The sequence below is a fragment of the Actinocorallia herbida genome (assembly GCF_003751225.1).
GTDB lineage: Bacteria > Actinomycetota > Actinomycetes > Streptosporangiales > Streptosporangiaceae > Actinocorallia > Actinocorallia herbida.
In genome coordinates this window covers 1,803,172-1,858,842 of record NZ_RJKE01000001.1, presented here as the reverse complement: position 1 = coordinate 1,858,842, position 55,671 = coordinate 1,803,172, and the positions used below count along the sequence as shown (strand labels likewise).

Genomic DNA, 55,671 nt, shown 5'->3' with positions numbered 1-55,671 from the left:
GCCGACGATGCCGTGCCCGTCGTGCCGGACGAAGCCCGCGTGGACCGCCATCCGCACCCGGAAGGCAGCGCCCGGCACTGTGCGGTTGTGCCTGCGCAGCGCGGTCCCGATGGACAGCGCCACGTCCTCCACCAGCGTGATCGCCGGGGTCTCCGCGAGGAAGTACATGCCGTCTCCCCGGTCCTCCTTGTAGGCGCCCTCCCACGTGACGCCGTGCGCCGCGCAGGACGATTCGACGATCCCGTACAGGACGCCGCGGAGGTCGGCGTGCAGATGCGGGGGGTGGCGACCGAAGCCGCAGATGTCGAACGCGAACATGACCCTGTGGGACAGCTCCGTGAGGCGCGGCCCGCCGTCCTCCCGCCCGTCCCCGGACGCTCCCCGTGGGCCGAGGGCCCGCCGGACCAGCGCTGCCAGCATTCCGGACAAGGTCCTCCTCTCCCGGTGCGCGAGCGGCCGTGGCACCACGGTCACCAGCCCCAGAACTCCACGAGCGCCGCCGCGTCGAGCCGGTGCAGCAGCGGCCGGTCCCCGAGCCGCCGCCCGGTCCGCAGCATCCACTCCGTCGTGAGCATGACCGCGAGCGATTCCTCCGCGCAGTCCCGCGGCCCGTACGCGACGGGTTCGCCCGCACTGCGAGACGGAGTCATCGGAACCCTTCCCCACGGCCGCCGGAGTGCGTACAGGCAGCACTCTCCAGCGCGCGGCGACGCGGTGGAGCCGATGGAACAGCGTGGAACGAAATAGGACGAGACGCCTGGGTATCGGCGACGCCGGAAAGCAAAAGCCCCGGACCTCGCAGGTCCGGGGCCACAGCGGCGGGCGCGGCTCAGGCCGGAGTCTCCGGCAGGACGACGGGGGCGCTCAGGAGATTCCACCCGGGGCCGAGTTCCGGGATGGCGGCACGGAAGGCCTCGGCGGCGTCCAGGTAGCCCACCGACTCCGCCGCCTCGGCACGCCGCTCTCCCGCCAGGCGCAGCAGCGGCAGGTCGAGTCCGGCAGGGCTCTGGTCGAGCAGGTCGAGCGCCTCATCGTGGCCTCGGCTCGCCGCCTCGCCGAGCATCCTCAGGACCCTGCGCCCGTCACGGCCGAGGGCGGCGAGCAGCACCGCGGCCTGGAACGAGGCCTCGGCGTCGTCCGCAGCGAGGCGCGCGACGACGACACGTCCGTACGGCCACCGCCACAGGAGGTCGTGCTGTTCGTCGGGGCGCAGCGGGGTCCGGAGCGCGAACAGCCCGTCCGGGCAGGGCCGCACGGGCTCGAAGCGGGGGTCGGTCTCGATCCGGTGGGCGAGGTGGCCGCGCCGGATGAGCAGGCCGAGGTCCTCCGAGCGGCGTTCGCAGATCTCCAGCCTGTGCTTCACCTCGGCCAGCAAGGTGTGCAACGCCTCATCGGTCTGCGGCGTCCGACGGCTCAGGCCGTTCGCATGGCAGGCCCGGGCGATCGCTTCGAGGAGGCTTCCCGTCGGCACCTCCTCCAGCCCGCCCTTGCTGAGCCACCGCCAGTAGGTGGTCCTGCTGTAGCCGCGCCCTCCCTGGAGGCCGAGCTTCGCCGCCGCGTCGCATGCCCGTTTGAGGTCGGCCGGGCCCTTCACCTGTGCCCGCTTCCTGAGCGCATCGAGATAAAGCATGAGATCCCTCTTCGGAGGGTGTTTCGAGAATGCCCTTTCCATACTCTCCCTCGCGCCTTCCGCCATCCTTGACATAACGCAGCGAATCCCGATCCTCCACCCGACCACAATGCGATCACACGAAGAGCCCTCGTTCACGGCAGGTGCCATAACGAGTAGACATTTCGGACTATCGAGGCCGGGCGACCCCCGATGCACCTGACCGGCCGTTTCGGGCAGAGCAGGCGTCCGTCGAGCGCGGACGGACGGTGGGTGATCGAGAGCGAGGACAGCATGCCACGCAGACCGGGAAAAATTGGCCCAGACAGCAGCAAGTCCTTATAACCCTTTCATATCACGCATGATTCGCCGCAATATGTCCGGTGTATCCGCCGGTGTGTACGCCATCGTGGACAGGGAGCTCAGGACGTGCCGGTAGTAAAGGACGTCTTCCGGCTCCTCGATGTACAGCGCCGTCGTCAGCTGCTCCAGATAGACGGTCTCCTTCGGACGGCCGTCAGGGGGGAAGCCGGGCAGGCGGAGGAGGATCATCGGGCCGCCGGAGTGGCCGCCGGCGGAGAGCGGCACGACCTGGATGCGCAGCCGGGGCAGGTCGCACAGGTCCGCCAGGTGGTTCAGCTGCCGGAACATGGTCTTGCGGTCGGCGATCCCCCGGCGCAGGACCGACTCGTCCAGCAGCGCCCACAGGCGGGGGCCGTCGGGCGCCAGGAACCTGCGCTGGCGCAGCATCCGCAGCGCGACCCGGTGCTCGCCGTCGCCGTTCCTGGTCCCCTCGTCGCCCTGGATGACGGCGCGGGCGTACTCGGGCGTCTGGAGCAGGCCGGGCACGTACTGGGCGTCGAACGAGCGGACGAGGTCCGCCGACTGCTCCAGCGCGAGGTACGGCTCGAACCAGGCGGGGAGGATGTCGTCGAAACCCGCCCACCAGCCGGGCGCGCTCCCCTGCCGGGCCAGGTCCATGAGGTCGATGCGGCGGTCGTGGTCGGCGACGCCGTACAGGTCGCAGAGCGCGAGCACGAGGCGGACCCCGACCGTCGCCTGGTAGCCGCCCTCCACCGCGCCGATCGCGGTGTCCGGGACGCCCACCGCCCTGGCCGCCTCGATCCGGCCGACGCCGCGGGCGAGCCGGTGCCGGGCCAGCGCGTGACCGAGCGCCACGCGCATCTCGACAGGCGAGACGGGAGTACCGACCACGTCGCCGTCGGCCTGCGCGCCCGCCCGAGTCTCCAAGTAGCCGCCCCTGTCGCCCGTGCACCGACCCTAGCGCGCGGTTCCGCTCGGACCCAGGTATCGGGGAGGAGAGCGGCGAATTACCCGTCGCGGGAGAAAGGTCTCCTACCTAGGACTTGATTCCTATCCCGCAGTACTGGTCGATGGGGGTGGTGTCGGCGCCGATGTCGGGGCGCCAGGCGGGGCAGGAGACGATGCCGGGGGCGGCGAGGTCGAGGCCGGTGAAAAGGGCGGCGAGCTGGTCGGGGGTGCGCCAGCGGCCGGGCGGGGTGCCGAACTGATTCCACTGGTCGATGGCGGCGGCCATCTTGGCGCCGGTGACCTCGATCGTCGGGTGGGCTATCGCGAGGAGGCTGCCGGGGGCGCAGCGGTCCATGAGCGTGCCGGCGACGGCGCCGGCCACGTCGTCGTCGAGGACATGCCACAGGACGCCGAGCATGGTGACCGCGACGGGCTCGGTGAAGTCGAGGGTCTCCTCGGCGCGGGCGAGGATGTCCGCGGGCTCGTACAGGTCGGCGTCGAGGTAACTCGTCGCGCCCTCCCGGGTGCCGGTGAGCAGGGCGCGCGCGTGCGCGAGCACCAGGGGGTCGTTGTCGACGTAGACGACCCTGGCCGCCTCGTTCTCACGCTGCGCGACCTCGTGCGTGTTGGCGGCGGTGGGCAGTCCGGTGCCGATGTCGAGGAACTGGGCGACGCCCCGGCCCGTCGCGTACCGGACGGCCCGGCCGAGGAAGGCGCGGTCGGCCCTCGCCTGGGCGACGATGTCGGGCAGGGTCGCCTCGATCTGGTCGCCGAGCTCCTGGTCGACGGGGTAGTTCTCGGTGCCGCCCAGCCAGTAGTCCCAGATCCTCGCGGAGTGCGACACCGAGGTGTCGATGTGCGGGGAGGCGGGAAGGGGACGCTGCACGGACGACACGGGGCCTCCAGGGGCGAGGGGTCTGGGGGGAAGCACGGCGAAAAGCACCGGAGTGAACATCTCAGCGATGCCCCTTGGGGGGCGTGGGCACACGACCGGCGACAAGATTTCTAGCGCGCTCCGCGCCACCGCGCGAAGCGCGCACGCCAGGGGCGGTGCGCCGGCGCCGTACGGCCTCGGGTGGCGGAGCGCCGGGCGGCGGGTAGGGGTGGGATGTGCGAGCCGACGGGGTGGTGCGGGACCTGGGCGACGGGGTGGGGATGGTCCTGCGGGGACCGGAACTCGCCGAGGAGTACCACCGGGTTCTGCTGGGGAATCGCGCGCGGCTGCTGCGGTGGGATCCGGGCGCGATGCCCGACCCGCTGACCGTGGCGAAGGTGCGGGAGCGGATGGCGCGGGACGCGTTCGAGGCGCTGACGGGGGTCCGGGTACCGGTGGCGATCGTCGTCCGGGACGGCGAGGGCTGGCGGATCGCGGGCGGGGCGTCACTGCGGCTCGGCCGCCGCGGCACGGGCGAGATCGGGTACTGGGTGGACGCGGCGGTCGAGGGCCGCGGGGTGGCGTGCCGAGCCGTGTCGGCGCTCCTGGAGTACGGCTTCACGGAACTCGGTCTGCGCCAGGTCCGGCTGTCCACCGACGCGGGCAATCACCGCAGCCGGGCGCTCGCCCGCCGCCTCGGCTTCACCCCCGAGCACCGGGCCCCCGCCGAGGCCGACCGCACCGGCGAAATCGCGTACACCCTCGCCGCGGGCCACTGGAGACGGCCCGGTTGACGCCCCGTTTCCCGGCCCGTCCGATCCCCGACACGTCGGTTTCGGACAGGGAAGGACGCAAGATTTCGTTGCGGGGTGCCGGATATTGTCGGTTAATTGCGGGATGTAAGGCTATGTTTGCGGGATGGGATCGGGAGAGTCGGCCAAGACGCGGCGGTTGGCGGAGGTCGCGAAGAAGGTCGGGGTCAGTGAGGCGACGGTCAGCCGGGTGCTGAACGGGCGGCCCGGAGTGTCGGAGGCGACGCGGGCCGCGGTGCTGACGGCACTGGACGTGCTGGGGTACGAGCGGCCCACGCAGCTCAGGGGGGAGCGGGCCCGGCTGGTGGGGCTGGTGCTGCCGGAGCTGGGGAACCCGATCTTTCCGGCGCTCGCGGAGGTGATCGGCGGGGCGCTGGCGCAGCGGGGGTTCACGCCGGTGCTGTGCACGCGGACGGCCGGGGGCCTTTCCGAGGCGGATTATGTGGACATGCTGGTGGATCAGCAGGTGTCGGGAATGGTGTTCGCGGGCGGTCACTACGCGGAGCTGGATTCGCCGCACGAGCACTATTTCCGGCTGATGGAGCTGGGGCTGCCCGTGGTGCTCGTCAACGGGGCGGTGCCGGAGCTGGCGTTCCCCCGGGTGTCGACGGATGACGCGGTGGCCGTCGAGCAGGCTTTCACGCATCTGACGTCGCTCGGGCACGAGCGGATCGCGCTGCTGCTCGGGCCGGAGGACCACATCCCGTCGCAGCGCAAGCTCGCCGCGTTCCGCGCGGTGACCGCGACGGCGGGCCTGACGTTCGACGAGAAGGCGGTCCGGCACGCGATGTTCTCCATCGAGGGCGGCCACTCGGTGACGGCCCGGATCATCGCGGACGGGTACACGGGCGTCATCTGCGCCTCGGACGTGCTCGCGCTCGGCGCGATCCGCGCGGTCCGCCGGGCGGGCCTGGCGGCGCCGGAGGACCTCTCGGTGGTGGGCTTCGACGACTCGGCGTTCATCAACTGCACCCATCCGCCGCTCACCACGGTGCGCCAGCCGATCGAGGCGATGGGCCGGGCCGCGGTGACGATGCTGGTGAGCCAGATCGAGCGCGGCTCCGTGCCGGCCGAGGAGCTGCTGTACGAGCCGGAGCTCGTCGTGCGCGGTTCGACCGCACCCGCCCCCTCGCCCGTTACCTGATTGTGACGACCTGATCCGGCGCTTCCCCAGGCCGCCGACCGCCTCCCGGTCGGCGGCCTTTGTGCTTTCCACCTGCGAAAATCCCCGACCTGCGGCTCATTGTCGGGAATTTGCAGTGATCTGCACAGATCTTGCCATGTGATGCCCGTCTCTGTATGTTCCTCGCAACCACCCCCCAGGAGGAACCGAATGAGATCCCGTCAGGCCGCGGCGCTGCTCACCGTCGCGGCCCTCGCCCTCTCCGGCAGCGCCTGCGGCGTCAAGTCCAGCAAGAAGGACGACCCCGCGGTCTCCGGGGCAGCCGCCGCGGCAGCCGAGCCGCTCGACCCGAACACCAAGGTGACGATCTCGGTGGGCTGCCAGCCGCCGAAGACGGCCAAGGAGTTCCGGGCGGACTGGGACGCCGACGTCCAGGCCTTCCAGGCGAAGTACCCGAACATCACGATCGACAGCAAGGACGCGTTCCCCTGCATCGTCCCCGAGACGTTCCAGGCGAAGCTCGCGGGCGGCCAGATGGAGGACGTGTACTACGTCTACTACACCGACGCGCAGAGCATCATCGCCAACAAGCAGGCCGCCGACATCACGGACTACGCGGCGGGCGTCCAGAACGTCAAGGACGTCAACCCGCTGTTCCTCCAGACGCTCAAGGACGCCGAGGGCCGCCTGTACGGCCTGCCCCGCAAGGCCTACACGATGGGCCTCGTCTACAACCGCAAGCTGTTCAGCGCGGCCGGCCTGAACCCGGACAGCCCGCCCAATACCTGGGCCGAGGTCCGCGACGCGGCCAAGAAGATCTCCGCGCTCGGCGACGGCGTCGTCGGCTACGGCGAGTACAGCGCGGCCAACACGGGCGGCTGGCACTTCACGTCGCTGCTGTACGGGCAGGGCGGCTCGGTCACGTCCGCGGACGGCAAGACCGCCGCGTTCAACTCCCCCGAGGCTCGCACCGTCCTGCAGAACCTCAAGGACATGCGCTGGGCCGACGACTCGATGGGCACCAAGCAGGGCCACCGCTGGGAGGACCTGATGCGCCTCCTCGGGTCCGGCAAGCTCGGCATGATGGTCGGCGCCCCCGACGTCGTCACCGAGGCGTTCAACAACTTCGGCGCCAAGTCCGACGACCTGGGGACCACCTCGCTGCCCGAGGCCAAGTCGTCCCTGCTCGGCGGCGACGGCTACATGATCAACCCGAAGGCGTCGCCGGACCAGATCAAGGCCGCGATCCTCTGGCTGTCCTTCCACGAGCTGACCGTCGGCGAAGGCCAGTTCAACCACGCGCGCAACAAGGCGAGCGGCCGGCCCGTGGGCATCCCGGAGAACATCCTGTGGGGCGACAACGCCTCCGGCACGAAGGAGAAGGAGCTCCGGCAGCAGTACGCGACGGTGCCCCCGGGCAACTTCGCCGCCTACGAGCAGGGCTCCGCGACCATCCCGCCGAAGACCGAGCCGCCGCAGGCGCAGGCCGTCTACGCGGTCCTCGACACGGTGATGTCCGCGGTCCTCACCCGCGAGGACGCCGACATCGACGACCTGCTCGCCGAGGCCGAGAAGAAGGTCAACGCGATCCTCGCCCGCACCAAGTGACCCTCCGCTGAGCACGCCGGAGGCGCCGCCGCGGCGCCTCCGGCCGCACCCAAGGAACAACGATGGCCGTCGCAACCCGGCCCCCCAGGGGCCGCCCGCAGCGCCGGTGGGGCCCGGCCTTCCGCCGGAACCTCACCGCGTACGGGTTCCTCAGCGGAGCGCTGATCTGCTTCGCGTTCTTCTCCTGGTACCCGATGCTCCGGGGCTTCGTGCTGAGCCTCCAGCACAACAACTTCGTCGACCCGCCCGAGTGGGTCGGCCTGGACAACTACCGGACGGTGCTGGCCGACCCCGTCTTCCAGACGGCCTGGGTCAACACGCTCGTCTACACCCTGCTGGCCCTGCTCTGCGGGTACGTGGTGCCGTTCGTCGTCGCGCTGGTGCTGAACGAGCTGCGGCACGCGCGCGGCTACCTCAGGTTCGTGGTCTACCTGCCGGTGATGCTGCCCCCGGCCGTCGCGGTGCTGCTGTTCAAGTGGTTCTACGACCCGGGGCCCGGCCTGTTCAACCAGGTGCTCGGCCTGGTCGGGCTGCCCGGCCTGAGCTGGCTCGACTCGTCCTCGACCGCGCTGATCTCCCTCGTCCTCGTCTCGACGTGGATGAACCTCGGGACGGGCACGCTGATCTACCTCGCCGCGCTCCAGAGCGTCCCGGGCGAGCTGTACGAGGCCGCCGAGCTGGACGGGGCGGGCTTCTTCCGCCGCATCTGGCATGTGACGGTCCCGCAGACCCGGCTGATCCTCCTGGTGATGCTGCTGCTCCAGGTCATCGCGACGATGCAGGTGTTCATCGAGCCCTACCTGCTCACCGGCGGCGGCCCGGAGGACGCCACGATGAGCGTCGTCTACCTCATGTACCAGTACGCGTTCGTCTATGACGACTTCGGCGCGGGCAGTGCCCTGGGCGTCATGCTGATGCTGGTGCTCATGGTGTTCTCCGCCGCCTACCTGCGCTTCTCGCGCGACGACCCACAGGAGCGGTCATGAGCCTCACCGCCACCCGTCCCCCGGCCGCGCCGCCCGCGCGCAAGGGCGCGCCGCGCCGTAGACCGCGCAAGGTGTTCGGGTCCGAGCACCGCACGGTCGTCTCCCCGCACCACCTGAACACGGTGTGGGGGCGCCGGATCTACTGGGCCGTCCTGGTCTTCGTGCTGGTCACGTTCACGCTCGTGTTCCTGTTCCCGCTGTACTGGATGGTCACCGGCGCGATGAAGACGCAGGAGGAGTTCCTGCGGCTTCCGCCGACCTACTTCCCGTCGGACTGGACGCTGGAGAGCTACCGGCAGGCGTGGGAGCTGATGGGGCTCGGGAAGTTCCTGCTCAACACGTTCCAGTACGCGTTCGGGGCGCTCGCGTTCACCCTGGCGTTCGATGTGGCGGCCGCCTACGCGCTGTCGAAGCTGCGCCCGGTCTTCGGCAACGTCGTGCTGCTGGCGATGCTCGCCACGCTGATGATCCCGCCGACGGTGATCCTGCTCCCGGCCTACCTGACGGTGAAGGACCTGCCGCTCGTCCAGCTCGACCTGCTCAACACCCCCTGGGCGATCTGGCTGCCGACCGTCGCGAACGGGTTCACCGTGTTCCTGCTCAAGCGGTTCTTCGACGGGATCCCGCGCGAGCTCATCGAGGCGGCGCAGATCGACGGGGCCTCCCCGTTCCGGATCCTGCGCTCGATCGTGCTGCCGGTCTCGCGGCCGATCCTCGGCGTGGTGTCGATCCTGACCGTCACCAACGTGTGGCGGGACTTCGTGTGGCCGCTGCTGGTGCTGCCCGACCCGGAGCGGATGACGATCAGCGTAGGGATCGCGTCCCTGCGGTTCAACATGCCGCAGACGACGATGACCGCGGCGCTCGTCATCGCGAGCATCCCGACGATCGTGGTGTTCCTGGCGTTCCAGCGGCACATCATGGCGGGTCTCACCGCCGGCGGCCTCAAGGGCTGAGCCCTTCTTGTTTTCACCCTCTCGCAGATTGGAAGGCGGCAGCATGCCAGAAACGTGGTGGCGGGGAGCCGCGATCTACCAGGTCTACCCGCGCAGCTTCGCCGACGGGAACGGCGACGGCGTCGGCGACCTCGCCGGGCTCCGCGCGCGGCTCGACCATCTCGCCGACCTGGGGATCGACGCGGTCTGGCTGAACCCGTGGTACCCGTCCCCGCTGGCCGACGGCGGGTACGACGTGGCCGACTACCGGGACGTCCACCCGTCGTTCGGCACCCTGGCCGAGGCCGAGGCGCTGATCGGCGAGGCGCACGAGCGCGGGATCCGGATCATCATCGACGTGGTGCCGAACCACACGTCGGAGGTGAGCGCCTGGTTCCAGGCGGCGCTGGCGGCGGGGCCCGGCTCGCCCGAGCGGGGGCGGTTCTGGTTCCGGCCGGGCGTCGGGGACGGGCCTCCGAACGACTGGCGGTCGATCTTCGGCGGGCCGGCGTGGACCCGGGTCCCGGACGGGGAGTGGTATCTGCATCTGTTCGCCCCGGAACAGCCGGACTTCAACTGGACGCATCCCGACGTGCACGCGGACTTCCTCGACGTGCTGCGGTTCTGGTTCGACCGGGGCGTGGACGGGATCCGGATCGACTCCGCCGCCGTGCTCGTCAAGGACCCCGACGCGGCACCGGACGGGCTCGACCCGTACACCGACCGGGACGGGTGCCACGACATCTACCGGGCGTGGCGGGCGCTCACCGACACCTACGAGGACCGGATGCTCGTCGGCGAGGTCTGGCTCCCCGACGCGGACCGGCTGGCGCGCTATCTGCGCCCCGACGAGCTGCACACGGTCTTCAACTTCCCGTTCCTCGGCGCGCCCTGGAACGCTCCCCTGCTGCGCGGCGTCATCGACGACACCTTCGCGACGCTCGGGGACGCGCCCGCGACGTGGGTGCTCTCGAACCACGACGTGACGAGGCCCGTCACGCGGTACGGGCGGGCGGACTCGTCGTTCGACCACGCCGACCGGGGGCACGGGCGGCCTACCGACCCCGTCCTCGGGATGCGCCGTGCGCGCGCGGCGGCCCTCCTGGCCCTCGCGCTGCCCGGGAGCGTCTACGTCTACCAGGGCGAGGAGCTGGGCCTGCCCGAAGTGGAGGATCTGCCGGACGACGTGCTGGACGACCCGATCTGGACCCGTTCGGGGCACACCGACCGGGGCCGCGACGGCTGCCGCGTCCCCCTCCCCTGGTCCGGCGACTCCTCTCCGTTCGGCTTCGGCGGCACCCCCTGGCTCCCCCAGCCCCCCGACTGGAAGACCCTCACCGTCGAGGCCCAGCGGGCCGACCCCGACTCGATGTTCACCCTCTACCGCACCGCGCTCCACCTGCGCCGCGCCCACCTGGGCGACGGCGCCCTCACCTGGCTCGACCTCGGCCCCGACGTCCTGGCCTTCACCCGCGACTCCGGCGTGACCTGCCTGGTGAACCTCGGCTCCGTCCCCGTCCCCTTCACCGGCGAGGTACTCCTCGCCAGCGCCCCCGTCCCCGACGGCGTCCTCCCCCAGGACACCGCGGTCTGGCTCCGCTGACCCCTGGGCCCCGGCTCCCTCGGAGCCGGGGCCGGGGCGGCGAGGGCGACGGGGGAGGCGGGTGTTTAGGGTGGGGGTGAGGGGGTGGCGCACGTGCACTGGTCGACGATCGTGGGGGCGGTGCTGTTCTGGGCCTCGATGATCCTGCTCATCGTGGGGATCTACCAGTACGACGGGCCCGGGGACTGGCCCTGGTTCGCGGTGGCCGCGGTGCTGCTGGCCGGCGCTTACGGCGTGCGGGCGTGGGCGCGGCGGCGGTTCCCACCGGACGGGCCGCCCGTCTGAGGCCGGCGCTCAGGGGAAGCCGGTGAGGGTCGTCTTGCCGATGGACGTGCCGGACTCCTGGAGCCGGTGCGCCTCCCGGAGCGAGGCCGCGGTGAGGGGGCCGAGGTCACGGCGTGCCGTCGTGCGGAGCACCCCCTCGTCGACGAGACGGGCCACCCGGGTCAGGAAGTGGCCTTGCAGGGCCCGGTCGGGGGTCTGGAAGAGGGAGCGGGTGAACATCAGCTCCCAGTGGAACGACACGCTCTTGGGTTTGAGGACGCCGAGCGGGAGCGTCGCGTCGTCGTCGATGGCGACGATCGCGCCGAAGGGCCGCAGCGCCTCGGCGTAGGCGGGCAGGTTCCGCGCGGTGCCCGCGGTGCCGAACACGTGGGTCACACCGTCCGGCGCGAGCTCGCGGAGCTGCGGCGCGAGCGGCGCGTGGTGGTCGACGACGTGGTGCGCGCCCATCTCCCGCGCGAACGCCGCGGTCTCAGGGCGTGAGGCGGTGCCGATGACGGTGAGGCCGGTCCGCTGCCTGGCGAGCTGCACGACCATCGCGCCGACCCCGCCCGCCGCCGCGGTCACCAGCAGCGTCCCGGTGCCGGCGCCCTCGGCGATCCCGAGCCGTTCGAACAGGCCCTCCCAGGCGGTGAGCGACGTCAAGGGCAGGGCCGCGGCCTCGGTGCACGACAAGGTGCCCGGTTTGCGCGCGACAAGGCGTTCGTCCACCGCGTGGTACTCGGCGTTCGCGCCCGGACGGTCCAGCGCGCCCGCGTAGTAGACGGCGTCCCCCGGCGCGAACAGCTCGACGGCGTCGCCGACCTCGACGACGGTGCCCGCGGCGTCGAATCCGAGGATCCGGGGCGTCCCGCCCGGATCGTCGCCGAGGCGGGTCTTGGCGTCCACGGGGTTGACCGCGACCGCCTCGACCCGCACCAGCAGGTCGCGCGGTCCGGGCCGCGGAACCGGCAGCTCCACGTCGACCAGGCAGCCCGGGTCGTCCACCGGCAGACTGCGCGTGTAGGCGACGGCCCGCATCGTGTCCGGCATCATCGGCGCCCCTCCCCGTGATCTTCCCCTTCCCCCGGCCCTACCCCCGTCCGGGCCGCTTCACCACGCGGACGGCCCCGACCGCCGTCGTGGCGATCGGGGCTCCGGGTCGGCGTCCGCGGGTCAGCGGGTCGCGGTGTAGGCGGCGAGGATCTGGCGGAGGACGGTGTCGGGCCGGGACATGAGGACCGCGTGGGAGGCGCCCTTCACTTCGAGGACCTTGCTGCCGGCGCGCTCGGCCATGAAGCGCTGGGCGTCGGCGGGGATGACCTTGTCCTCGGTCGGGATGACGTACCAGGAGGGCAGGGTGGCCCAGGCGGGGACGCCGCTGAGGCCGGACAGGCCCTCGACGCTGCCCGGGCGCTGGGTGGCGGCCATGAGACGGGTGGTGGAGGCGGGCAGGTCCGCGCCGAAGACCGCACGGAACTTGGCGGGGTCGATGTAGCCGTCCTTGCCGCCGCCGGGGAAGTCGCGGATCAGTAGCGCCCCGCCCAGTTCGCCGCCGGGGAAGCCGGTGGCGAGGCCGAGGGGGCTCTCTCCCTCGTCGGGCGCGAAGGCCGCGACGTAGACGAGGGCCTCGACGTTCTCGTGGCCGCGCGCCGCGTTGGTGATGACGGCGCCGCCGTAGGAGTGCCCGACCATGATCACCGGTCCGGCGAGGGAGTCGACGACGCTGGAGACGTAGTCGGAGTCGCCCTCCAGCGTCCGCAGCGGGTTGGCCGGGGCGATCACCGGGAAGCCCTGCGCCTGGAGTTTGGCGATGACGGAGTTCCAGCCCGACGCGTCGGCGAACACCCCGTGCACGAGGACGATGGTGGGCTTCGGCGCGGCCGGCGTGCCACCGGGCTTCGCGGTGGACGGCGCCGCGGCGACGCCGAGGCCGACCGCGAGCGTGACCGCGGTGAACAGCACCCCGAAGGTGCGGCGGGACCTGTGCGCGGAACGAACTGTCATGTCTTGCTCCTCGGGAGGATCGGTCCTTGCTGACGGCCACAGCTTCCGGCCACCCCCCTTTCGGACACATCGGTCAGATGACTCCTTCGGCCCCGGTCGCGGGCGGGAATCCCGGGATGCAGTCATCTGACCGATGGCCCCGGGGGCGGGCGCGGACATCCTGGGGCGGTGCCGCGATATGAGACGGAAGGCCGCGTGGGCCTCTGCTACGAGGATGTGGGCGAAGGGCCGCCCGTCGTCCTCGTCGCGGGATGGCCGCTGTCCCAGCGCTTCTGGGAGCCGCAGGTCGCGGCGTTCGCCGCGGCCGGGCACCGGGTGGTGACCTACGATCCGCGCGGCTTCGGCGGCTCCGACCGGCCGTGGCAGGGCCACGGCGTCGCCGCGCGCACCGCCGACCTCACCGCGCTGGTGGACCGGCTCGGGCTGGTGCGCGCCGCGGTCGTCGCCTGCTCGACGGGCTGCGCCGAGGCCGTCGCCTACGCCGCGGAGTCCGGGCGGGTGTCCCGGCTGGTGCTCGCCAGCCCCGTCCTGTTCCCCGACCCGCTCGCCGACGAGCTGCGGTCCGCCGCGGAACGGCACCGCGTCCCGATGCTCGACGACGTGCTGCGCCGGATCTTCGCCGTCGCCGGGAGGCCCGCGCTGGACGAGCCGACCCGCCGCTACCTGCTCCGCACCGCCGAGGACTCCTCCCCCTGGGCCACGCTCGGCGCCCTCTCCGCGTGGTCCGCCGCCGACCCGGCCGCCGACCTCGCCCGGCTCGCCCTGCCCGTCCTCGTGGTCCGGGCCGAGGACGACGCCCTCGTCCCGCCCGAGGACGGCGGCGCCCGCGTGGCGGCCGCCATTCCCGGCAGCCTCCTCACCACCGTCCCCGACGCCCCCCACGGCGCCTCTTACACCCACCAGGACCAGTGGAACCGGACGGTCCTGGACTTTCTTGCCGAATAGCCCCGAACCGCGCACAAGATTCTTTACCGTAAGCGGCATGTCGGACTCCGTCTTCCCACCCGCGGCCGGGACTTCCGCCGACGCCGCGGCACACCCGCCCGTTCCCGCCGTGTCCGGACGCGTCACCAGGGCGGCCGTCATCGGCAGCGTCATCGAGTACTACGACTTCGTGCTCTTCGGCCTCGCCGCGGCGCTCGTCTTCGACGACGAGTTCTTCCCCTCCGACAGCCCGCTCGCGGGCTCACTCGGCGCCTTCGCCGCGTTCGCCGTCGGCTTCCTCGTCCGGCCGCTCGGCGGAATGGTCTTCGGCCACATCGGCGACCGTGCCGGACGCCGCCCCGTCCTCCTCGCGACCGTCCTGCTCATGGGCCTGTCGACGGCCGCCATCGGACTGCTGCCCACCTACGACCAGGTCGGGGTGCTCGCGCCGGTGCTCCTCGTCGTCCTGCGGATCGTCCAGGGATTCGGGGCGGGGGCCGAGTACGTCGGCGCGCTCGTGCTCGTCGCCGAGTCCAGCGAACCCCGCCGCCGCGGCTTCTGGGCGTCGCTGCCCGCGGCCGGGGTCAGCCTCGGGCTCCTCCTCGGCACCCTCGTCTTCACCGCGGTCTCGGCGCTGCCCGACGCCGGGTCCTGGGCCTGGCGGGCGCCGTTCCTGCTCGGCCTCGTCGGCGTCGCCGCCGGGCTGTACCTGCGGGCGCGCGTCCCGGAGTCGGTGCTGTTCGAGCGGGAGCGCCTGCGCGGCGTCGCCCGGATGCCGTCGGCCGAGGTCGTCCGGCGGCGGCCGCGCGCGCTGCTCACCGCCGCGGCCATCGCCGCGCCCTTCGGCGCCGCCTCGTACGTCATCAACGTCTTCGTGCTGTCGTACGTCACCCACTCGGCGGGGCTGTCGACGACGGCCGCGCTGATCGCCAACATCGCGGGCAACGTCGTGTCGATCGTGCTCACGCCCCTGTTCGGGCTGCTCTCCGACCGGATCGGGCGACGGCCGGTGTTCCTCGGCTGCGCGGTGTTCCTCGCGGCGTTCGCGTTCCCGATGTTCTGGCTCCTCGACACCGGCGACCCCGTGCTCGTCGCCGTCGTCTGCGCGCTCGGCTACGGCGTCGGCATCGGCGGCATGTGGGCCGTGCAGGGCGCGCTGTACACCGAGCTCTTCCCGACCCGCTACCGGTACAGCGGCATCATCGTCGCCCGCGAATGGTCGGCGGCGCTCGGCAGCGGGCCGGCCCCGTTCGTCGCGACGGCGCTCGCCGCCTGGGCGGGCGGCGCGACCTGGCCGATCTCGGTCCTGCTCGTCGGCTGCATGGCCGTCGTCATCGCCGCCGTCGCGCGCGCCCCGGAGACCCGGGACGCCGATCTCACCGACGTCGTCTTCGACGGTTCCCGCGCGGTTGCAGTCATCTGACCGATTACCGAGCCCGGGTGCCGGGCCTAACTTCATGGCATCGCCCCCAGGAAAGGACACACGTCATGAGCAAGCCCGACACCATCATCCTGATCCACGGCTTCTGGGTGACCCCGCGCTCGTGGGAGGACTGGATCGCGCACTACGAGGCCAAGGGCTTCAAGGTGATCGCGCCCGCCTACCCCGGCTTCGAGGTCGAGGTCGAGGCACTGCGAGCGGACATGACCCCGATCGAGAACCTGACGGTCGCCGGCGTGGTCGACAAGATCGCGGGCATCATCGAGGGGCTCGACTCCCCGCCGATCATCATGGGCCACTCCGCGGGCGGCGTGTTCACCCAGCTCCTCCTCGACCGCGGGCTCGGCGCCGTGGGCGTCACGCTGAACTCGGCGCCGACCGAGGGCGTCAAGGTGGTGCCGCTCAGCCAGCTCAAGTCGACCTTCCCGGTACTGAAGAACCCGGCGAACCACCACAAGGCGGTGCCGATCAGCTTCGAGCAGTGGAACTACGCCTTCACCAACACCTTCCCCGACGACGAGGCCCGCCGCCTCTACGACCGCTACGCCATCCCGGTGTCCGGTCGCGTCCTGTTCGACAGCGTCCTGGGGAACTTCCAGCCCGGCCACCAGGCGACCTGGGTCGACTACCACAACGACAAGCGCGCGCCGCTGCTGTTCCTCTCCGGCTCCGAGGACCACATCATGCCGCCGAAGGTCCAGGCGTCCAACGCCGCCCACTACAAGTCCGACACCATCACCGAGACCAAGGTCTACGACGGCTACCCCCACCTCATGCCGTCCGCCCCCGGCTGGCAGGCCATCGCCGACCATGCCCTCGACTGGGCCCTCGCCCACGCCCGCTGACCGCCCCGCCCTCCGGGGGCGGCGCGACGACGCGCGGCCCCCGGCGAGAACCGGCGCACGCGGAATTCGGACGGGACTCGTGCGGAGCCTCCGGATGACCGCGGTGAGGCCGGTGCGGAATCTGGATCTCGCTCTCCTCCCTGGGAAGGGAGGCGGGGTGGCGAACTCATTCGTTCGGGTGATCCCGATATATCGCCCTCGGTCTACCGTCGAGACCATGGCGAACAGAGCGCGGAGCGCGCGGACGGACGCGGCGGTCGCCCTCGGGGCCGTCGCCCCCGCACTCGTCCACCAGTCCGCCGCCGACCCCTCTGGGGCGGCCTCCCTGGCGCTCGGCGGATACGCGGTGGTCGCGGTCGCCGCGCTGACGGTCCGCCGCCGCGCCCCGGTCGCGATCTGCTGCCTCGTGTTCGCGGCGTTCGCCGCGACGGAAGCCGCCACGTCCGTCGCCGGGGTGTCCCTGAGCGCGCTCACCCTCCTGCCCGTCGCGGTCGCGCTCTCCTCGGCGGGCGTGGCCCCGCTGACCGGCTGGGCGGTTCAGCGGGCGAGAACGTCCAGGTAATGCTGGTTGTACATGACGCCGAGGACGTTGCCGAAGGGGTCGACGACGGAGGCGGTGACGAAGCCGGGTCCGCGCTCCACGGGCTTCTCGTGGGGGGTCGCGCCGAGGGAGAGCAGGCGGTCGAAGGCGGCCTCCGGATCATCGACGTGCCAGTAGGTGACGGGTCCGGACGGGATGTCCGAGGCGGGGGCGGGCGCGAACCGGCGGTCGATGACGCCGAGTTCGTGCTGGTGGTCGCCGATGCGGAACTCCACATAGGCGGTGGATCCCGCGATCTCGCGTGCGAAGTAGGGCTCGGTGCCGAGCACCTCGGTGTACCAGCGCGCGGCGGCGGTGACGTCGTCGGCGAAGAACGTGACGGTGGTGAGGCCTCGCAGCATGGGATGTCTCCTTTCTCCGGTGAACAAGGTCCATGGTTCCCGGCAAAGTGCTCATCTTCTGAGCACTTTTGCGGAGAGAATCCGGGAATGCGCGCAGACCGCCTCCTCGCCGCTTTGATGCTGTTCCAGTCCCGCGGCCGGATGACCGCCGCCGACCTCGCCGCGGAACTCGACGTCTCCCTCGCCACGGCCCGCCGCGACCTCGAGGCCCTCGCGGCGGCGGGTGTGCCGGTCTACCCGCAGCCCGGGCGCGGCGGCGGCTGGGCGCTCGTCGGCGGGGCCCGCACCGACCTGAGCGGGCTGACCTCGGGCGAGACCCAGGCCCTGTTCCTCCTGCTCGGTCCGGCTTCGTCCGCCTCCGCGGAGGCCAAGGCCGCGCTCCGCAAGCTCACCGGCGCGCTCCCGACCACGTTCCGCGCGGACGCCCGGGCCGCCTCGGACGCCGTCGTCGTCGACCCCGTCTCCTGGGGCGGCGCCGCCCGCTCCCGGCCGCCGCTCGTGGCCGTCCTCCAGTCCGCGGTCGTCCGCCGGCGCCGGATCCGGCTCGCCTACGCCGCCCGCACCGGGCCGCCCTCCGACCGCCTCGTCTCCCCCTGGGGCCTCATCGACAAGGACGAGGTCTGGTACCTCATCGCGGGCACCGACCAGGGTCGGCGCACCTTCCGGGTGGACCGCGTCCTGTCGGCCGCCCTTACCGAGGAGCCTTTCGCGTTCCCCGACGACTTCACCCTCGCCCAGGCGTGGCGAGAGGTCGTCGAGGAGATCGAGGGCCGGCGCGCCAGGACGTGGGCGACCGTCGCGACCCACCCCAGCCACCTCCCCGTGCTGCGCACCCACTTCGGCCGGCACTGCCACCCGCTCCCCGACCCGCCTTCGCCCGATCTCCTCCGCATCCGTGTGGCCGCCCCCACGCCCCTCGACCTGGCGCGCTCCCTCGCCGGATGGGGCGCGCTCCTGGAGGTGCTCGACCCGCCGTCCGTCCGCGCCGAGCTCGCGCGGATCGGCGCGGAGCTCGGCGCCCTCTACGAGCCCGGCCCATCCTGAGAGATCTTCGGATTCGAGGCCGTGCGGGGCTCCCGCGGAGCCGCGGCAGGGACGAGAATCGCGCGCAACCCGATGACGGAACACGGACCGAGGAGGACACGATGGGCAGGACGGCTCTGGTGACGGGCGGAAGCGGGTTCGTCGGCAGCCATCTGGTGGGCGCGCTGCTCTGCCGGGGCTACCGGGTGCGGGCGACGGTCCGGGACGTCGCGGACGAGCGGAAGACGGGCCCGCTGAGGGATCTGCCGGGAAGCGAACGGCTCGCCCTGTTCGAGGCGGATCTGCTGGAGCCCGGGTCGTTCGCGGAGGCGATGGACGGCTGCGAGGTCGTGTTCCATGTGGCGTCGCCGTTCTGGATGCCGGAGAAGATCCGCGACGGGTACGCCGAGATGGTCGAGCCCGCCCTCGAAGGGACCAGGAACGTGCTCGGGAGCGTCGAGGCGACGCCGTCGGTCGAGCGGGTGGTGCTCACCTCGACGGTCGGGGCGATCTTCGGCGACTACATCGACGTCCACGACATGAAGGACAGGACGCTCACCGAGGAGCACTTCAATACGACGAGCACGGTCGAGAACAATCCGTACCACTACGCCAAGACCGTCGCGGAGCAGGAGGCCTGGAAGATCGCGGGCGCACAGGACAGGTGGTCGCTCGTCGCGGTCAATCCGGGGCTGGTCCTCGGGCCGTCGTTCACGCCCGCGTCGGAGTCCGGCAGCCTCTTCCTCATGGACGAGCTGATGCGCGGCCTGTTCTTCTACGGGGCGCCCGGTTTCAGCTTCACCATCGTCGATGTCCGCGATGTCGCCGAAGCCCACATCCTGGCCGCCGAGAACCCCGCGGCCGAGGGGCGCTACATCCTGGCCCATCCGGAGATGTACTCGTTCGCACAGATGGCCGCGATCATCCGGTCACGCTACCCCCGCAAATACCTCATCCCCCGACACACCGTCCCGGACTGGGCCGTCCGCATTCTCGGCCCCCGCTTCGGGCTCACCCAGGACTACATCCGCAACCACCTGGGCATCCGCTTCGCCGTCGACAACACCCGCAGCACCCGCGACCTCGGCCTCGCCTACCGTCCCGCCGAACAGACCGTGCTCGACCACTACGCGGCCTGGCTCCACCGCTGACCCCGCAGCGGCCCCGTCAACCCGGCGACGCCCCGGGCAGCCCGTCGCCGCCGCCGTAGAAGTTCTCCAGGAACAGGTCGAGCGCCGCGAGGTCGGGATGCTCCAGCAGCCGCCCCTCCGGGGCCGAGGCCGCCCCCTCGAGCTGCCGCATCCGCGCCCGCACCACCCGCACGACGTCCCCGGTCGCCTGGTACCACCGTGCCAGGAGATCCCGCTCTTTCCCGAACTCCTCATCGCTCACACCCCCGTACCTACCCGCTTTCCCCCCGTTTCCACCCCCTTCCCCGCTCGCTGCTCCCCTGCCGTGACCGCGGTGGACCCGTCCCCCGGCTCGACGACCCGCGCCCGGCCGTGCGGTCATGGCCCGAGGTGGCCGGACGGCGGTCTCACGGGGTGGGGACCAGGACGTCAGGGGGTGGGCGGGGGGGTGAGCATGGGGACGAGGAAGCGGTGGGCCAGGGCGGCGAGCTGGGCTTCGTCGTCCAGGTCGACGAGGTCGGTGGGGATGGCGAGGAAGGAGGCGGAGATGCGGACCATCATCTCGGCGACGAGGTCGGTGTCGAGGTCGGCGGAGACGGTGCCGGCCCGCTGCTCGCTGCGGATCTGGCCCGCGACGAACCGGCGGACCGTGGCGATGAGGGCGCCGTCGTTGATCATGGACGGGACCATGAGGTCGGGCTCGGTGGCGATGAGGCCGCCGATGAGCGGGTTGCCGCGGATCGCGCGCAGCGAGCTGACGAACCCCAGGACGACCCTGTCCGCGGCGGTCTCGGCCCGTTCGATCTCGACGAGGAACTGGTCGAAGTAGCGCCGGAACTCGCGCCGCACGACCTGTTCGACCAGCGCGTCCTTGGTGGCGAACCGCCGGTAGACCGTGATCCGGGAGACCCCCGCGCGGCGGGCCACGTCCTCCATGGTCGAGCGCTGGATGCCCATCCGGCAGAACAGCTCGTAGGCCGCGTCGAGGACGCGCGCGCGGGCGGCGTCCACGTCGTCGACGCCTTCGACCGCCTCGGTGTAGGCGCGCTTGATCAGCGACTCGGGATCGGCCGTCGAAGGGGTCACGATCGAGGACAGCCCAGGTTCCATGATTCCTCCTGACACGGCCGCCCGCCGTCCGTCGTCGGCGCCGCCGACTTTCACGATAGGGCCTTGCCGCCGCCAAAACGCTGTGCTGTCATGAGCCTACCACCCCATGATACGCCGAATCAGGAAGCGTTTCATCGTATCAGCGCTGTATCACGAACGGGTGCCGTCAGCTTCGAGGAGGAGCGAAGGCATGGAGATACCCAGCAGACGCAATGTGCTCATGGCCGGCGGGGCGCTCGGCGCGGTCGGCGCCCTCTCCGGGGCCGCCCCCGCCTGGTCGTGGTCGCCGAAGGGCTCGGTCGTCGGCGAGGGCGCGGGCCTCGACCCCAAGTGGGTGTGGGACCCCGAGGCCGACGCCCTGCTCGCGGCCGTCATCGACCGCGGCGACGTGCCCCGGGTCAACGCGCTCCTGCGCACCTGGACCAAGAACGCCCAGCCCCTGCCCGACGGGCTGCCCGCCGACCTGAAGGCCTTCATGGACAAGGCCCGCGTGATGCCGGCGTGGTCCGACCCGGGCAAGCTCACCGCGGCGGTCGACTTCAACGAGAAGCGCGGACTGTACCTAGGCGTCCTGTACGGCCTCGCCAGCGGCATGATGAGCACCGTCATTCCCAAGGAGGCCCGCGCGGTCTACCACTCCAAGGGCGGCGCGGACATGAAGGACCGCATCTCCAAGACCGCGAAGCTCGGCTACGACATCGGCTCGAAGAACGCCTACACCGACGACGGCGAGATGATCGTCACCTGCGTCAAGACCCGGCTCGTGCACGCCGCCGTGCGCCACCTCCTGCCGCAGTCCCCCTACTGGACCGCCTCCGCCGACGAGGAGATCCCCATCTCCCAGGCGGACATGATGGTCACCTGGCACAGCCTCCCGACGACCGTCATGCGCAACCTCGTCGCCTGGAAGGTGCCGATCCCGGCCGCCGAGTCGACCGCGTTCCTGCACTCCTGGCAGGTCGGCGCGCACATGCTCGGCATCAAGGACGAGTACATCCCGGCCACCTGGGACGAGGCGAACTCCCAGGCCAAGCAGGTGCTCGACCCGATCCTCGCGCCCACCCCCGAGGGCATCAAGCTCGCCGACGTCCTGCTCGACCTGGGCTCCACCATCGACGGGTCGGTCCTCACCAGGCCCGTCCTGAGCGCGTTCACCAGGTTCCTGCTCGGCGACCGGATCGCCGAGTGGCTGGAGATCAAGAAGACCCCGTTCTGGACCGGCCTGCTCAAGACGGCGTGGCCGCCCTTCGTCGCCGTCCGGGAGGGCCTGCTGCCGTTCCCGCTCGCCCCGGAGGCCTACTGGACCTTCGACGAGATCCTCCGCAAGTTCGTCCTGCTGTTCCTGTCCGAGGCACAGACCATCAGCATCGAGATCCCGGACACCAACCGCCCCACCTGACCGCCCTCCCGGCCGGCCCTCCGGGACCGGCCGGGTCCGCACCCGCGGCTCCGGGGTCAGGAGGACTTGAGGGTGCCGCCGTCGATGACGTAGTCGGCGCCCATGATGGGGGCCGCGGCGTCGGACAGGAGGTAGACGATGAGGGCGGCGACCTCGTGGGGCTCGGTGAGGCGGCCCGTGGTGATGCCCGCGGCGCGCGGCAGGCGGGCCAGGAACTTCGCGGGGTCCGCGCCGACGGCGGCGGCCAGCTTTCCGCCGAATCCTTCCGGGTCCTCCCAGATCGCGGTGCGGACGACGCCCGGCGACACGGTGTTGACGCGCACGCCCCGCGGGCCGAACTCCTCGGCCAGCGACTTCCCGAACGCGGTCAGCGCCGCTTTCGCCGCGCTGTAGGCGGCGGGCCCGCCGGACGGCATCCGCGCGTTGATCGACGACACGTTGACGACCCGCCCGCCCCGTTCCAGCAGGCTCGGCAGCGCCGCCCGGGTGGCCCGCACGGCGCTCATCAGATTGAGGTCGAAGACCCGCCCCCACGCGTCGTCGTCGGCGTCGAGGAACCCGCCGGGCACCACGTCGTCGCCCGCCCCCACGTTGTTGACGAGCAGATCCACCCCGCCCATCACCTCGATCGCCCTGTCCACGAGCAGGGCGACCCCTTCCGCCGTGCCCAGATCCGCCGCGACGACCTCCGCCCCCGTGTCCGTCAGCTGCTTCGTGACCGTCCGCGTCCCACCGACGACCCGCACCCCTTCGGCGACCAGCGCCCGCACCGTCTCCAGCCCGATCCCCCGCCCGGCGCCGGTCACCACCGCCGTCCTGCCCGCCAACCCGAGTTCCACCTGCGGCCCGCCCTTCCCTGAGAGACGGCCAAGGCTAGCCTTCGCCCCGCCGCCGGCGATCGGCGGGGCGAAGCGGTCACATCCCCAGGGTCCGCCGCATGAACCAGAACAGGCCCATCGCCGAGACGCCCGCCGCGATGCCCCCGGTGGTGCGCAGGCCCGCCGCCGGGCGGTGCGTGCGCAGGTAGGCCAGGACCGGGAAGACGAGGGCGATGATCGCCAGCTGGGCGGCCTCGATGCCGACGTTGAAGACCAGCAGGGACCACAGGAGGGTCCACGACCACGCCTGCTGGATGCCCAGCGCGGACGCGAAGCCCAGGCCGTGGACGAGGCCGAAGCAGAAGACGACCGCGAGGCGCGTCCAGCCCGCCGCGTCGAGGCCGAGGCGTCCGGCGGCCTCCGGCGCGAGGTCCGCGGCGTGCGAGCGGTGCCGCCACAGCCGCCACAGGTGCCAGCCCGCGACGACCGAGATCGACAGGGCGATCACCGGCTCGACGAACCCGGCGGGCACCGCGACGACGCCCAGCGCGGCGAGCGCGAACGTCACCGAGTGGGCCAGCGTGAACGCCGTCGCCGCGAAGATCATCTCACGCACGCGCCGCGAGCCCGCGATGAGCGCCAGCAGGAACAGGATGTGGTCGAAGCCCAGGAGCAGGTGCTCGGCGCCGAGCCGGAAGAACTCCCAGAACCGCTGGAGCGGGGACTGCCGGGTGGAGAACGACGGGTGCTGCCCGTCGAGGGCCGCGCTGCCGGACGTCAGGTCGAGGTCGTAGGTGACGATCGTCTTGACGCCCTTGACGTACCCTTCGGCGTCCGGGAAGAGCCCGACGCGCACCTCGTGCGCCGAGGCGGCCTCCGGGCACCGGTAGCCGAGCGCCAGCCGCGCGTACGGCACGCCTTCCCGGCGCTCGATCGCGAATCCGCCGTCCGGGACCGCGGTGCACGCCGCGCCTTCGGCCGTGACCTTGAAGCGGTCCGCCACGTACGCGACGACGGAGGCCGCGTGCGCGTCGAGCGCCGCGGCCTGCTCCATCGGGTCACCGTTCTGGAACGCGCCGTCCCCGGCGCGGAAGAGCGCGTCGTCCTTCCCGGCGTCCGCGGCGGAGACGACGAGCAGGTCGTACTCCAGTCCGAGGTCCACCCGGACGCGCCCGGCCGCGGGCGCGGTGAGGTCGGCGTAGACGGTGGACGTGAACCCGTGCGCCGACACCGGACCGGCGGAGACCAGCACGAACGCCACCAGAGCGGTGACGACGGCGCCGACTCGTGCGGCGAATGACATGTGACTCCTTTGACACGGAAACGGAAGAAGCGGAGACGCCCTAGCCGTCGGCGTTCTCCTGCTCGGCGGCGGGCTCGCCGGGGGCGGGCTCGGCAGGGGCGTCGGCCGGCGCGCCCGGACGGCGGCGCAGGCGGGAGATCGCGAACGCGACCACCAGCAGGCAGACGACGGCGAGCAGCGGAGCCTGCCATGGCAGCGGCCACAGGTGCGTCGTGGCGCCGACCGCCTTGAGCGGGGCGATCGACCCCGAGGCGTCGGCCAGCAGCGGCGTCAGGGAGATCACCCCGGTCAGCCTGAGCGCGGGGGCGACGCCGCGGACCGTGACGCCGACCTTCCAGATCTCACCGGGCAGCAGCTGCGGCGAGTCCTCCACCTCGTCCGCGGCGACGGCGAACTTCCCGAAGGGCCCGGCCAGCGACACCTTCTGCCGCGCCGAGACGATCGCGTTGCCCGTGTTGCGGATCGTGTAGGTCACGACGGCATCGCCCTTGGCGAAAGGGGATCCGCCCGAATAGCGCACGTCGAGGTCCGTCACCGAAAGGCCGGGCTCCAGCGGTCCGCCGACCCGCAGCCGGATCCGGACGCCCCTGCGCTGTTCGGCGCCGCCGGACGGCGTCGGCGAGGCCACGATGCCGCCCAGGTAGTCCCCGGGCGCGGCGTCGTCGGGAACGTCGAGCGTGAACGGCACCTCGGCCGAGGCGTCCGGCGGGACCGTCACCTCGGACACGGCGCTCCGCGCCCACGCGCCGATCCCCTCCGCCGCCTCGTCCCGGCCGGCCAGGTCCAGCAGGCCGTCCCCCGCGGTGAACGCGTCGGCGGTGTACACCGCGAGGGTGAGGGGCGTGCTCCCCGGGTTGACGATCACCAGGCCGTCCTCCACCCGTCCGCCCGGATCGAGGCTGTAGGCGTAGTTCTGCCGGTCCGCGCCGAAGTCGTTGGACGCCGTCGCGACGTCCCAGGCGGCCTCGCCGTCCGCGGCGTGCGCGGGCGTCCCGGCGAGTCCGAGCAGGGCGAGCAGCGCCGCCGCGGCGGCTCGGACGAAGATTCCGGTGGTCGTGCGCGGTCTGCGCGGATGCATCTGGGGGTCCTCGGGCGGGGTCGGGAGCGGGGAAGGGAGGGGCGGGCGCCCTGGAGCGCCCGCCCGCAGCCGTCAGTGGAGCCAGGAGCTCTTCGGCTGGTCGTTCTTCTCGGGCTTGTCGTTCTTCCCGGGCTTGCCGTGGTGGCCCTTGTCGGCCTTGTAGGTGTGGATCACGACCTTGTCGACGACCGAGCCGACCGGCTTCGCCGCGGTGGCGCCGCTGTCAGGGCCGCACCAGTCGACCTTGCCCAGCTCGACGGCCGCGTTCGGGCCGGCGCAGGTGCCGCTGCGCAGGTTCTCGACGACGAGCTTGCCGTCGCGCACCCGCACCCGCACGTAGGTGCGGACGTGCTCCTGGTTCTCCACCGAGTTGGCCCAGTGGCTGTCCGGGTTCAGCGGGTCCGGGCCGTAGTCCGGGTCCGCGGTGGTGTCCGGCGCGGTGAGGTCGTAGTACTTCGAGCCGGAGGCGCTGTTGGCCGTCACGTAGATGACACCGCCGGGGCCCTGCTGCACCTTGGTGGCGCCGGGCTGCTCGTCGGGGTTCGCCTTCTGCCCGTTCTTGATCTCGTAGCTGCGCGAGTAGCTGTGGTCGTGGCCCTGCAGGACCAGGTCCACGCCGAGCTCGGAGAACGCCGTCGGGAAGTCCTGGCGGCGCTGCTTGTTGTCGCCGTCGTTGGCGTGGGCGGCCGGCGAGTAGATGGCGTGGTGGTAGACCAGCACGGTGTGCTCGGCCTTGGCGCCGTGCTTCTTGATGACGTCGGTGACGTAGGCGATGTGGGCCTCGTCGGAGCCGCTCGCGTAGGCGTTGCTGTTCAGGTCGATGAACAGGACGTCCTTGTAGGTGAACCAGTAGTCGCCGCCGGACCGGGTGGCCGCCGCGCCGTTGTAGTAGGCGGCGGAGCGGTCGGTGTTCGGGGTCCAGAAGTGCTGTTCGTAGGCCTTGCCGCCGACGTCGTGGTTGCCGATGGTGGCGGCCCACGGGTAGGAGCGCAGCCCGTCGGGCGCGAGGAACGCGTCCCACTGCGACTCGGTGTTGGCGGTCTCGACCTGGTCGCCGCCCGAGACGAGCAGCTCGGCGTGCGGGTTGGCCGCGAGCGAGACGGACACGGTGTCCGCCCAGCCTTCGCCGTCCTTCGCCGTGTTGCCCGACGCGCCGATCTGCGGGTCGCCATAGAACAGGAAGTCGAAGTTGCCGTCGAACCTCTGCGTCTGGAACTCGTAGGTCTGCGACCAGGCGCCCTCGGCGCCGACACGGTAGGAGTACCGCGTGTTCTGCTTCAGGCCGTCGATCGTGGCGTGGCCGTTGAAGCCGCCGTTGACGGTGTTCGCCGCGACCGTCGCCGGGAAGGTGACGGCGTTCGCGGGGAAGACGCCCTTGCGGATCTTCGAGGTGGGCACGACCTGGACGACCTGGGCCGTGCCGACCGAGGAGTACCAGGACACGACGCGCTGCGCCTCGTCGGCGCCCACGCCCAGCACGATGCCGGTGGACGTCGCGACGCCTTCGGCGCCGGCCGCGGTCGCGAAACCGCCGCCGAACACCACGGTGGCGCCGACCACCGCTGCGGCACCCACCGCCGCCATCCGGCGCACCGGCTTGGAGACCTGTGCGCTCTTGGGGAGCTTCATTCGTTTCCGATCACTCGTGGGTTTACAGAGCTTTGACACGTTTTCTGGGACAAGTGGATCAAAAGTGAACTCCAGGGAGATGGACCGTTCCATGACGCATAACTGCTGGTGGGGGGAGAGGTATCCGGAGCCCGATCCCTGAGAATCCGTCTGGATGCGGTAGGAATGAGCGCATTCGCCCGTCACCACGGAGGACCGCTCCATGCGCTCTCGACCCCTGTCCGCCGGCGTCCTGGCCGCCGCCGTCGCCGCCGCGCTCCTCGGCGGATGCGGGTCCGGCGACGCGTGGTCCGAGCCGCACGCCCTGCCCACCCCGGTCGGCACCCTCGGCCCCGGTTTCGTCGACCCGACCGCGCCGCCCTCGCCGGAGGCGACGGTCGCGCCGCGCCCCGGTTCCTGGGACGGCGTCCACCCGCCGGAGGACTACCGCGTGGTGCTGCTCACCAGCGGCGACGACGCCCCGACCGCCACCCTCGTCGACGCCGTGCGGACCTGGGCCGACGCGGAGGACGTCGACCTGCGGACCCTCACCGCCCACCGGTCCGACGACCTCGTCCCCCGCATCACCGACGCGCTCGGCATGCGCCCCGACCTCGTCATCAGCGCGGGCGACGCCCTCATCGACCCCCTCGCGCTCGTCAGCGCCAACCACCTGGACCAGCAGTTCCTCGTCGTCGGCGCCGAACTCGCCGAACCCACCGGCAACGTCACCGCCGCCGACTGGGCCGGCGCCTCCTTCCGCGGTGAAGGCCTCGGCGCCTCCTCCACCTACGACCCCGCCACCTTCACCCCCGCCCGCGCCGCCCAGGCCCTGCGCGCCGGCGTCGCCGCCGTCCTCACCGGCAACACCGGCATCGTCCTCTGGCTACCCTGACCCGCCGACCGTGACGGACATCCGACTGCCCCGTTCCCCCAGGAACGCGCACACCGCATCACCCCCACCGGGTACCGCGGCCGAGTGGCGACCTCAGGGTGAGGGCGCCGCCGCAGGGTTCCGGCGTGAGGTCGCGCACCGCCCAGAGTCGCGCACTGGAAGTCGGAGTTCCTCCATGGGATTTTGGAACTTCCGGCGGAACCGGGAGTTCGGAGACCACAACGGCCGACCCGACACCGGCTCCGAGTCCCGGGCTCTTCGCCGCCTACCCGACATAGGCGGAACCGAACCACCTCGGACGGCCGGTCCCGCCCCACGGGCGTTCTCACGCGCCCGTTCCGTTGGAGGAGAGCCATGTCCTGGAAGACGAAGCCGGCCGCGCTCGCCGCGGCCACCACCGCCGCGGTCGCCCTGACGGCGTCCTCCGCCCAGGCGAGCACCCCGTTCTCGGCCTCCGGCGGCACGGGCAACATGGTGATCCATCTCCCCGGCACCGCCAACATCACCTGCACCTCCACCCTCAGCGGCACCATGGCCACCGGCTCGTTCTCCGTCACCGCGGCGACCGCCACCGGATGCAACGTCACCGTCACCCCCCAGAACCTCCCCTGGAGCGGCGGCATCAACGGCAACACCATCACCATGTACTTCGCGATGAAGACCCTTGGCTGCACCTACTACGGCACCCTGACCGGCAGCTGGCCCCCCGCCGCCTTCGTCAGCCAGCACGTCAACGGCTCGGGCGGCATCCTGTGCGTCAGCGGTACCACCGTCGACGCCACCTACGCCTTCACACAGCCCTGACCCCCGGCTCAGCCGCCCACCGCCGAACTCACCCCGCACCACCGCCTCAGGACACCCTTCGGTAGGACCTCCTCGCATGACCCGCCCTGGAGTTTCGAGGCCGCCGCCCACCCCGCACGGGCGGAATCAGGACCCACGTCCCGCAAGATGAAGCCGACCGCGCTCGTCGCGGCTTCCGCAACGCAACGGGGACGGAACAAGATCGCTTACCGGCCCTTTCGATCTTGCCTGGAAAGGCTCGCGCCCCCGGTCAGGGTGGGAACCGGGGGCGCGTTCTTGCTGGTCAGGCTACCGAACGGGCAGACCGGTCACGGCGCGGCCGATGACGAGGCGCTGGATCTCGGAGGTGCCTTCGAAGATGGTGAAGATCTTGGAGTCGCGGTGCATGCGCTCTACGGGGTAGTCGCGGGTGTAGCCGTTGCCGCCGAGGATCTGGATGGCTTCTTCGGTGACGCGGACGGCGGTCTCGGAGGCGTGGAGCTTGGCCATGGAGCCTTCGGCGTTGTGGAAGGGGACGCCTTGGCGGGCCATCCAGGAGGCGCGCCAGATCAGGAGGCGGCTCGCGTCGATGCGGACCTTCATGTCGGCGAGCTTGAAGGCGATGGCCTGGAAGTCGCCGATCTTCTTGCCGAACTGCTCGCGCTCGCGGGAATAGTCGAGGGCGTAGTCGTAGGCGGCGCGGGCGACGCCGAGTGCCATCGCGCCGACGGTGGGGCGGGTGGTCTCGAAGGTCTTCATGGCGGCCTGGCCGCCGGCCTTGGCGCCCTCGCGGGTGCGGGCGACGCGGGCGTCGAACTTCTCCTTGCCGCCGATGAGGAGGCGGCTCGGGATGCGCACGTTGTCGAGGATGACCTCGGCGGTGTGCGAGGCGCGGATGCCGTGCTTCTTGAACTTCTGGCCCTGGGAGAAGCCCGGGGTGTTCGGCGGGATGATGAAGGACGCCTGGCCGCGCGAGCCGAGCTCGGGGTAGACCGAGGCGACGACGATGTGGACCTCGGCGATGCCCCCGTTGGTCGCCCAGGTCTTGGTGCCGTTCAGGACCCACTCGTCGGAGGCCTCGTCGTAGACGGCCCTGCAGCGGATCGAGCCGACGTCGGAGCCCGCGCCGGGCTCGGAGGCGCAGAACGCGCCGAGCTTGACGTCGTCGGGGGTGCCGAACATCTGCGGCGCCCACTCGGCGATCTGCTCGGGGGTGCCGGTCGCGGCGAGGGACGCGGCGGCCAGGCCGGTGCCGGTGATCGCGAGGGCGATGCCGGCGTCGCCCCAGTAGAGCTCCTCGAACGTCACGGGGATGCCGAGCCCGGAGTCCTCGAAGGACTGGGTGGCGAAGAAGTCCAGGGAGTACAGGCCGATCTTGGCGGCCTCCTGGATGATCGGCCAGGGAGTCTCCTCCCGCTCGTCCCACTCCTCGGCCGCGGGCCGGATGACGTCGCGGGCGAACTCGTGGCACCAGGCCTGGGCGTCCCGGACATCCTCGGTGAGCTCAAGGGAGAAGCTCTTCGCTGCGTCGGACATGGTGTAGGTCCCCTAGGAATTAGCCGTCCAGTGAATGTGTTACCCACGGTAGCACCCAAGGGTTACCCGCGAGTAGGCCAAGGGCGCGGCCGAAATCAGCCCGTGACCGGACTCACAGTGCGTCCTCGAGGGTGGTGAAAGCGAACGGCCCGCCCACCTGCGTGGACGGGCCGCGGCGAAGCGGGAGGGATCAGCGCCGGGCGGTCAGCGCGTACTCCTCGATCTCGATCATCGGCGGGCGCTCCCCCACCGAGGCGTCCCGGTCGGACGGGAGGTGGCCCGTCTCATCCCGCCGGAACTGGGTGAGGGTGGGCGAGGGAGCCGACAGCGGCATCATCAGGCCGTGCCGGTCGAGCCGCGACCACGCGGTCTGCAGGATCTGCGCGGACATCGCCGCCAGGACGTCGGTCGGCTGGTGGGAGTGCTCCCGGACGCCGAGGTCCACCTGGGCGAGCGCGTCGAGGCCGACGAGTTCGTAGGCGTCGAGCAGGAGCCCGAGTTCCACGCCGTAGCCGGTGACGAAGGGCAGCCGCTCCAGCAGCGAGCGGCGTCCGGCGTACTCGCCGCCGAGCGGCTGGACGACGCCGGCGAGCATCGGCCAGTGCAGGTTGAGCAGCGGCCTCGCGACGAGTTCGGTGACGCGTCCGCCGCCCGCGAAGGACTCTTCGGCGCCGTTGTAGGGACGGTCGTAGCACGCTTTCACGTAGGAGACCGAGGGATCGGACAGCAGCGGCCCGAGAAGGCCGGTCACGAAGGAGGACGAGAAGTTCAGCAGGTCGGCGTCGACGAAGACCACGAGGTCTCCCGACGTGACGGCCAGCGACTTCCACAGCGCCTCGCCTTTGCCGGACAGGCACGGCAGTTTGGGCAGAATGGAATCCTGGGCGAAGACCTTCGCCCCGGCCGCGGCGGCGATCGCCGCGGTGTCGTCGGCGGAACGGGAGTCGATCACGACGATCTCGTCCACCAACGGGGCCCGCTCGACGAGATCGCGGCGGATCGCCGCCACGATCGTCCCCACGGTGTCCTGCTCGTCGCGCGCGGGCAGCACGACGCTCACCGTGGTCGAGCCCTTCAAGCCAAGCAGGGTTTCGACCGGCCAGTCCGCGGCGGAGCCGGACCGGCGGCGGAGCCAGTCCGAAGCTTCTGCGAGCACAGCACCCTCCTCTCCTGAAAAGGAACACCGCGGGCATCCCCGATCATCCACCCGCATATACGGAGGCTGGCAGACCGACCCCTGAACTTAACCGGCCGAAACATGGTGTTCACAGGCGGGGTCGGGCCGCGTGAAGTGGAACGATCCGTTCGCTCCGGTAGGTTCCGGGCCTTCGAAGGGGTGCCGTGGATCACCTCTCGCCGTGGATCCCGCTGTGGATCATGCTGGGGATCACTCCGTGCTGTGCTTGTCGAGGAACATGTAGACGTCCGCCTCGTCCACGCCGGGGAAGGCGCCGGGCGGCAGGACCGAGAGCACGTGGGAGTGCGCCCTGGCCGACGGCCAGACCTGCCCCTCCCAGCGCTGGGCGAGGTCGGCCGGGGGGAGCCGGCAGCAGTCTCCGTCGGGGCAGGAGGACTTGACCCGGTTGGGGGTCTCGCGGCCGCGGAACCAGCGGGAGTCCTCGAACCTGACGCCCAGGGTGATCGCGAAGTCCCGCTCATGGCTCGGGTCGATGTGCGAGAGGCACCAGTACGTCCCGGTGGGGGTGTCGGTGTACTGGTAGAAGACCGAGAAGCGGTCGTCGCTGTTGAAGACCCGGCGGCCGCCCCACTGACGGCACATGCGCTGGCCCTCGATCGCGCCGTCCTCGTCTGCGGGGAAGACCAGGCCGTCGGTGGCGTATGCCTTGTAGATGGTGCCGCTCTCGTCGTTCTTGGTGAAGTGGCAGCGCAGGTCGAGGTGCTCGGTGGCGATGTTGGTGAACCGGTGGGCGGCCATCTCGTAGGAGACGGAGAAGATGTCGGCGAGGTCCTCCACCGACAGCTCCCGGTTGGCCTTGGCGTCCTGGAGGTAGGGGACGACGGTCGTCTCGGGGATCAGGGTGGCCGCAGCGAAGTAGTTGGCTTCCACGCGCTGGCGCAGGAAGTCGGCGAAGTCGCGGGGCACCGAGTGGCCGAGCGCCACGTGGCCGAGGGTCTGGAGCAGGATCGTCCGCGGGGTGTGCATGCCCAGCTGCTCGCGCTCCAGGTAGATCCGCCGGTTGCGCTGGTCGGTGATCGACCTGACGGACCGGGGAAGGTCCTGCACGTACCGCAGGGAGTACCCGAAGTGCTGGACGAGGGACATCAGCATGCCCTGGGACAGCGCGCCCGACTTGTACCCGACGGAGTCGAGGGTGCGCCGGGCCACCTGCTCGATGTCGCCGAAGTAGTTGCCCCGGTCGTGCATCTTGCGGCGCAGCTCGGCGTTGGCGATCCGGGCCTCCTCGGGGGAGGCCGTCGGCTTGGTCCGGGAGCGCTTGAGCTCGTCGTAGAGGCCGAGCAGGTGCTCCAGGACGTCGTTGGGGAGCCGCTTGGACGCCTTGAGGTAGGGCAGCCCGAGCGAGGTGTAGATCGGGTCCCGCTGGGCCTCCTCGAGGGCGATCTCGAGCTGCGCGCGGCGCGACGGGGCCTCTCTCTGGAGAAGTTCCTCGACCGGCACCGCGAGGGCGTGCGCGAGGGACTGGAGCAGCGAGAGCTTCGGTTCCCGCTTGCCGTTCTCCAGCAGGGAGAGCTGGGACGGCGCGCGGCCGACTCGTTCGCCCAGCTCAGAGAGGGTAAGACCACGCTGACGGCGGAGGTGTCGGAGACGCTGCCCGAACACGGAAAGGTCTACACCACTCGACAAGTTCAACGATTCTTCGCTTCGCAAGGTCGCCACGGCTTGATAGTAGCGCAAAAACCGCAGAACTTTCTGTTACTTCCTAGTAGAACCTTGATGTCAAGAGACGCACACTCAGAGACATAGCACCCAGGGGACGACAAACGAGGGAGCAAGACAATGACTGAGGGTCGCCTCAAGGGCGCAGCGCAAGAGCTGCAGAACGCCTGGAACACCGACGAGCGCTGGAACGGCATCGAGCGGACCTACACGGCCGAGGACGTCGTCAAGCTGCGCGGCTCCGTCCAGGAGGAGCACACCCTGGCCCGGCTCGGCGCCGAGCGCCTGTGGAAGCTCCTGCACGAGGAGGACTACGTCCACGCCCTCGGCGCGCTGACCGGCAACCAGGCCGTCCAGCAGATCAAGGCGGGCCTCAAGGCCATCTACCTGTCGGGGTGGCAGGTCGCGGGTGACGCCAACCTGTCCGGCCAGACCTACCCGGACCAGTCGATCTACCCGGCCAACTCGGTGCCCGCGGTCGTCCGCCGGATCAACAACGCGCTGCTGCGCGCCGACCAGATCACCTGGTCCGAGGGCCTCGAGGACGCGCCGCACTGGCTCGCCCCGATCGTGGCCGACGCCGAGGCCGGCTTCGGCGGCGTGCTCAACGCCTACGAGCTGATGAAGGGCATGATCGCCTCCGGCGCCGCGGGCGTCCACTGGGAGGACCAGCTCGCCTCCGAGAAGAAGTGCGGCCACCTGGGCGGCAAGGTCCTCATCCCGACCGGCCAGCACATCAAGACCCTCAACTCGGCCCGTCTCGCGGCCGACGTCTCGGGCGTCCCGACCCTGGTGATCGCGCGGACCGACGCCGAGGCCGCGACCCTCATCACCACCGACGTGGACGAGCGCGACCGCCCCTTCATCACGGGCGAGCGCACCGCCGAGGGCTTCTACCGGGTCCGCAACGGCGTCGAGCCCTGCATCGCCCGCGCCCTGGCCTACGCGCCTTACTCCGACCTCATCTGGATGGAGACCGGCACCCCGGACCTGGAGCTGGCCCGCAAGTTCGCCGAGGCCGTCAAGGCCGAGCACCCGGACCAGATGCTGGCCTACAACTGCTCGCCTTCCTTCAACTGGAAGAAGCACCTGGACGACGCGACCATCGCCAAGTTCCAGCGCGAGCTCGGCCACATGGGCTTCAAGTTCCAGTTCATCACGCTGGCCGGCTTCCACGCGCTCAACTACTCGATGTTCGACCTGGCGCACGGCTACGCCCGCGAGGGCATGACCGCCTACGTCGACCTTCAGGAGCGCGAGTTCGCCAGCGAGGCGCGCGGCTACACCGCGACCAAGCACCAGCGCGAGGTCGGCACCGGCTACTTCGACCTGGTCTCCACCGCGATCAGCCCGAACTCGTCGACCACGGCCTACAAGGACTCCACCGAGTCGGAGCAGTTCCACTAGGCCCATCTGAAGCCGTCCCCAGGGCCCACCCTCCCGGGGACGGCACACCCGACACGCGCGGCCACTCCCCCTCCGCCGCGCGCGTCCCCTGAGAGGGGCCCTTCCGGACCGTGCATCCGGGAGGGCCCCTCGACTATGTTCGAAGGTCTGCGCCCCGCGAGCCCGTGTCCCGAGGGAGCCCATGACCTACGCGCTGGTGTGCTGGTTCTCCTTCCGCCGGAACGCCTCCTACCGGCTGGCGGCCCTCGGCGAGGCCGTCTCCAACACCCTTTTCGGCTTCATCCGGGCCTATCTCCTCATCGCCCTGTGGGAGTACCGCCCCCACCTCGGCGGCTACACCGTCATCGACGCGATCACCTTCTGCTTCCTCACGCAGGCGCTCATCGGACCCGTCAAGATCTTCGGCGGGCTCGACCTGACCGAGCGCGTGCGCACCGGGGACGTCGCCATCGACCTGCACCGGCCCGCCGACCTCCAGCTGTGGTGGCTCGCCGACGACCTGGGGCGCGCCGCGTTCACGCTCCTCGCCCGGGGCCTGCCGCCGATGGCCGCGGGCCTGCTGGCCTTCGGGATCGTCCTGCCGGGCGGCCCCGGCCGGTGGGCGGCGTTCCTCGGCTCGGTCGTGCTGGCCGTCACGGTGAGCTTCGCGCTGCGGTACCTCGTGGCCCTCGCCGTCTTCTGGATCCATGACGCCCGGGGCATCGAGGGGCTGTCGCTGGTCTGCTCGCTGTTCTTCTCCGGGATGATCCTCCCCCTCGTCGTCTTCCCCGGCCTGCTCGGCGACGTGGCGAACGCGCTGCCCTGGGCCGCGCTCGTCCAGGTGCCCGCCGACGTCTACCTCGGCAAGCACCAGGGCTGGGATCTCGCCGGGGCGTACGCCTTCCAGGCGGCCTGGGCCGCGGCGCTGCTGGGCCTCGGGCGGGTGCTGACCGGGGCGGCCCACCGGAAGCTGGTGATCCAGGGTGGTTAGGACGTGGGGGCTGCTCGCCTGGACCTGGGTCCGCGCCGCCGCCCAGTACCCCGTCACGCTCGTCGCGATGATCGGCGGCGCGGCCGTCAGCACCTCGCTCGACCTCGTCGCGATCGTCATCCTGTTCACCCACATGCCCGTGCTCGGCGGGCTCTCCGCGGCCGAGGCGGGCTTCCTGTACGGGGCGTGCCAGCTCTCGTTCACGTTCAGCGACCTCGCCGTCGGGTCGGCCGACCGGCTCGGCACGCACATCCGGGCCGGATCGCTCGACACGATGCTGATCCGGCCGGTCGGGCCGCTCGTCCAGCTCGCCACCGAGGACTTCTCGCCGCGCAAGCTCGGCAGGCTGCTCCCGTCGGCGACGGTACTGGGGTGGAGCCTCGCGCGGCTCGACCTCGCGCCGTCGGACGTGGCCCTGACCGTGCTCATGATCATCAACGGGGCGGTGCTGTTCGGGGCGCTGTGGGTGCTGGCCTCGGCCGTGCAGTTCGTCCTGGTCAACGGGCACGAGGCGACCAAGGCCGTCACCTGGGGCGGGGTCTTCATGGCCCAGCACCCGATGTCGCTGTACGGGCGGGACTTCATGCGGGCGCTGACGTTCACCGTCCCGCTGGCGTTCGTGAACTGGCAGCCGTCGCTGTACATCCTCGGCCGGACCGATCCGCTGGGGCTGCCGGTGTTCGTCAGGTTCCTCGGGCCGGTCGTCACCGCGGCGCTGTGCCTGGCGGCGGCCCTGGCCTGGCGGGCGGGCCTGCGCCGGTACACCTCGACGGGCAGCTGACGGACGGACGCACCGTGATCACAGAGCAAAATGTGCGACCTGTGTCAAATCGGCTTGATTAGGGCTGTTTAGCCGCTAAAGAGCCCTATGACCTGCCAAATCCTTCACCGCGCAACATCTGGGCCTAGATCCCGATCTTGGCCTAGTCCGGCCAACCCCGACGGCGGCTGTGGTGCCCGGGAGAAGATGAGGGCACCATGTGCCTCGGACAGGCACGCCATCGATCCGAGAATGTCCCTTTCGTGCCCATAGTCTTCTTGTGCATAGATCCTTTGACGAACGGTGGGAACTGCCCCGCATTGTTCGTCGACCCTACGAGCGGCGACCTCCTGTTCCAGGGGGACGAAGAGACCGACGTCGAGACCCGCGCCCAGACGGCCAGACACAGCCCGATGGGCGAGCGCGAGACGATGGTCCGCATCCCGGCCCGGATGCGGAAGCTGATCCTGGAGGCCCTGAGTGCAGTCGAAAACGGCGATCCCGTCCACTGACGCGCGCCGGGCGCCGTCCCTCGCGTCCGTGTGAGCCGGTGAGCCCGCGATGCCGCAGCGCCCCTCCCCCTACCCCCCCGCTCAGGCGGCCCGCCAGGCGCTGGCCGACCGGCTGCGGGAGATCCGCCTGGACGCCGGGCTGACCGCCGTCGCGCTCGCCACCGCCGCGGGCTGGGACCGCACCCGGGTCTCCAAGATCGAGCACGGCGTGCGCGCGGCCACCCCCGAGGTGATCCGCATCTGGTGCCGGGCCTGCGCCGCCGAGGAGCGGGTCGAGGACCTGCTCGCCGAGCTGCGCACCGCCGAGGGCGTGTACGTCGAGTGGAAGCGCACCCAGCGCGCCGGCCTGCGCCGCCTCCAGATCGCCAAGGTCCCGCTGTACGAGCGGACAGGGCACCTGCGCGTCTACGCCTCCCAGGTGATCCCGGGCATGCTCCAGACCCGCGGGTACGCCGCGGCCCTGCTCACCTCCATCACCGAGCGGTTCGGCACGCCCGACGACGTCGCCCAGGCCGTCGAGGCCCGGCTGGCCCGCCAGCGGGTGATGCGCGCGCCGGGGCACACGTACACGTTCGTCCTGGAGGAAGCGGTCCTGTACTACGGGCACGGCGGCCCCGCGGCGATGCGCGAGCAGCTCGACAGGCTCCTCGACGTGGTCGGCATGCCCCGGGTCGCGGTGCTGGTCATCCCGATGAACGCCGACCGGGCCAGGCAGTGGGTGCTGGAGACCTTCATCCTCTACGACGCCGACCGGGTGGACGTGGAGCTGCTGTCGGCGGAGGTCGCGGTGACGACCCCGACCGAGGTCGCCCGTTATGAGGCGGCTTTCACCGATCTGGGCGCGATCGCCGTCCGGGACGAGGAGGCGCGGGCACTCATCGCGCGGGCGCGGGACAGTCTCGGCTGAAGTGGGGGGCCACACTTCGCCACACCCCCTCCGTAACGAAACGCCCAAAACCTAACGTTCTGGGTAATGCAGACATGCGCCGGAGAGGAGCCCCCCGTGCCCGACGCGCCCACCGCCCGCAGAGCCGCCCCCGGCGACATGGGGCTGCCCCGCCGCGCGGCCCTGGAGCACCTCGCCACCCTCCTCCGCCGCCGCGGCTTCACCGTCCGCACGGCCCACTGGCACCTCACCGCCGCCCTCGACGAGGGCGCCCCCGTCGAGGTCTGGTGCCACACCCGCCCCGAAGACTCCGGCCGCCTCTGGTTCACCCACCCCGGCGGCACCCCCATCTCCCCCGCCGACGCGCCCGGCGCGACCGCCCTGGAAGTCCACAGGCGGGCCACCGCCCCCTGACCCCCGCGCGAAAGCCGTGGACGCCGGACGGCCCGGGTGGCAGGCTCGGAGGTTCGGACGGGGAGGGGCCATGATCCGGCTGGACGGGGTGACGAAGGCGTTCCCGGTTTACACGAAGAAGGGGTTCCTGCGGCGGGACAGGAGCGTGGTGACGGCCGTCGCGGAGATGTCGTTCGAGGTGGGGGCCGGGGAGTTCGTCGGATATCTGGGGCCCAACGGGGCGGGCAAGAGCACGACGATCAAGATGCTCACGGGCATCCTGACGGCGTCGTCGGGCGAGGTGCGGGTGGCCGGGCTGGATCCGGCGCGGCGGCGCACGGAGCTGGCGCGGCGGATCGGGGTGGTGTTCGGGCAGCGGACGACGCTCTGGTGGGATCTGCCGCTCCGGGACAGCTTCGCCCTGATCCGGCACCTTTACAAAGTAGATGAGGGGCGGTTCCGGAGCAGGCTCGGGGAGCTGACCGAGCTGCTGGAGCTCGGGCCGTTCCTCGCCACGCCCGTCCGGCAGCTCAGCCTCGGCCAGCGGATGCGGGGCGATCTCACCGCGGCGCTCCTGCACTCCCCCGAGCTCCTCGTCCTCGACGAGCCCACGATCGGCCTCGACGTGGTGAGCAAGGCGACCGTCCGGGACTTCCTCGCCAGGATCAACGCCGAGGAGGGCACGACGGTCCTGCTCACCACGCACGACCTCGGCGACATCGAGCGGCTGTGCCGCCGCGTCATGGTCATCGACCACGGCCGCCTCGCCTTCGACGGCACCCTCGACGCCCTGCGCGCGACCGCGCCCGCCGACCGCACCCTCGTGGTCGACCTCGCCTCGGCCGCCCCGGCGCCCGTCCCGCCGCCCGGGATCCGGCTGATCAAGCGCGAGGGCCCCCGGATGTGGCTGGCGATCCCGCCGGACGTCAACGCGGCCTCCGTCGTCGCCTCGGTCGCGGGCGCCCACGACGTGGTCGACATCGCGCTGCGCGAACCCGACATCGAGGACGTCGTCACCCGCCTGTACAGCCGGGGCCCCGCCCTGGACGGCTAGGCGGCGCCACCGGAGATGCCGGTGCAGACCAGATCGGTGACGAGGTCGATGGCCGCGTCGGCCGGGAGGCGGGTCTCCTCGGGCTGGGTGAGCCAGACCGCGTGGTACTCGGTCACCAGGGCCATCATGGCGCGCGCGAGGTCCTCGGGCGGGCCTGGGAGGGTCCGCCCGGCGGCCGAGACGTAGGCGAAGTGCCCGGCGAGGTCGGCGGCGAGCGGCGCCATGAGCTCGAACAGCCGCCGCGCGAACCGCTCGTCGACCAGCGACGCCTGGCGCAGCGCGGTCATGACCGGCGCGTGCGCCGTGGTGAAGGACCACGACTGGGCCACGTGCCAGCGGACCGCGGCCCGCGAGGTGAAGTCGGGACTGTGCGCGACGTCCATGATCACGTCGCGGTCGCCCTGGTCCATCAGGTCCCGGAGCAGCGCCTCGAGCAGCTGCTCCTTGCCCTCGAAGTGGCTGTAGAACGAGCCGGCCGACCGGCCCGCCTCCGCGGTGATGTCCGTGATCTTCGCGTTCAGGTAGCCGACCCGCGCGAACACCCGCACGGCCGCCTCCTTCAGCGCGGTCTCGGTCTGCGCTGCGCGCAGTTTGCGCACCCCGCCTTCGGTCGCGTTCGCGGCCACGCTCCCACCTCCTTGCGCAAGACGCTAGCACCGAGCTATGGTGAATCCAGCTTCAGTGAAAACTCATTCAGCGAATGCGAATCCAGCGAACATGGATTCGCCGAACACGGATTCATTAAAGGAGCCGGCATGCGTACCGAGACCGAGGTCCTGATCGCCGGGGCGGGGCCCGCCGGGCTCGTCCTGGCCTGCGAGCTGGCGCGGAGGGGCGTCGCCCACGTGCTTCTGGAGCGGGATGCGGAGCCCTTCGCGGGGTCCCGGGGAAAGGGGCTCCAGCCGCGCTCGCTGGAGGTCCTGGAGGATCTGGGGGTGCTGGAGAGGGTGCTGGCGCTCGGGGGGCCCTACCCGCCGATCCGGATGGAGGTGGACGGCGAGGTCGCGTTCAGCGGGTACATGGACGAGCCGCGGGAGGCCACCGCCGATGTGCCTTACCCGAACGGGTGGATGGTGCCGCAGTGGCGGACCGGATCGATCCTGCGCGAGCGGCTCGCCGAGCTGGGCGGGGCGGTGGTCCCGGACGCCGCGCTCGTCTCCTTCGCGCAGGACGGCGCGGGGGTGACGGCCGTCGTTCGGGAGGCCGGGGAGGAGCGGGAGATCCGCGCGAAGTACCTGGTCGGCACCGACGGCGGGCGCAGCACGGTCCGCAAGGGCCTGGGCGTCACCTTCCTCGGCGAGACGCGCGAGGAGGAGCGGATGCTGATCGGCGACGTCCGCGCGCGGGGACTCGACCACGACGTCTGGAGCATCTTCCAGTCCAAGGCGCGCCCCTTCCCCGTCGCCCTGTGCCCGCTCGCCGGGACCGACACCTTCCAGGTCTTCCTTCCGGTCCCGCCGGGCGCGCCGATCCCCGAGCTCTCCCTCGCGGTGTTCCAGGAGGCCGTGGACGCCGCCGCGGGCGCCGGCCGGATCGAGCTCACCGAACTGGTGTGGTCCTCGGTGTTCCGGCCGAACATCCGGATGGCCGAGCGCTTCCGCGTCGACCGGGTCTTCCTGGCCGGGGACGCCGCGCACGTGCACTCCCCCGCGGGCGGCCAGGGCCTGAACACCGGCGTCCAGGACGCCTACAACCTGGGCTGGAAGCTCGCCGCGGTGCTCCAGGGCGGCGACACCGGGCTGCTGGACACCTACGAGGCCGAGCGCCTGCCCGTCGCGGCGAACGTCCTGGGCCTCAGCACGGCCCTGCACGAGAAGGTGCGCGAGGGCGCCGCCGACGCGCTCCGCCGCGACGACCCCGAGCTCCAGCAGCTCGTCCTGGGCTACCCCGGCAGCCCGCTCACCGTCGAGCGCCGCGCCGCGCCCGCCGAGGCGCACGCGGGCGACCGCGCCCCCGACGCGATCGGCAAGGCCGACGGCGCCTCCGTCCGCCTGTTCCCCCTCATCCACACCGGTTCCCCGGTCCTCCTCGCCTTCGGCGGGGGCGCCCGCCGCGTCGCCGAGGCGGTCGCCCCCGCGCTGACCGTCGCCGTCGGCTCCCCCGCCTTCGAAGACGTCGACGGCACCGCCCACACCGCCTACGGCGTCGCCGAAGGCCGCGACACCCTCTTCGTCCTCCGCCCCGACGGCTACATCGGCCTCGCCACCGACACCCCGGAGGAGGCCGAGACGTCCGCCTATCTGACCCGCCTCACCGCCCACTGAACCGCCGAAGCCGCCGAGCCCCGCCCCCTGCCCGCCCGAGCGGCCGAGACGACCGGCCGAGCGGCCCCCTCCCGGCCCGCCGGGGCGGCCGGGAACCAGGGCCCGCGTCCGGTCCGGCCGAGCGGGCGGGGTGGAAGGGGTCCGCATCCAGCCCTCCCGAACGGCCAGGGTGAAAGAGGCCGGCATCCGGCCCGCCGGGGCGGCCGGGAACCAGGGCCCGCGTCCGGTCCGGCCGAGCGGCAGGGGTGGAAGGGGCCGGTCCGGCCTGCCGGGGCGGCCGGGGGTCGGGGGCGGGTCAGAAGGAGGTGCCTGCGAAGGGCAGGGTGTCGGTGGCGAAGAGCTCTTCGGCGGTGTGGAGCGCGCCCTCGGCGAGTTCCGCGACGCGTCCGGCGCGGGCGTGCTGCCACCAGCGGGAGCCGCCGAGGTAGAGGGCGGCCAGGGTCGCGACGTCCAGGGACAGGGCGGGCGGGGAGTCGGTTCTGGCCGCGCCCGACGCGCTGACGCGGTAGGTGCCGGTGTTGTCCGGGAGGAGGTCGTCGGTGACGGCGAGGGTCACCGAGCCGGCGCCGCGGTAGGTGCGGCGGGCCAGGGCCGCCTCGACGTCGACCAGGCGCAGCCAGGTCTCGTCGGCGACGCCGCCCGTGCGTACGGCGCGCTCGTCGGTGAGCAGCGCCGCCAGCGGGTCGTCGACCGCGAGGTGCGGGAAGACGATCCGGTCGACGAGGTCCACGCCGAGCAGGAAGCGGACCAGCCCGGCGTACGCCTCCGGGGTGAAGGCGACGAGGTCGTCCACCACGATCGTGCGGTCGCGGCTGGTGAACCAGGAGGCGGTGTCGACGGGGTGGTAGCGCACGAACCCGTCCTCGGCCCCGGCCGGGCCGTGCACCGCGACGTGGGGGTCGTACGCGCCGCCCGAGTGGCGCAGGTCCTGGAGCCGCCACCAGTACGACGGCCGGGCGATCGCGCCCGTCCAGGCGGGCCCGCCGTGCTCGTAGATCCGGGCGAGCCGCTCGGCGGCGGTCCCGGAGTCCAGGAGCCGCACCGGCCCGCCCGCCGGCACCGTGTCCCGCAGGACCGCCCTGCGCCGGTCCAGCTCGCGGTGTGCGGCCGACCCGGCGACGCCGTACCCGAACCGCTCGTAGATGCCGCCCTCGGAGGCCCGCAGCGTCGCGACGAGCTCGCCCCGCGCGCCGGCGTCCGCCAGCTGGCGCCGCATGAGCGCGCGCACGATGCCGCGCCGGGTGTGCGTGGGCAGCACCCCGACGTGGGTGACCGCGGCGTGCGGGACCCGGGCGCCGCCGGGCACCGCGAGCCAGCTCGTGTAGGAGTCGGTCGTGCCGACGAGCGTGCCGCCGTCGAAGACGCCGAAGGCGCGGCCCGGCTCGAAGAAGTCGGCGAAGTCGAGGCCGCCGGGCAGCGGGGGCAGCCCCACCATGGCGGTGCGGAAGACCGCGCCCGCCGCACGCACGTCGTCCTCGGAGCGGAGGGCGCGGACGTCCAGGCTCATGGTGAGTCTCCTTCCGGGAGGGTGTCAGGGGGTCGGGGAGGGACGGGGCTCAGGTGACGCCCGCGGGGTCGCGCAGCCGGGTGACGACGTCCACCGCGAACGTCGAGACGACGAAGACCGCCGCGGCGAGGACCGTGGTGCCGATGACCACGGGGAAGTCCCCTCCGACCGCGGCCTCGACGGCGAGCCGCCCGACCCCGTCGAGCCCGAAGATCTGCTCGGTGACGATCGCGCCGCCCATCAGCGCGGCGAGTTCCAGGCCGCCGAGCGTGATGATCGGGTTGAGCGCCGCGCCGAGCGCGTGGTCGAAGTGCACGCGGCGCTCGGAGACGCCCTTGGCGCGGGCCGTCCTGATGTAGTCCGCGCCCAGGACGTCGAGCAGGTGCGCCCGCACGACGCGCTGGAACACGCCGATCTCGGCGAGGGCGATGGTGAGCCAGGGCAGCAGCAGGTGCCGTGCCCACTGCGCAGGGTCCTCGGTGAGCGGGACGTAGCCGCCGCTGGGGAACCAGCGGATGCCGTACGTGGAGAGCTTGAAGTACAGGAAATAGGCCAGCAGGATCCCGGTGAGGAACGTCGGCACCGACAGGCCCGTGTAGGAGACGACGGACAGGCCGTGGTCCACCCACGTGTCGCGCCTGCGCGCCGCGAGCACGCCGAACAGCAGCGCCAGCGCCATCCAGAGGACGACGGCGCCGAGCGCGAGGGAGAGCGTCGCGGGGATCTTCTCCAGGATCAGCTCGGTGACCGGGCGCTGCTGGCGGAAGGAGTAGCCGAGGGCGGGCGGCCAGTGGAACAGGCCCATCTCCGCGCCCTGGATGTCGGGGCCGCGGTACAGGTAGTGCCACAACTGGAGGTACCACGGCTCGTCGAGGCGCAGCGCCCGGGTGATCCCGTCGAGGGTCTGCTGGTCGGCGTTGCGGGGGGCGAGCACGGCGGCGGGGTCGCGGTAGGCGACGCGGGTGAGCGCGAACGTGGCGACGAGCACGATGAGCAGGGTCGTCAGCGCCCGGGACGCCTGGTTCAGGGTGTACTTGAGCATGGGCTATCCCGGGTCGAGGACGTTGCGGACGCCGGAGCTGATCGTGTTGAACCCCAGCACGGTGACGAACATGGCGATGCCGGGCCCGAGCAGGAACCAGGGCTGCACCTGGTAGAGCGACGACCGCTGCGCCTCGGCGATCATGTTCCCCCAGCTCGCGGTGGGCGCCTGGACGCCGACGCCGAGGAACGACAGGGTCGCCTCGAGCATGATGTTCACCGGCAGCTGGACCGCCCAGTAGACGACCACGACGGGCAGCACGTTCGGCAGGATCTCCCGGACGATCACCCGGCGGCGGCTCGCGCCGAGCGAGAGCGCGGCCTCCACGAACGGCCTGCTGCGCAGCACGACGACGAGGCCGCGGACGAGCCTGGCGAACGCGGTCCAGGCGAAGAGCGAGATCACCAGGATGACGAGCACGACCGGATTGACGAGCGCGTGCCCGTCGGACCCCTTGTTCAGCGCGACGAGGCTGAGCGCGGTCACCACGAACGGGAACGACAGGGCGACGTCGGTGCCGAGGGACAGCAGCCGGTCGGTCCGGCCGGGGAAGAACCCGGCGGCGAGGCCGACGGCGGTGCCGATGAGCAGCGCGAGCGTGGTCGCCGGAATGCCGACGAGCAGGGAGATCCGGGCGCCGTAGAGGGTGCGGACCAGGACGTCGCGGCCGTTGCCGTCGGCGCCGAGCAGGAAGTCGCCGCCGGGGCCGATCGGCAGCCCGCTCTCGGTGAGGGCCTCGGCCCTGAACTGCTGGTTCTGGCCGTGCCCGGTGAGCGCGGCGACGACCGGCGCGAGCAGCGCCGCGAGCACGACCGCGCCGACCAGGACCAGCCCGATCCCGGCGGACCGCTCGCGCAGGATCGCGCGGAGCACGCCGGAGCGGACGGCCCCGCCCGCGGGGCCCGCGGTCGCCGCCGCGCCGGGGTCGCCGAGAAGCGGCGGGCTAGACATGCTGCGCCTTTCCGGGGATCGAGTCGAGCAGCGCGCGGGTGTAGGGGTCCTTCGGGTCGGTGAAGACCTCGCGGACGGGCCCCTGCTCCACGACGCGGCCCTCGCTGAGCACGACGACGCGCTCGCAGAGGTCGGCGACGACCCCGAGGTCGTGGGAGATGAACAGGAAGGAGGTGCCCAGGTCGTCGCGGAGCCGCCGGAGCAGCGCGACGATCTGCGCCTGGGTGGTGATGTCGAGCGCGGAGACCGGTTCGTCGGCGACGACCAGGGCGGGCCGCAGCGCGAGGGCGCGGGCGATCGCGACGCGCTGCCGCTGCCCGCCGGACAGCTGCGACGGCAGCCGGTCGAGGACCGATTCCGGGAGGTCGACCCGGCGCACGAGTTCGGCGACCTCGGCCCGGATCTCCGCCGTGCCGAGCCCTGTGTTGACCAGGAACGGCTCGGCCAGGGTGGCGGCGATCCTGCGGCGCGGGTTGAGGCTGCCGTACGGGTCCTGGAAGACGAGCTGGACGGCGGTCCGCACGTCCGGGTCGAGCCGGAGCCTGCCCTTGCCCGGCGCGTTGTAGACCGCGCCGCGCAACGCGACCTGCCCTTCGGTCGGCCGGACGAGCCCGGCGACGATCCGCCCGATCGTCGACTTGCCCGACCCCGACTCGCCGACCAGCCCGACGATCTCGCCCTCGCCGACGGTGAACGCGACGTCCGCCAGGGCCTTGACGGAGTCCTTGCGGCCCCGCCTCCGGTAGTCCATGTGCAGGCCGGCGCCCTCCAGCAGCGGTTCCGGCGACGTGCCGGGGGCCGGGGAGGCGTCGAGGGCGAGGCCGTGCCTGGCCGCGCCCAGCAGTTCCCGGGTGTAGGGCTGCTCGGGCGCGGCGTAGAGCCGGGCGGCGGGCGCGGACTCGACCACCGCGCCGTCGCGCATGACCACGACGTCGTCGGCGATGTCGGAGACGACGGCGAGGTCGTGGCTGACGAACACCAGCGCGGTGCCGTGCGCCTCCTGGAGCCGCCGCAGCAGCCGCAGGATCGACGCCTGGACCGTCACGTCCAGGGCGGTGGTGGGCTCGTCGGCGACGATCAGGCCGGGGTTGTGCGCGATGGCCATGGCGATCATGGCCCGCTGCCGCATCCCGCCGGAGAAGTGGTTCGGATGGTCGTCGACGCGGCGCGCGGCGTCCTTGATGCCGACCTCGCCGAGCAGGTCGAGGACCCGGCGGCGCAGCGCCGTCCGGCCGATCCGCTCGTGCGCGGTGATCGCCTCGCCGATCTGCGCGCCGATCGTCTTCAGCGGATGCAGGTTGCTCAGCGGGTCCTGGAAGACGAACCCGATGTGCCGCCCGCGGACGGCCCTCAGGCGCCGGGCGTCCAGCGTGGTGAGGTCGGTGCCGAGGTGCAGGGCCTTGCCCCGCACCTCGGCCCGGTCCGGGAGGAGCCCGGTGGCGGCCAGCAGCGAGACGCTCTTGCCGGAGCCCGATTCGCCGACGAGCGCCAGCGTCCTGCCGGGTTCCACGGCGAAGGAGACGTCGCGCACCGCGGCGAACTCGCGGTCGCGGTCCCGGAAGGTGACGCTCAGGTTCTGCACGGAGAACAGGGCCATGGCGAAGGTCTCGCTTTCCGGCTAGTTCGCCGAGCTCACGGCGAGGTTGGTGAGGTCCGCGCCGACCGCCAGGGACGACCAGGTCCAGTTCCGCACGTGGTCGGAGGTGATGACGACCTTGCGCTTCTCGAACAGCGGGATCCACGGCAGGTCGTCGGACACGAGCTTGTCGGCCTTCGCCCAGATCGGGCCCGGGTCGTCGGACGGGAAAGCCTCGGCGGCGAGCTCGTTGAGGTCGGCGTTGTCGTAGCAGATCGCGTAGACGTTGCCCTTGCCGCAGGGGGCGGCGTCGGAGTTGAGCCAGCCGCCCAGCAGCATCCGGGTGCTCGGGCCCTGCCAGTCCGGAGCGAACATGCCGCTCAGCGCGATGTCCCAGCGGCTCTCGGGGTCCTGGAGGTACGGGTGGAACTGGGCGCTGGGGATCGCGATGAGGTTCAGCTCGATCCCGGCCTTGGCCAGGTCCTCCTTGAGGGTGACCGCGATCGTCTCGAACTGGGCGGTGACCCGGTAGACGGCGTCGAGCTCGAGCCCGTCGGGGTACCCCGCCTCGGCGAGCAGCTGCTTCGCCTTGGCCGGGTCGCCCGCGCTGTCCTTCGTCGCGTACGGGTCGTAGGCCTCGTGCCCGAGGATCGTCGAGGTGATGATCTGGCCGTTCGGCTTGGCCGCGATCTTGCCGCCCTGCGCCTGGACGAGGTTGGCCTTGTTCACCGCGTAGGCGATCGCCTGCCGGACCTTGAGGTCCTTGAGCGCCTTGACTCCGTCGGAGTCGACGCCCTTCTGCGCGTTGATGGTGATGAAGTTCGCCGCGCCGCTGTCGGAGGAGTGCAGGTTCGCGCTCTTGCTCGTCTGGAACTGCTGGAGCGTGGCCAGCGGCGGGGTGTCGAGGTAGAGCGACAGGTCGGCGTCGCCCGACTGGATCTTCTGCACGACCGCGTCCTCGGTGTTGGTCGTGAAGTCCACCTCGATCTTGTCGACGTAGGCCTTGCGGGCCGGGTCGCCCGCGTGGTCGTAGCCCTTGACCTTGGTCAGGACGAGGGCGCGGCCGGGCTCGTAGGAGGAGATCTCGTACGGCCCGCTGGACGGGTAGTTCTTGCGGAACTCCAGGGAGTCGCCGACGTACTTGGAGGCGACCTCCTCCGGCAGCGGCGAGACGAAGTTCATCGACAGGATCGGCAGGAAGTCGTAGTTCTTGGTGTCCGACTTGAGCACGAGGGTCTTGTCGTCGGGCGCGGAGACGCCGGAGATCTCGTGGGCGTCGATGAACTCCTTGGACTTCGCCGGATCGCCGGCGGGGACCTTGGCGAACGCGTCGCAGTACTCGGTGAACCCGGAGAACGCGAGGTGGAAGTAGTTGATCGCGGCGACCTGCTTGTTCGGGTCGCAGAAGCGCTTGATCCCGTACACGAAGTCCTTCGCGACGATCTCGCGGGTGGCCGACCCGGAGTACTTGACGCCGTCGCGCAGGTGGAACGTGTAGGTCTTGCCGTCTTCGCTGACGTCCCAGGACTTCGCGAGGTCGGGCACGATCTCGGTGTCGTCCCTGATGTCGGTCGTGCTGCCCCGGTAGGTGACGAGCTGGCGGGTGACCGCGCGCATCACCTCCCAGGAGTCGATGGTGTAGCCGGTCAGGGGGTCCAGCGCGTCGATGTCGGACTGGAGCGAGGCGATGCGGAGCGTGCCGCCCGCCTTGGGCGCCTCGCCGCCTTGCGCGTCGCCGGTGACCGGGGCGTTGCCCGAGCAGGCGGTGAGGAGGGCGGCGAGCGCGGCCGCGCCTACGGATCGGAACAGCACTCTCACTCTTCGCGGTCGTTCGTTGGTTCGCTTCACGGGAGGGTCCTTCTTCGGGGGTCTCTCCGGCCTCGGGGAGGCCGGCGGGGTCGGGGCTAGCGGAGTGGGGCGGGAGCGGGGAAGACCGGCGTCGCGCCGGCGAGCAGCGGCGCGGGCTCGGGCAGCGCCAGGCGATCGCGGAGGGTGCCCGCGCCGGGCGGCCGGACGATCCCGCGCGCGGTGAGCGCCGGGACGACCTCGTCGAGCACCCGGGACACGGAGTCCTCGGCGCCGTCCGGGCGGACCAGGAGGCCGTCCACCCCGGGGAGGCCCGCGGCGGCCTCGGCGCGCGCGACGAACCCGGCGACCTCGGAGTCCCCGGCGAAGTCGAGCCGGACGAAGAGGAGCGGCCGCCGGGAGGCGTGCCCGTCGAGTGCCGCCGCGGTGGCCGCGACCTCTTCCGGCGCGGAGCCGCCCAGGACGACGAGGTCGGCGCCCTCGGCGAAGGCCGCCTCCTCAGGGGAGGCGGCGTACCAGGCCAGCACGGGTGAGCCCTGCGCGGTCGTCGGCAAGGTGAGCGGCCCCTTGACCTCGAAGACGCCCCGGTGGTCGGCGTACGCGATCCGCTCGGCGCGCGCGAAGACCCCGCTCGCCCGGTCCGCGACGATCGAGTCGTGCGGCCAGCTCTGCCAGAGCTTCGCGACCGCGAGCGCGGCGTCCCGGGTCGTCGCGGAGCCCAGCGGGACCCCCTCGGTGAGGCCCGCGCCGCCCCACCCTTCGCGGCCCGGTTCCCCGGTGGGCGCGTAGGCGTCGCGGAGGCCGAGGATCACACCGGACCTGCCGCCCGACAGATGGTCGAGCGAGGCGACCCTGCGGGCCAGGTTGTAGGGGTGGTCGCGGTGCGGGGCGGCCGCGGCGAGCACCGCGACGCGGGGCACGCGGGCGGCGAGCAGCGCGGCCGCGATGGTCGGCTCCAGCGTCGTGTCGTCGGGCGCCGAGCCGTCGATCCGCTCGATCCCGGCGGCGACGAACGCCGCCCCCGCGCCGTCGAGACGGGCCGCGGCCCCTGCGTCGGCGGTGAGGGCCACCAGGTGCCGCCCGGCGAGCCCGACGCCCAGGAACCTCGCGTTGGTCTCACTCATGTCCTGCGTCTCCCTGGAGGTGCCCGCGAAGGGTGTCCGCCGTGTACTCGTGCCGGAAGAGACCGCGCTTGCGCAGCAGCGGCACGACCTCGTCGACGATCACCTCGAGGCCGTCGGCGAGGACGTCGGGCTGGAGGTTGAACCCGTCGACGGCCCCGGACCGGTACCAGTCCTCGATGTGGTCGGCGAGCTGCTCGGGTGTGCCGACGAAGCCGCTGTGCCCGGAGCCGGTGTACCTGGTCTGCCTGAGGTACTCGCGGACGGTCGGCTCGGTCCGCCGGATCTGCGCGTGGATCGACTGCCGGAAGCCGATGCTGCCGCCCGCGTGCGCGGGGTCGACGATCGCGGCGAGCACGTCCTCGGGGAACTTCGCGTCGAGGTCGAGCGTCGCGACGTCGTAGCCGATCGCCTGGGACAGCCACTGCGCCGAGTAGGAGGCGGGGCCGAGGTCGTGCAGTTCGTCGCTGCGCCGTCTGGCCTCGGCCTCGGTGCTGCCGAGGCTGAGCAGCAGGCCGGGCAGGATCTTCACCGACTCCGGCGGCCGGCCCGCGTCCGCGGCGTACCGCTTGACCTCGCGGTAGTGCCCGATCGCGCCCTCCTTGGTGAGCTCGGCGGCGAACACCGCGTCGGCCCGGTGGCCCGCGAGCGCGCGGCCGGCGGCCGAGCCGCCGGCCTGCACCAGGACGGGACGGCCCTGCCTGGACGGCGGCACCCGCAGCCGTCCGTCGAGGGTGAAGAACTCGCCCCGGTGGCGGACGTCGGCACCGGTCTCCGCCGACTCCCACAGGGCGAGGACCAGCTCGACGAACTCCGCGGCCCGCTCGTACCTGCGGTCGCGGTCGGGGATGTCGGGGAGCCCGAAGTTCCACGCGGCGGGGGCCGCCCGGGTCGTCACGATGTTCCAGCCCGCGCGCCCGCCGGACACGTGGTCGAGGGACAGCAGCCGCTGGGCCAGGTCGAACGGGTCGTTCAAGGTGGTCGAGGCGGTCGCGATGAGGCCGACGCGCTCGGTCGCGGCGGCGACGTGGGCCCAGTTGACGGTCGGCTCGAGCCGGCCGGCGTTGCCGTCGTAGGCCGGGTCGCCGAGCGCGGGCGCGTCGGCGAGGAAGAGCGCGTCGAGCGCGCCGCGCTCGGCGGTCCGGCCGATGCCCCGCCAGTACACGTCGTCGACGAACGAGTCGCGGTGCAGCCGCGGGGACTGCCAGGCCGCCGGCAGGTAGCCGAGCACCAGGACGTTGACGCCGAGGATGACGTGGCCTTCTCGTGCGCTACTCACTCTGACCCGCGCCGATCTTGTAGACGAGCGCGGGATCGGCGTCGTTGACGTGCCAGTCGCCGATCATCCGCTCCTTGTAGACCCGGGGGTTGTGCGACGCGAGCGTGCGGGCGTTGCGCCAGTGCCGGTCCAGGAGCAGGTCCTCCGAGACGCCCGAGGAGCCGAGCGCGTCGAAGACGAGCGTCGTGGCCTGGAGCGCGGCGTCGATGATGACGAGCTGGGCCCGGTTCGTCGCGACGGTCCCGGCGAGCGCCGCGGCCTTCTTGCCCTCGGTGTCCCCGGCGCGGTGCGCGTCGGCGATGTCGTCGAGGGTCGCGGCCGAGGCGGCGAGGGCGGACTCCGCGCCGAACGCCAGCGCCGAGACCTTGCCGATCACCTGGAGGAGCTGCGGGTCCTGGGCGGCGGTCTCGGCGAGGGCGTGGCCGTAGTTGCGTTTGCGCGCCTTGAGCGCGGCGATCCCGTCGCGCAGGGTCGCCTGGGTGATTCCGGCGAGGATCGCCAGCAGGGACGTCTGGTAGAAGAGGCCCTGGTAGGTGAACCGCTCGGCGGCGGGGAACAGGTGCTCGGGCGCCACCCTGGCGTCGGCGTAGGTCGCGCTGCCGCTGGCGGTGGTCTTCTGGCCGAAGCCGCGCCAGTCGTCGGTGAGGGTGACGCCGGGCTGGTCGCGCTTCACCAGGGCGGTGGTCGGCGCCCCGTCCTCGTCCACGGCCAGGACGTCCAGCCAGTCGGCGTAGAGGCTGCCGGTCGCGTAGTACTTGGCGCCGCTGACCAGCCAGTGGTCGTCCTTGCGGACCAGCCTGGTCTGGATGTTCGCGTACGTGCCGTTGTTCGCCTCGGTCCAGCCGCCGCCGACGAACTCGCCGTCCTGGAAGCGCCGGATCCACCGGTCGGTCTCCGCCGAGCGGGGCGCGTTGAGGCGGTCCTCGACGAACGCGAGGTGGTTGCGCCACACATGGGCGACGTTGGGGTCGGCGGCGCCGAGTTCGCGCAGCAGCAGGAACGTCTGCCGCAGCGACGCGCCGTGGCCGCCCAGCTCGCGCGGGACGCGCAGGGTGCTGAAACCCGCGTCGACCAGCAGGCGGACCTGCTCGTAGGGGAAGACCCGGCCCTTCTCGCGCTCGAGGTTGCCCTCGGCGACCGCGGCGAAGACCGGGCGGAACAGCTGTTGAAGCTCTGCGGTGTCCGCGGTCGCGGACCGCAGAGAAGAGCCGGCATCGGACATGCGGCAACCTTTCCTGACCTGCCCGGACATCCGACAAAACGGACGCCCGGTTCGTTTCCCTAATTTCCTACAGGTATTACAGGAATTGCAAACGCATCTCACCTGACGAGACGGGCCGTCACGCTGCGTGGCGGATCGCTTAACGCAAAGGAAACAAGGGCACGGCGCGGCACCGCGGACAGGGGCCTTCGGCGGGCGCTACTCGACGCTGTACCTGCGCCAGCGACCGGGCGTCCACATCGGGACGATCAGGGCGAAGCCCGCGAGGGCGAAGAAGCCGGAGGTGAGCAGACCCTGGAGGGCGGTGTCGAGTTCGCCGCCGGGCGGGATCCTGGTCACCAGGGCGGCCGCCTTCGCGGGCTCGACCAGGTACCAGCCGCTCCAGTAGAGGTAGGCGACGGCCGGGAACAGCGAGACGAACGGGGAGGCCCACCGGGCCATCATGAAGATGCCGAAAAGAAGGCCGACCGCACCCATGGTGGCGAAGGCGCCATAGAACTGGGTGGTGTCGGCGATCGTCAGGTCGAGGTGGTTGACCGAGGCGGTCGCGCGGGCGTAGCCCCACGCCATGCCGTAGGCCAGAGCCGGGATGAGCAGGATGCCGAGCAGGAATCCGAGCGCGTGCCGCACCGTTCACCACCGTCCGTCCCGGGGCGCGTTGCTCGCGCCCCGGTGGACATTGATAACAGGTCGATCACCCAGCTATCCATACTTTCCGGAGAATCCGGACGGTCAGTGGGTGACCAGTGGTTTGGACTCTTCCCGTGTCTCGGACTCTTCTTCGGCCCCTTCGTCGAGGTCATCGTCCCAATCCACGCGATCATCGTCCTCTTCCGCGTTGTTGGCGACGATCACCGCGACCGGCGGGATGACGCACGCGACGAGTGCCACCACCACGGCCAGCGGCGCGGAGAAGATGGCGATGAACCACGAGAGCACGAACAGGGCCACGCACGCGCCCATGAGGATCAGGTACCGCCTCTTGCGTACCTCCATACCTTCAAGGTACGCCGCGCTCGCCACCAACGTCCGACGGCAGGTCAAAGACCTGGTCAGGCGACGGGCTGGAGCTCCGAGGTGCAGAACTTGCAGCGGCTCGCCTTGACCGGCACGGCGCTCAGGCAGGACGGGCAGTCCCGCTCGGTCGCCGCCTCCTTGCGGTCCAGGAACACCAGCAGCTTCGCCATCGGCGCGACGAGCACGAAGTAGATGACGGTCGCGGTGATCGCGAAGGTGATCGCCACGGACAGGAAGGTGCCGTAGGGGAACTTCGTGTCCCCGATCGTGAACACGAGGAAGTCGAGGTTCGGGTTCCCGCCCACCAGCGCCAGCAGCGGATCGATGAACGACTTCACGAACTGGGTCACCAGCCCGCTGAACTGCGCGCCCACGACCACCGCGACCGCGAGCTGCACCAGGTTCCCCCGCAGCAGGAACTTCTTCAAACCCTCCACAGCGCTCTCCCTCTCAGTGGCAAAGACAGAAGCGTAATGGAACGGTCTCGCTGCGGTGAACGGTTCCCCTGGCGGCGGGGTCAGCCGTCGGCGCCCTCGGTGTCGTGCGGACGGGCCGGAGACGGCCTGGGGACCAGGTGGACCCAGCGGGCCGGGCGGGGCGGGGGCTGCGGCGTGTCGGCGGGGACCGGGCGCGGGCGGGGCTCGACGCCCTCGTCGGTGGTGGTCTCTTCGCTCTCGGCCATGCGGCACTCCCCCTTCGCAGCCACCCTGCCGGACGGGCACACGGCCCGGCAAGTGGATAAAAAGCGGCCGGCGGACGGCCTCCCCACCCCTGGGGGTCGTCCGCCGGCCCTCACGGAAGCGAGCCCCCATCCCCATGGGGTCTCGCTCCGGACGCCGCAACGAGGCGGCGAGCTGCGGATCCGCGCCGATCCTTCCTCCCCGGAGTCCCTCGCGGGTCTCGGTTCTGGATCGATTCAGACAAGTTCAGAGTAGCCCCGGTTGTGCCTGGATTCAACGCGGAATTACGATCTCGCGCATGGCACGCGTCACACTCAAGACGATCGCCGACGAGGTCGGCGTCTCGCGGACGACCGTGTCCAACGCGTTCTCCCGGCCGGACCAGCTCAACCCCGAGCTCCGGCGCAGGATCCTGGACACGGCGGAACGGATGGGCTACGCCGGACCCGACCCCGCCGCGCGCACCCTGCGCCTCGGCCGGGCCGGCGTCCTCGGCGTGGTGCTCACCGAGGAGATCTCCTACGCCTTCACCGACCCCTACGCGGTGGCGTTCCTGCGCGGCCTCGCGGAGGTCGCCGAGCCGTCCAGCACCAGCCTGCTGCTCATGACCTGGCCGAACGACGCCTCCGCCGAGTCGGCGGTCCGGGAGGCGATCGTCGACGGGTTCGTGGCGTTCTGCCTGAACGAGGGCCACCCCGCCCTGGAGGCGCTCCGCCAGCGCAGGCTCCCTTACGTCATCGCCGGGGAGCCCCGCCTCGAAGGGGTGCCCTTCGTCGGCATCGACGACCGGGCCGCGGGCCGGCGCGTCGCCGCCTACCTGCTCAGCCTGGGCCACCGGCGGCTCGGCGTGATCCACCACGGCCTCACCGATCCTGACCTCGACGCCGCGGGCACCTCCGGAGCCGTCGCCGCGCGCCTCGCCGGGTTCCGCGAGGCGGTCACCGAGTACGGGCTCGACTGGTCCGACGTCGCGGTGGTCCGGACCGTCCACTCCCGGGAGGGCGGCCACGCCGCCGCCGGCGAGCTCCTGGCCCTCGACCCGCGCCCCACCGCGATCCTCACGACCACCGACCTGATGGCGCTCGGCGCCCTCCGCGCCGCCGCCGACGCGGGCCTCGCCGTCCCCGCCGACCTGTCCGTCACCGGCTTCGACGACATCACCGGCGCCGAAGAGGCGGGCCTCACCACGATCCGCCAGCCCAAGACCGAGAAGGGCCGGGCCGTCGGCCGCCTCCTCCTGGACCCCCCGGAAGGCGAGCCCCGGGCCGTCCTCATGGGCCACGAGCTCATGATCCGCACCTCCTGCTCCCTCCCTCCGGACGACTAGCGGCACAGCCCGCGGGGGCAGGGCCTGTGCGCGGGCACAGCCGGCCGGGCGGGGATCGTGGCGTACGCTCCGGGCCGGACAGGCTATGAGCAGGAGATCTGCGCAGGAGATGAGGCGGACATGACGGTCATCACGGGTGCGGTGCTGGAGACGATCGGGGCGGCTCGGCCGTATGGGGTGTCGCGGCCCATCCGGGTGACGGAGGTGCGGCTGGATCCGCCGGGGGCCGGTGAGGTGCTCGTCAGGATCGAGGCGGCGGGGGTGTGCCATTCGGATCTCTCGGTGGTGAACGGGCACCGGGTGCGGCCGGTGCCGATGCTGCTGGGGCACGAGTCGGCGGGACGGGTCGAGGCACTCGGGGAGGGCGTCTCCGACCTCGCGGTCGGGCAGCGGGTGGTGATGGCGTTCCTGCCGCGCTGCGGCGAGTGCCGGGCGTGCCGGACCGACGGGCGGATGCCGTGCGCGCCGGGGTCGGCCGCCAACGGCGCGGGGACCCTGCTCGGCGGGGGGCGGCGGCTGTCGCGCGACGGCGCCGAGGTGCACCACCACCTGGGCGTCTCCGGCTTCGCCACGCACGCGGTGGTGGACCGCAGGTCGCTCGTCCCGGTCGAGGACGACGTGCCCCCGGACGTCGCGGCGGTGCTGGGCTGCGCGGTGCTCACGGGCGGCGGGGCGCTGCTCAACGCGGCGAGGCCCGGCCCGGAGGACACGGTCGCGGTGGTCGGCCTCGGCGGCGTCGGCATGGCCGCGCTGCTCACCGCCCGCGCGCTGGGCGTGGCCCGGGTCATCGGCGTCGACGCGGTCCCCGCGAAGCTGGCGCGTGCCACCGAGCTGGGCGCGGACGCCGTCCACACCCCCGAGGAGGTCCTCGCCTCCGGCGTCCGCCCGGACATCGTCGTCGAGGCCGCCGGGCACCCCGCGGCGTTCGAGACCGCCGTCAAGATCACCGCCCCGGGCGGCACCACGGTCACCGTCGGCCTGCCCGCCCCCGGCGCGACCTCCGCCATCGAGCCCCTGATCCTGACGGCCGAGGCCCGCACGATCATCGGCTCCTACCTCGGCTCCGCGGTCCCGTCCCGCGACATCCCGATCTACGCCGCCCTGTGGCGCGAAGG

The 55,671-nt window shown here is 71.8% G+C and carries 56 protein-coding genes (2 of these 56 cut by a window edge); 26 read left to right on the top strand and 30 right to left on the bottom strand.

The annotated features are described in order from the left end of the window. The 5 genes from EDD29_RS08810 to EDD29_RS08790 form a co-directional block, all read right to left on the bottom strand. Positions 1 to 420 carry the 5' portion of a hypothetical protein gene (locus EDD29_RS08810; RefSeq protein WP_123663917.1) on the bottom strand. Its footprint begins 282 nt before the window's first position, so the window shows 420 of its 702 coding nt (coding positions 1-420); it begins with the start codon at positions 418 to 420; its stop codon lies off the left edge, out of view. Between the two features lie 50 nt (positions 421 to 470). After that, on the bottom strand, positions 471 to 650 hold the full coding sequence (locus tag EDD29_RS08805; RefSeq protein ID WP_123663916.1) for a hypothetical protein: 180 nt from the start codon (positions 648 to 650) through the stop codon (positions 471 to 473). Positions 651 to 829: 179 nt separating this feature from the next. Continuing rightward, the gene (locus tag EDD29_RS08800) at positions 830 to 1,630 is read right to left on the bottom strand and encodes a hypothetical protein (protein WP_148085907.1); all 801 of its coding nucleotides are present in this window, start codon (positions 1,628 to 1,630) and stop codon (positions 830 to 832) included. A gap of 318 nt (positions 1,631 to 1,948) precedes the next feature. Beyond that, positions 1,949 to 2,860, bottom strand: coding sequence for a helix-turn-helix domain-containing protein (locus EDD29_RS08795; protein ID WP_148085906.1), 912 nt, complete (start codon positions 2,858 to 2,860; stop codon positions 1,949 to 1,951). 109 nt (positions 2,861 to 2,969) lie between these two features. After that, entirely contained in the window at positions 2,970 to 3,776 is an 807-nt protein-coding gene (locus EDD29_RS08790) for an SAM-dependent methyltransferase (RefSeq protein ID WP_246052624.1), read from the bottom strand. A 215-nt stretch (positions 3,777 to 3,991) separates the two neighbouring features. Between EDD29_RS08790 and EDD29_RS08785 the strand changes: the two genes are divergently transcribed. The 7 genes from EDD29_RS08785 to EDD29_RS08755 all read left to right on the top strand — a co-directional run bounded on the left by EDD29_RS08785 (position 3,992) and on the right by EDD29_RS08755 (position 11,107). Next, positions 3,992 to 4,549, top strand: coding sequence for a GNAT family N-acetyltransferase (locus tag EDD29_RS08785; protein ID WP_148085905.1), 558 nt, complete (start codon positions 3,992 to 3,994; stop codon positions 4,547 to 4,549). Positions 4,550 to 4,673: 124 nt separating this feature from the next. After that, positions 4,674 to 5,711, top strand: a complete 1,038-nt coding sequence (locus EDD29_RS08780) for a LacI family DNA-binding transcriptional regulator (RefSeq protein ID WP_123663911.1) — start codon at positions 4,674 to 4,676, stop codon at positions 5,709 to 5,711. Between the two features lie 189 nt (positions 5,712 to 5,900). Beyond that, positions 5,901 to 7,298 (top strand): extracellular solute-binding protein, encoded by a 1,398-nt coding sequence (locus EDD29_RS08775; RefSeq protein WP_123663910.1) that lies wholly within the window; start codon positions 5,901 to 5,903, stop codon positions 7,296 to 7,298. A 62-nt stretch (positions 7,299 to 7,360) separates the two neighbouring features. Beyond that, positions 7,361 to 8,284, top strand: a complete 924-nt coding sequence (locus tag EDD29_RS08770; RefSeq protein WP_123663909.1) for a carbohydrate ABC transporter permease — start codon at positions 7,361 to 7,363, stop codon at positions 8,282 to 8,284. Beyond that, complete coding sequence (locus tag EDD29_RS08765; RefSeq protein ID WP_123663908.1) at positions 8,281 to 9,240, top strand: carbohydrate ABC transporter permease; 960 nt, start codon at positions 8,281 to 8,283, stop codon at positions 9,238 to 9,240. Before EDD29_RS08770 ends, EDD29_RS08765 begins: the two co-directional genes overlap by 4 nt. 43 nt (positions 9,241 to 9,283) lie before the next feature. Continuing rightward, a complete protein-coding gene (locus tag EDD29_RS08760; protein ID WP_123663907.1) occupies positions 9,284 to 10,822 on the top strand; it encodes a glycoside hydrolase family 13 protein in 1,539 nt (512 codons plus the stop codon). A gap of 84 nt (positions 10,823 to 10,906) precedes the next feature. Further along, entirely contained in the window at positions 10,907 to 11,107 is a 201-nt protein-coding gene (locus EDD29_RS08755; protein WP_123663906.1) for a hypothetical protein, read from the top strand. Between the two features lie 9 nt (positions 11,108 to 11,116). Here EDD29_RS08755 and EDD29_RS08750 read toward each other — a convergent pair whose 3' ends face one another. Beyond that, on the bottom strand, positions 11,117 to 12,139 hold the full coding sequence (locus EDD29_RS08750; RefSeq protein WP_123663905.1) for a zinc-binding alcohol dehydrogenase family protein: 1,023 nt from the start codon (positions 12,137 to 12,139) through the stop codon (positions 11,117 to 11,119). Positions 12,140 to 12,259: 120 nt separating this feature from the next. Further along, a complete protein-coding gene (locus EDD29_RS08745; RefSeq protein ID WP_123663904.1) occupies positions 12,260 to 13,090 on the bottom strand; it encodes an alpha/beta fold hydrolase in 831 nt (276 codons plus the stop codon). Between the two features lie 168 nt (positions 13,091 to 13,258). On the opposite strand from EDD29_RS08745, the gene EDD29_RS08740 reads away from it, so the two are divergent. From EDD29_RS08740 to EDD29_RS08725, 4 genes are all read left to right on the top strand, one after another. After that, positions 13,259 to 14,035, top strand: a complete 777-nt coding sequence (locus tag EDD29_RS08740) for an alpha/beta fold hydrolase (RefSeq protein ID WP_170201321.1) — start codon at positions 13,259 to 13,261, stop codon at positions 14,033 to 14,035. A gap of 37 nt (positions 14,036 to 14,072) precedes the next feature. Beyond that, the gene (locus EDD29_RS08735; protein WP_123663902.1) at positions 14,073 to 15,437 is read left to right on the top strand and encodes an MFS transporter; all 1,365 of its coding nucleotides are present in this window, start codon (positions 14,073 to 14,075) and stop codon (positions 15,435 to 15,437) included. 65 nt (positions 15,438 to 15,502) lie between these two features. Further along, a complete protein-coding gene (locus EDD29_RS08730; protein WP_123663901.1) occupies positions 15,503 to 16,300 on the top strand; it encodes an alpha/beta hydrolase in 798 nt (265 codons plus the stop codon). A gap of 217 nt (positions 16,301 to 16,517) precedes the next feature. After that, positions 16,518 to 16,862 carry a hypothetical protein gene (locus EDD29_RS08725; protein WP_123663900.1) on the top strand — a complete coding sequence of 115 codons (345 nt, stop codon included), beginning with the start codon at positions 16,518 to 16,520 and terminating at the stop codon, positions 16,860 to 16,862. Here the strand turns inward: EDD29_RS08725 and EDD29_RS08720 are convergent. Beyond that, on the bottom strand, positions 16,838 to 17,242 hold the full coding sequence (locus tag EDD29_RS08720; protein WP_123663899.1) for a VOC family protein: 405 nt from the start codon (positions 17,240 to 17,242) through the stop codon (positions 16,838 to 16,840). The two genes, EDD29_RS08725 and EDD29_RS08720, sit on opposite strands and share 25 nt — an antisense overlap. 87 nt (positions 17,243 to 17,329) lie before the next feature. Between EDD29_RS08720 and EDD29_RS08715 the strand changes: the two genes are divergently transcribed. Further along, on the top strand, positions 17,330 to 18,286 hold the full coding sequence (locus EDD29_RS08715; RefSeq protein WP_123663898.1) for a helix-turn-helix transcriptional regulator: 957 nt from the start codon (positions 17,330 to 17,332) through the stop codon (positions 18,284 to 18,286). A gap of 101 nt (positions 18,287 to 18,387) precedes the next feature. Then, complete coding sequence (locus EDD29_RS08710; protein WP_123663897.1) at positions 18,388 to 19,416, top strand: NAD-dependent epimerase/dehydratase family protein; 1,029 nt, start codon at positions 18,388 to 18,390, stop codon at positions 19,414 to 19,416. Positions 19,417 to 19,432: 16 nt separating this feature from the next. On the opposite strand, the gene EDD29_RS08705 is transcribed toward EDD29_RS08710, so the two are convergent. Next, the gene (locus tag EDD29_RS08705; RefSeq protein WP_123663896.1) at positions 19,433 to 19,657 is read right to left on the bottom strand and encodes a hypothetical protein; all 225 of its coding nucleotides are present in this window, start codon (positions 19,655 to 19,657) and stop codon (positions 19,433 to 19,435) included. Positions 19,658 to 19,824: 167 nt separating this feature from the next. Beyond that, positions 19,825 to 20,505: a TetR/AcrR family transcriptional regulator gene (locus EDD29_RS08700; RefSeq protein ID WP_123663895.1), complete on the bottom strand. Its 681-nt coding sequence runs from the start codon at positions 20,503 to 20,505 to the stop codon at positions 19,825 to 19,827. Between the two features lie 190 nt (positions 20,506 to 20,695). Between EDD29_RS08700 and EDD29_RS08695 the strand changes: the two genes are divergently transcribed. Then, positions 20,696 to 21,904 carry an oxygenase MpaB family protein gene (locus EDD29_RS08695; RefSeq protein ID WP_123663894.1) on the top strand — a complete coding sequence of 403 codons (1,209 nt, stop codon included), beginning with the start codon at positions 20,696 to 20,698 and terminating at the stop codon, positions 21,902 to 21,904. Positions 21,905 to 21,960: 56 nt separating this feature from the next. Here EDD29_RS08695 and EDD29_RS08690 read toward each other — a convergent pair whose 3' ends face one another. From EDD29_RS08690 to EDD29_RS08675, 4 genes are all read right to left on the bottom strand, one after another. Continuing rightward, the gene (locus tag EDD29_RS08690; RefSeq protein ID WP_123663893.1) at positions 21,961 to 22,743 is read right to left on the bottom strand and encodes an SDR family oxidoreductase; all 783 of its coding nucleotides are present in this window, start codon (positions 22,741 to 22,743) and stop codon (positions 21,961 to 21,963) included. Between the two features lie 76 nt (positions 22,744 to 22,819). Further along, positions 22,820 to 24,025, bottom strand: coding sequence for a HupE/UreJ family protein (locus EDD29_RS08685; RefSeq protein WP_123663892.1), 1,206 nt, complete (start codon positions 24,023 to 24,025; stop codon positions 22,820 to 22,822). 40 nt (positions 24,026 to 24,065) lie between these two features. Then, entirely contained in the window at positions 24,066 to 25,103 is a 1,038-nt protein-coding gene (locus tag EDD29_RS08680) for a WxL protein peptidoglycan domain-containing protein (protein WP_123663891.1), read from the bottom strand. Between the two features lie 72 nt (positions 25,104 to 25,175). After that, positions 25,176 to 26,732: a purple acid phosphatase family protein gene (locus EDD29_RS08675; protein ID WP_211359605.1), complete on the bottom strand. Its 1,557-nt coding sequence runs from the start codon at positions 26,730 to 26,732 to the stop codon at positions 25,176 to 25,178. A 202-nt stretch (positions 26,733 to 26,934) separates the two neighbouring features. Between EDD29_RS08675 and EDD29_RS08670 the strand changes: the two genes are divergently transcribed. Continuing rightward, the gene (locus EDD29_RS08670) at positions 26,935 to 27,606 is read left to right on the top strand and encodes a type 1 periplasmic-binding domain-containing protein (protein WP_123663890.1); all 672 of its coding nucleotides are present in this window, start codon (positions 26,935 to 26,937) and stop codon (positions 27,604 to 27,606) included. A 354-nt stretch (positions 27,607 to 27,960) separates the two neighbouring features. After that, on the top strand, positions 27,961 to 28,410 hold the full coding sequence (locus EDD29_RS08665; RefSeq protein WP_123663889.1) for a hypothetical protein: 450 nt from the start codon (positions 27,961 to 27,963) through the stop codon (positions 28,408 to 28,410). A 288-nt stretch (positions 28,411 to 28,698) separates the two neighbouring features. Here EDD29_RS08665 and EDD29_RS08660 read toward each other — a convergent pair whose 3' ends face one another. The 3 genes from EDD29_RS08660 to EDD29_RS08650 form a co-directional block, all read right to left on the bottom strand. Beyond that, entirely contained in the window at positions 28,699 to 29,925 is a 1,227-nt protein-coding gene (locus EDD29_RS08660) for an acyl-CoA dehydrogenase family protein (protein WP_123663888.1), read from the bottom strand. A gap of 190 nt (positions 29,926 to 30,115) precedes the next feature. After that, positions 30,116 to 31,081: a glucosyl-3-phosphoglycerate synthase gene (locus EDD29_RS08655; protein WP_246052622.1), complete on the bottom strand. Its 966-nt coding sequence runs from the start codon at positions 31,079 to 31,081 to the stop codon at positions 30,116 to 30,118. 231 nt (positions 31,082 to 31,312) lie between these two features. Next, entirely contained in the window at positions 31,313 to 32,725 is a 1,413-nt protein-coding gene (locus EDD29_RS08650; protein ID WP_425454959.1) for a helix-turn-helix domain-containing protein, read from the bottom strand. A 177-nt stretch (positions 32,726 to 32,902) separates the two neighbouring features. Between EDD29_RS08650 and aceA the strand changes: the two genes are divergently transcribed. The 7 genes from aceA (at position 32,903) to EDD29_RS08615 (ending at position 38,764) form a co-directional block, all read left to right on the top strand. Continuing rightward, the gene (gene aceA / locus EDD29_RS08645; RefSeq protein ID WP_123663885.1) at positions 32,903 to 34,189 is read left to right on the top strand and encodes an isocitrate lyase; all 1,287 of its coding nucleotides are present in this window, start codon (positions 32,903 to 32,905) and stop codon (positions 34,187 to 34,189) included. A gap of 181 nt (positions 34,190 to 34,370) precedes the next feature. Continuing rightward, the gene (locus EDD29_RS08640; protein WP_123663884.1) at positions 34,371 to 35,159 is read left to right on the top strand and encodes an ABC transporter permease; all 789 of its coding nucleotides are present in this window, start codon (positions 34,371 to 34,373) and stop codon (positions 35,157 to 35,159) included. Further along, positions 35,152 to 35,940, top strand: coding sequence for an ABC transporter permease (locus EDD29_RS08635; protein ID WP_246052620.1), 789 nt, complete (start codon positions 35,152 to 35,154; stop codon positions 35,938 to 35,940). Before EDD29_RS08640 ends, EDD29_RS08635 begins: the two co-directional genes overlap by 8 nt. Positions 35,941 to 36,239: 299 nt before the next feature. Further along, complete coding sequence (locus EDD29_RS08630) at positions 36,240 to 36,431, top strand: hypothetical protein (RefSeq protein WP_123663883.1); 192 nt, start codon at positions 36,240 to 36,242, stop codon at positions 36,429 to 36,431. 49 nt (positions 36,432 to 36,480) lie between these two features. Then, a complete protein-coding gene (locus EDD29_RS08625; RefSeq protein ID WP_123663882.1) occupies positions 36,481 to 37,338 on the top strand; it encodes a DUF5753 domain-containing protein in 858 nt (285 codons plus the stop codon). 96 nt (positions 37,339 to 37,434) lie between these two features. Further along, on the top strand, positions 37,435 to 37,731 hold the full coding sequence (locus EDD29_RS08620) for a hypothetical protein (protein ID WP_123663881.1): 297 nt from the start codon (positions 37,435 to 37,437) through the stop codon (positions 37,729 to 37,731). A 70-nt stretch (positions 37,732 to 37,801) separates the two neighbouring features. Then, positions 37,802 to 38,764 carry an ABC transporter ATP-binding protein gene (locus EDD29_RS08615; protein ID WP_123663880.1) on the top strand — a complete coding sequence of 321 codons (963 nt, stop codon included), beginning with the start codon at positions 37,802 to 37,804 and terminating at the stop codon, positions 38,762 to 38,764. Here EDD29_RS08615 and EDD29_RS08610 read toward each other — a convergent pair. Then, positions 38,761 to 39,390, bottom strand: a complete 630-nt coding sequence (locus EDD29_RS08610) for a TetR/AcrR family transcriptional regulator (protein WP_211359604.1) — start codon at positions 39,388 to 39,390, stop codon at positions 38,761 to 38,763. The genes EDD29_RS08615 and EDD29_RS08610 overlap by 4 nt on opposite strands. A 129-nt stretch (positions 39,391 to 39,519) precedes the next feature. Between EDD29_RS08610 and EDD29_RS08605 the strand changes: the two genes are divergently transcribed. Then, positions 39,520 to 41,028: an FAD-dependent monooxygenase gene (locus EDD29_RS08605; protein WP_123663879.1), complete on the top strand. Its 1,509-nt coding sequence runs from the start codon at positions 39,520 to 39,522 to the stop codon at positions 41,026 to 41,028. Between the two features lie 295 nt (positions 41,029 to 41,323). Here the strand turns inward: EDD29_RS08605 and EDD29_RS08600 are convergent, their stop codons facing one another. The 12 genes from EDD29_RS08600 to EDD29_RS45320 form a co-directional block, all read right to left on the bottom strand. Then, the gene (locus tag EDD29_RS08600) at positions 41,324 to 42,535 is read right to left on the bottom strand and encodes a GNAT family N-acetyltransferase (RefSeq protein ID WP_123663878.1); all 1,212 of its coding nucleotides are present in this window, start codon (positions 42,533 to 42,535) and stop codon (positions 41,324 to 41,326) included. Between the two features lie 49 nt (positions 42,536 to 42,584). Next, the gene (locus EDD29_RS08595; RefSeq protein ID WP_123663877.1) at positions 42,585 to 43,577 is read right to left on the bottom strand and encodes an ABC transporter permease; all 993 of its coding nucleotides are present in this window, start codon (positions 43,575 to 43,577) and stop codon (positions 42,585 to 42,587) included. A 3-nt stretch (positions 43,578 to 43,580) separates the two neighbouring features. Next, positions 43,581 to 44,528, bottom strand: a complete 948-nt coding sequence (locus EDD29_RS08590; protein ID WP_123663876.1) for an ABC transporter permease — start codon at positions 44,526 to 44,528, stop codon at positions 43,581 to 43,583. Continuing rightward, on the bottom strand, positions 44,521 to 46,125 hold the full coding sequence (locus tag EDD29_RS08585) for a dipeptide ABC transporter ATP-binding protein (protein WP_123663875.1): 1,605 nt from the start codon (positions 46,123 to 46,125) through the stop codon (positions 44,521 to 44,523). The genes EDD29_RS08590 and EDD29_RS08585 overlap by 8 nt, the downstream gene beginning before the upstream one ends. A gap of 21 nt (positions 46,126 to 46,146) precedes the next feature. Further along, complete coding sequence (locus EDD29_RS08580) at positions 46,147 to 47,916, bottom strand: ABC transporter substrate-binding protein (RefSeq protein WP_211359603.1); 1,770 nt, start codon at positions 47,914 to 47,916, stop codon at positions 46,147 to 46,149. Positions 47,917 to 48,008: 92 nt separating this feature from the next. Next, positions 48,009 to 49,034 (bottom strand): LLM class flavin-dependent oxidoreductase, encoded by a 1,026-nt coding sequence (locus EDD29_RS08575; RefSeq protein WP_123663873.1) that lies wholly within the window; start codon positions 49,032 to 49,034, stop codon positions 48,009 to 48,011. Beyond that, complete coding sequence (locus tag EDD29_RS08570) at positions 49,027 to 50,310, bottom strand: NtaA/DmoA family FMN-dependent monooxygenase (protein ID WP_123663872.1); 1,284 nt, start codon at positions 50,308 to 50,310, stop codon at positions 49,027 to 49,029. Before EDD29_RS08570 ends, EDD29_RS08575 begins: the two co-directional genes overlap by 8 nt. Then, a complete protein-coding gene (locus tag EDD29_RS08565) occupies positions 50,303 to 51,532 on the bottom strand; it encodes an acyl-CoA dehydrogenase family protein (protein WP_123663871.1) in 1,230 nt (409 codons plus the stop codon). Before EDD29_RS08565 ends, EDD29_RS08570 begins: the two co-directional genes overlap by 8 nt. A gap of 198 nt (positions 51,533 to 51,730) precedes the next feature. Further along, complete coding sequence (locus tag EDD29_RS08560; protein WP_123663870.1) at positions 51,731 to 52,162, bottom strand: hypothetical protein; 432 nt, start codon at positions 52,160 to 52,162, stop codon at positions 51,731 to 51,733. Positions 52,163 to 52,264: 102 nt separating this feature from the next. Further along, positions 52,265 to 52,555 (bottom strand): DUF3099 domain-containing protein, encoded by a 291-nt coding sequence (locus tag EDD29_RS08555; RefSeq protein ID WP_281281022.1) that lies wholly within the window; start codon positions 52,553 to 52,555, stop codon positions 52,265 to 52,267. A gap of 29 nt (positions 52,556 to 52,584) precedes the next feature. Beyond that, the gene (locus EDD29_RS08550; RefSeq protein WP_123663868.1) at positions 52,585 to 52,986 is read right to left on the bottom strand and encodes an MscL family protein; all 402 of its coding nucleotides are present in this window, start codon (positions 52,984 to 52,986) and stop codon (positions 52,585 to 52,587) included. An 80-nt stretch (positions 52,987 to 53,066) separates the two neighbouring features. Beyond that, positions 53,067 to 53,231 carry a hypothetical protein gene (locus tag EDD29_RS45320; RefSeq protein WP_170201320.1) on the bottom strand — a complete coding sequence of 55 codons (165 nt, stop codon included), beginning with the start codon at positions 53,229 to 53,231 and terminating at the stop codon, positions 53,067 to 53,069. Positions 53,232 to 53,527: 296 nt separating this feature from the next. Here EDD29_RS45320 and EDD29_RS08545 point away from each other — a divergent pair, with 296 nt between their 5' ends. Next, positions 53,528 to 54,556 carry a LacI family DNA-binding transcriptional regulator gene (locus tag EDD29_RS08545; protein WP_123663867.1) on the top strand — a complete coding sequence of 343 codons (1,029 nt, stop codon included), beginning with the start codon at positions 53,528 to 53,530 and terminating at the stop codon, positions 54,554 to 54,556. A 120-nt stretch (positions 54,557 to 54,676) separates the two neighbouring features. Then, positions 54,677 to 55,671 carry the 5' portion of an alcohol dehydrogenase catalytic domain-containing protein gene (locus tag EDD29_RS08540; RefSeq protein WP_123663866.1) on the top strand. 115 nt of this gene lie beyond the right edge of the window, so the window shows 995 of its 1,110 coding nt (coding positions 1-995); its start codon is at positions 54,677 to 54,679; the stop codon falls past the right edge of the window.

Coding starts and splice junctions, on each gene's coding strand:
- EDD29_RS08805 (WP_123663916.1), bottom strand. CDS start 650: ATGACTCCGTCTCGCAGTGCGGGCGAACCCGTCGCGTACGGGCCGCGG.
- EDD29_RS08800 (WP_148085907.1), bottom strand. CDS start 1,630: ATGCTTTATCTCGATGCGCTCAGGAAGCGGGCACAGGTGAAGGGCCCG.
- EDD29_RS08780 (WP_123663911.1), top strand. CDS start 4,674: ATGGGATCGGGAGAGTCGGCCAAGACGCGGCGGTTGGCGGAGGTCGCG.
- EDD29_RS08775 (WP_123663910.1), top strand. CDS start 5,901: ATGAGATCCCGTCAGGCCGCGGCGCTGCTCACCGTCGCGGCCCTCGCC.
- EDD29_RS08770 (WP_123663909.1), top strand. CDS start 7,361: ATGGCCGTCGCAACCCGGCCCCCCAGGGGCCGCCCGCAGCGCCGGTGG.
- EDD29_RS08765 (WP_123663908.1), top strand. CDS start 8,281: ATGAGCCTCACCGCCACCCGTCCCCCGGCCGCGCCGCCCGCGCGCAAG.
- EDD29_RS08760 (WP_123663907.1), top strand. CDS start 9,284: ATGCCAGAAACGTGGTGGCGGGGAGCCGCGATCTACCAGGTCTACCCG.
- EDD29_RS08750 (WP_123663905.1), bottom strand. CDS start 12,139: ATGATGCCGGACACGATGCGGGCCGTCGCCTACACGCGCAGTCTGCCG.
- EDD29_RS08745 (WP_123663904.1), bottom strand. CDS start 13,090: ATGACAGTTCGTTCCGCGCACAGGTCCCGCCGCACCTTCGGGGTGCTG.
- EDD29_RS08735 (WP_123663902.1), top strand. CDS start 14,073: ATGTCGGACTCCGTCTTCCCACCCGCGGCCGGGACTTCCGCCGACGCC.
- EDD29_RS08730 (WP_123663901.1), top strand. CDS start 15,503: ATGAGCAAGCCCGACACCATCATCCTGATCCACGGCTTCTGGGTGACC.
- EDD29_RS08725 (WP_123663900.1), top strand. CDS start 16,518: ATGGCGAACAGAGCGCGGAGCGCGCGGACGGACGCGGCGGTCGCCCTC.
- EDD29_RS08720 (WP_123663899.1), bottom strand. CDS start 17,242: ATGCTGCGAGGCCTCACCACCGTCACGTTCTTCGCCGACGACGTCACC.
- EDD29_RS08715 (WP_123663898.1), top strand. CDS start 17,330: ATGCGCGCAGACCGCCTCCTCGCCGCTTTGATGCTGTTCCAGTCCCGC.
- EDD29_RS08710 (WP_123663897.1), top strand. CDS start 18,388: ATGGGCAGGACGGCTCTGGTGACGGGCGGAAGCGGGTTCGTCGGCAGC.
- EDD29_RS08700 (WP_123663895.1), bottom strand. CDS start 20,505: ATGGAACCTGGGCTGTCCTCGATCGTGACCCCTTCGACGGCCGATCCC.
- EDD29_RS08695 (WP_123663894.1), top strand. CDS start 20,696: ATGGAGATACCCAGCAGACGCAATGTGCTCATGGCCGGCGGGGCGCTC.
- EDD29_RS08685 (WP_123663892.1), bottom strand. CDS start 24,025: ATGTCATTCGCCGCACGAGTCGGCGCCGTCGTCACCGCTCTGGTGGCG.
- EDD29_RS08680 (WP_123663891.1), bottom strand. CDS start 25,103: ATGCATCCGCGCAGACCGCGCACGACCACCGGAATCTTCGTCCGAGCC.
- EDD29_RS08675 (WP_211359605.1), bottom strand. CDS start 26,732: ATGAAGCTCCCCAAGAGCGCACAGGTCTCCAAGCCGGTGCGCCGGATG.
- EDD29_RS08670 (WP_123663890.1), top strand. CDS start 26,935: ATGCGCTCTCGACCCCTGTCCGCCGGCGTCCTGGCCGCCGCCGTCGCC.
- EDD29_RS08665 (WP_123663889.1), top strand. CDS start 27,961: ATGTCCTGGAAGACGAAGCCGGCCGCGCTCGCCGCGGCCACCACCGCC.
- EDD29_RS08660 (WP_123663888.1), bottom strand. CDS start 29,925: ATGTCCGACGCAGCGAAGAGCTTCTCCCTTGAGCTCACCGAGGATGTC.
- aceA (WP_123663885.1), top strand. CDS start 32,903: ATGACTGAGGGTCGCCTCAAGGGCGCAGCGCAAGAGCTGCAGAACGCC.
- EDD29_RS08640 (WP_123663884.1), top strand. CDS start 34,371: ATGACCTACGCGCTGGTGTGCTGGTTCTCCTTCCGCCGGAACGCCTCC.
- EDD29_RS08625 (WP_123663882.1), top strand. CDS start 36,481: ATGCCGCAGCGCCCCTCCCCCTACCCCCCCGCTCAGGCGGCCCGCCAG.
- EDD29_RS08615 (WP_123663880.1), top strand. CDS start 37,802: ATGATCCGGCTGGACGGGGTGACGAAGGCGTTCCCGGTTTACACGAAG.
- EDD29_RS08605 (WP_123663879.1), top strand. CDS start 39,520: ATGCGTACCGAGACCGAGGTCCTGATCGCCGGGGCGGGGCCCGCCGGG.
- EDD29_RS08600 (WP_123663878.1), bottom strand. CDS start 42,535: ATGAGCCTGGACGTCCGCGCCCTCCGCTCCGAGGACGACGTGCGTGCG.
- EDD29_RS08595 (WP_123663877.1), bottom strand. CDS start 43,577: ATGCTCAAGTACACCCTGAACCAGGCGTCCCGGGCGCTGACGACCCTG.
- EDD29_RS08590 (WP_123663876.1), bottom strand. CDS start 44,528: ATGTCTAGCCCGCCGCTTCTCGGCGACCCCGGCGCGGCGGCGACCGCG.
- EDD29_RS08585 (WP_123663875.1), bottom strand. CDS start 46,125: ATGGCCCTGTTCTCCGTGCAGAACCTGAGCGTCACCTTCCGGGACCGC.
- EDD29_RS08575 (WP_123663873.1), bottom strand. CDS start 49,034: ATGAGTGAGACCAACGCGAGGTTCCTGGGCGTCGGGCTCGCCGGGCGG.
- EDD29_RS08565 (WP_123663871.1), bottom strand. CDS start 51,532: ATGTCCGATGCCGGCTCTTCTCTGCGGTCCGCGACCGCGGACACCGCA.
- EDD29_RS45320 (WP_170201320.1), bottom strand. CDS start 53,231: ATGGCCGAGAGCGAAGAGACCACCACCGACGAGGGCGTCGAGCCCCGC.
- EDD29_RS08545 (WP_123663867.1), top strand. CDS start 53,528: ATGGCACGCGTCACACTCAAGACGATCGCCGACGAGGTCGGCGTCTCG.